The 57,671-nt window shown below is 38.3% G+C and carries 54 protein-coding genes (2 of these 54 cut by a window edge); 31 read left to right on the top strand and 23 right to left on the bottom strand.

The window, feature by feature from the left end; translation table 11 throughout:
• The 12 genes from HSM_RS04670 to HSM_RS10805 all read left to right on the top strand — a co-directional run.
• Positions 1 to 146, top strand: the end of a protein-coding gene (locus tag HSM_RS04670; RefSeq protein ID WP_012341712.1) for a phage antirepressor N-terminal domain-containing protein. 730 nt of this gene lie to the left of the window's left edge; only the last 146 of its 876 coding nucleotides appear in the window; its start codon lies off the left edge, out of view; it ends in the stop codon at positions 144 to 146.
• Positions 147 to 215: 69 nt separating this feature from the next.
• Positions 216 to 2,915, top strand: coding sequence for a MuF-C-terminal domain-containing protein (locus HSM_RS04675; RefSeq protein ID WP_012341713.1), 2,700 nt, complete (start codon positions 216 to 218; stop codon positions 2,913 to 2,915).
• Between the two features lie 4 nt (positions 2,916 to 2,919).
• Complete coding sequence (locus HSM_RS04680; protein ID WP_162009656.1) at positions 2,920 to 6,996, top strand: LPD38 domain-containing protein; 4,077 nt, start codon at positions 2,920 to 2,922, stop codon at positions 6,994 to 6,996.
• A 262-nt stretch (positions 6,997 to 7,258) separates the two neighbouring features.
• A complete protein-coding gene (locus HSM_RS04685; RefSeq protein ID WP_011609534.1) occupies positions 7,259 to 7,561 on the top strand; it encodes a helix-turn-helix domain-containing protein in 303 nt (100 codons plus the stop codon).
• A 96-nt stretch (positions 7,562 to 7,657) separates the two neighbouring features.
• The gene (locus HSM_RS04690; protein WP_041605061.1) at positions 7,658 to 7,840 is read left to right on the top strand and encodes a hypothetical protein; all 183 of its coding nucleotides are present in this window, start codon (positions 7,658 to 7,660) and stop codon (positions 7,838 to 7,840) included.
• Positions 7,841 to 7,917: 77 nt separating this feature from the next.
• On the top strand, positions 7,918 to 8,781 hold the full coding sequence (locus HSM_RS04695; RefSeq protein WP_012341716.1) for a hypothetical protein: 864 nt from the start codon (positions 7,918 to 7,920) through the stop codon (positions 8,779 to 8,781).
• 25 nt (positions 8,782 to 8,806) lie between these two features.
• Positions 8,807 to 9,802, top strand: coding sequence for a N4-gp56 family major capsid protein (locus HSM_RS04700; RefSeq protein ID WP_012341717.1), 996 nt, complete (start codon positions 8,807 to 8,809; stop codon positions 9,800 to 9,802).
• Positions 9,803 to 9,863: 61 nt separating this feature from the next.
• The gene (locus HSM_RS04705; protein WP_011609530.1) at positions 9,864 to 10,310 is read left to right on the top strand and encodes an SAP domain-containing protein; all 447 of its coding nucleotides are present in this window, start codon (positions 9,864 to 9,866) and stop codon (positions 10,308 to 10,310) included.
• Entirely contained in the window at positions 10,307 to 10,696 is a 390-nt protein-coding gene (locus HSM_RS04710) for a hypothetical protein (RefSeq protein WP_012341718.1), read from the top strand. The genes HSM_RS04705 and HSM_RS04710 overlap by 4 nt, the downstream gene beginning before the upstream one ends.
• A 58-nt stretch (positions 10,697 to 10,754) precedes the next feature.
• Positions 10,755 to 10,889 carry a hypothetical protein gene (locus tag HSM_RS11155; RefSeq protein WP_262363290.1) on the top strand — a complete coding sequence of 45 codons (135 nt, stop codon included), beginning with the start codon at positions 10,755 to 10,757 and terminating at the stop codon, positions 10,887 to 10,889.
• Between the two features lie 70 nt (positions 10,890 to 10,959).
• Entirely contained in the window at positions 10,960 to 12,939 is a 1,980-nt protein-coding gene (locus HSM_RS04715) for a hypothetical protein (protein WP_012341720.1), read from the top strand.
• Positions 12,932 to 14,311, top strand: coding sequence for a hypothetical protein (locus tag HSM_RS10805; protein WP_012341721.1), 1,380 nt, complete (start codon positions 12,932 to 12,934; stop codon positions 14,309 to 14,311). Before HSM_RS04715 ends, HSM_RS10805 begins: the two co-directional genes overlap by 8 nt.
• Here HSM_RS10805 and HSM_RS04725 read toward each other — a convergent pair.
• Complete coding sequence (locus HSM_RS04725) at positions 14,308 to 14,655, bottom strand: helix-turn-helix domain-containing protein (RefSeq protein WP_012341722.1); 348 nt, start codon at positions 14,653 to 14,655, stop codon at positions 14,308 to 14,310. The two genes, HSM_RS10805 and HSM_RS04725, sit on opposite strands and share 4 nt — an antisense overlap.
• Complete coding sequence (locus HSM_RS04730; protein ID WP_012340329.1) at positions 14,639 to 14,890, bottom strand: type II toxin-antitoxin system RelE family toxin; 252 nt, start codon at positions 14,888 to 14,890, stop codon at positions 14,639 to 14,641. The genes HSM_RS04725 and HSM_RS04730 overlap by 17 nt, the downstream gene beginning before the upstream one ends.
• Positions 14,891 to 14,952: 62 nt before the next feature.
• On the opposite strand from HSM_RS04730, the gene HSM_RS04735 reads away from it, so the two are divergent.
• From HSM_RS04735 to HSM_RS04770, 8 genes are all read left to right on the top strand, one after another.
• Positions 14,953 to 15,579 (top strand): DUF4376 domain-containing protein, encoded by a 627-nt coding sequence (locus HSM_RS04735; protein WP_012341723.1) that lies wholly within the window; start codon positions 14,953 to 14,955, stop codon positions 15,577 to 15,579.
• A complete protein-coding gene (locus HSM_RS04740; protein WP_012341724.1) occupies positions 15,572 to 15,841 on the top strand; it encodes a hypothetical protein in 270 nt (89 codons plus the stop codon). The genes HSM_RS04735 and HSM_RS04740 overlap by 8 nt, the downstream gene beginning before the upstream one ends.
• A gap of 127 nt (positions 15,842 to 15,968) precedes the next feature.
• Positions 15,969 to 16,613: a hypothetical protein gene (locus tag HSM_RS04745; protein WP_012341725.1), complete on the top strand. Its 645-nt coding sequence runs from the start codon at positions 15,969 to 15,971 to the stop codon at positions 16,611 to 16,613.
• Positions 16,610 to 16,927, top strand: a complete 318-nt coding sequence (locus tag HSM_RS04750; RefSeq protein WP_012341726.1) for a hypothetical protein — start codon at positions 16,610 to 16,612, stop codon at positions 16,925 to 16,927. Before HSM_RS04745 ends, HSM_RS04750 begins: the two co-directional genes overlap by 4 nt.
• A 2-nt stretch (positions 16,928 to 16,929) precedes the next feature.
• Positions 16,930 to 18,126, top strand: a complete 1,197-nt coding sequence (locus HSM_RS04755; protein WP_012341727.1) for a hypothetical protein — start codon at positions 16,930 to 16,932, stop codon at positions 18,124 to 18,126.
• A gap of 18 nt (positions 18,127 to 18,144) precedes the next feature.
• On the top strand, positions 18,145 to 18,678 hold the full coding sequence (locus HSM_RS04760) for a hypothetical protein (protein WP_011609520.1): 534 nt from the start codon (positions 18,145 to 18,147) through the stop codon (positions 18,676 to 18,678).
• Positions 18,678 to 19,304 (top strand): hypothetical protein, encoded by a 627-nt coding sequence (locus HSM_RS04765; protein ID WP_011609519.1) that lies wholly within the window; start codon positions 18,678 to 18,680, stop codon positions 19,302 to 19,304. The genes HSM_RS04760 and HSM_RS04765 overlap by 1 nt, the downstream gene beginning before the upstream one ends.
• A 497-nt stretch (positions 19,305 to 19,801) precedes the next feature.
• The gene (locus tag HSM_RS04770) at positions 19,802 to 20,065 is read left to right on the top strand and encodes a phage virion morphogenesis protein (RefSeq protein ID WP_256692737.1); all 264 of its coding nucleotides are present in this window, start codon (positions 19,802 to 19,804) and stop codon (positions 20,063 to 20,065) included.
• Positions 20,066 to 20,319: 254 nt separating this feature from the next.
• On the opposite strand, the gene HSM_RS04780 is transcribed toward HSM_RS04770, so the two are convergent.
• The 3 genes from HSM_RS04780 to HSM_RS04790 all read right to left on the bottom strand — a co-directional run bounded on the left by HSM_RS04780 (position 20,320) and on the right by HSM_RS04790 (position 22,060).
• Positions 20,320 to 20,697, bottom strand: a complete 378-nt coding sequence (locus HSM_RS04780; protein WP_012341730.1) for a hypothetical protein — start codon at positions 20,695 to 20,697, stop codon at positions 20,320 to 20,322.
• A 97-nt stretch (positions 20,698 to 20,794) separates the two neighbouring features.
• A complete protein-coding gene (locus HSM_RS04785) occupies positions 20,795 to 21,052 on the bottom strand; it encodes a hypothetical protein (RefSeq protein WP_143432558.1) in 258 nt (85 codons plus the stop codon).
• A 69-nt stretch (positions 21,053 to 21,121) separates the two neighbouring features.
• Positions 21,122 to 22,060, bottom strand: coding sequence for a Kdo(2)-lipid IV(A) acyltransferase (locus HSM_RS04790; protein ID WP_012341732.1), 939 nt, complete (start codon positions 22,058 to 22,060; stop codon positions 21,122 to 21,124).
• A gap of 122 nt (positions 22,061 to 22,182) precedes the next feature.
• Between HSM_RS04790 and hldE the strand changes: the two genes are divergently transcribed.
• The 6 genes from hldE (at position 22,183) to cpdA (ending at position 27,525) form a co-directional block, all read left to right on the top strand.
• Positions 22,183 to 23,613, top strand: coding sequence for a bifunctional D-glycero-beta-D-manno-heptose-7-phosphate kinase/D-glycero-beta-D-manno-heptose 1-phosphate adenylyltransferase HldE (gene hldE, locus HSM_RS04795; protein WP_012341733.1), 1,431 nt, complete (start codon positions 22,183 to 22,185; stop codon positions 23,611 to 23,613).
• A gap of 9 nt (positions 23,614 to 23,622) precedes the next feature.
• The gene (locus HSM_RS04800) at positions 23,623 to 23,967 is read left to right on the top strand and encodes an ArsC family reductase (RefSeq protein ID WP_011608735.1); all 345 of its coding nucleotides are present in this window, start codon (positions 23,623 to 23,625) and stop codon (positions 23,965 to 23,967) included.
• Between the two features lie 112 nt (positions 23,968 to 24,079).
• On the top strand, positions 24,080 to 25,213 hold the full coding sequence (gene dapE / locus HSM_RS04805; RefSeq protein ID WP_012341734.1) for a succinyl-diaminopimelate desuccinylase: 1,134 nt from the start codon (positions 24,080 to 24,082) through the stop codon (positions 25,211 to 25,213).
• Positions 25,203 to 25,883, top strand: coding sequence for a M15 family metallopeptidase (locus HSM_RS04810; protein ID WP_012341735.1), 681 nt, complete (start codon positions 25,203 to 25,205; stop codon positions 25,881 to 25,883). Before dapE ends, HSM_RS04810 begins: the two co-directional genes overlap by 11 nt.
• Before the next feature lie 52 nt (positions 25,884 to 25,935).
• Positions 25,936 to 26,556, top strand: a complete 621-nt coding sequence (gene nudF / locus HSM_RS04815; RefSeq protein ID WP_011608738.1) for an ADP-ribose diphosphatase — start codon at positions 25,936 to 25,938, stop codon at positions 26,554 to 26,556.
• A gap of 138 nt (positions 26,557 to 26,694) precedes the next feature.
• Entirely contained in the window at positions 26,695 to 27,525 is an 831-nt protein-coding gene (gene cpdA, locus HSM_RS04820; RefSeq protein WP_011608739.1) for a 3',5'-cyclic-AMP phosphodiesterase, read from the top strand.
• A gap of 77 nt (positions 27,526 to 27,602) precedes the next feature.
• Here cpdA and HSM_RS04825 read toward each other — a convergent pair whose 3' ends face one another.
• The 5 genes from HSM_RS04825 to xylF all read right to left on the bottom strand — a co-directional run bounded on the left by HSM_RS04825 (position 27,603) and on the right by xylF (position 33,827).
• The gene (locus HSM_RS04825) at positions 27,603 to 29,378 is read right to left on the bottom strand and encodes a TonB-dependent hemoglobin/transferrin/lactoferrin family receptor (protein WP_157857765.1); all 1,776 of its coding nucleotides are present in this window, start codon (positions 29,376 to 29,378) and stop codon (positions 27,603 to 27,605) included.
• Positions 29,321 to 29,995 carry a TonB-dependent receptor plug domain-containing protein gene (locus HSM_RS04830; protein ID WP_012341738.1) on the bottom strand — a complete coding sequence of 225 codons (675 nt, stop codon included), beginning with the start codon at positions 29,993 to 29,995 and terminating at the stop codon, positions 29,321 to 29,323. Before HSM_RS04830 ends, HSM_RS04825 begins: the two co-directional genes overlap by 58 nt.
• A 125-nt stretch (positions 29,996 to 30,120) precedes the next feature.
• Positions 30,121 to 31,248 carry a sugar ABC transporter permease gene (locus HSM_RS04835; RefSeq protein ID WP_012341739.1) on the bottom strand — a complete coding sequence of 376 codons (1,128 nt, stop codon included), beginning with the start codon at positions 31,246 to 31,248 and terminating at the stop codon, positions 30,121 to 30,123.
• Between the two features lie 3 nt (positions 31,249 to 31,251).
• Complete coding sequence (xylG, locus tag HSM_RS04840; protein WP_011608742.1) at positions 31,252 to 32,766, bottom strand: D-xylose ABC transporter ATP-binding protein; 1,515 nt, start codon at positions 32,764 to 32,766, stop codon at positions 31,252 to 31,254.
• Between the two features lie 59 nt (positions 32,767 to 32,825).
• Entirely contained in the window at positions 32,826 to 33,827 is a 1,002-nt protein-coding gene (xylF, locus tag HSM_RS04845) for a D-xylose ABC transporter substrate-binding protein (protein WP_012341740.1), read from the bottom strand.
• Between the two features lie 253 nt (positions 33,828 to 34,080).
• On the opposite strand from xylF, the gene xylA reads away from it, so the two are divergent.
• Positions 34,081 to 35,400, top strand: coding sequence for a xylose isomerase (gene xylA / locus HSM_RS04850; protein ID WP_012341741.1), 1,320 nt, complete (start codon positions 34,081 to 34,083; stop codon positions 35,398 to 35,400).
• Between the two features lie 68 nt (positions 35,401 to 35,468).
• The gene (xylB, locus tag HSM_RS04855) at positions 35,469 to 36,929 is read left to right on the top strand and encodes a xylulokinase (protein ID WP_012341742.1); all 1,461 of its coding nucleotides are present in this window, start codon (positions 35,469 to 35,471) and stop codon (positions 36,927 to 36,929) included.
• Positions 36,930 to 37,059: 130 nt separating this feature from the next.
• Here xylB and HSM_RS04860 read toward each other — a convergent pair whose 3' ends face one another.
• The 6 genes from HSM_RS04860 to HSM_RS04885 form a co-directional block, all read right to left on the bottom strand.
• Positions 37,060 to 38,226, bottom strand: coding sequence for a YadA-like family protein (locus HSM_RS04860; protein ID WP_012341743.1), 1,167 nt, complete (start codon positions 38,224 to 38,226; stop codon positions 37,060 to 37,062).
• A 287-nt stretch (positions 38,227 to 38,513) separates the two neighbouring features.
• Positions 38,514 to 39,308 carry a peptide ABC transporter ATP-binding protein gene (locus HSM_RS04865; protein WP_012341744.1) on the bottom strand — a complete coding sequence of 265 codons (795 nt, stop codon included), beginning with the start codon at positions 39,306 to 39,308 and terminating at the stop codon, positions 38,514 to 38,516.
• Positions 39,309 to 39,323: 15 nt separating this feature from the next.
• Positions 39,324 to 40,370 (bottom strand): peptide ABC transporter ATP-binding protein, encoded by a 1,047-nt coding sequence (locus HSM_RS04870; RefSeq protein ID WP_012341746.1) that lies wholly within the window; start codon positions 40,368 to 40,370, stop codon positions 39,324 to 39,326.
• An 11-nt stretch (positions 40,371 to 40,381) separates the two neighbouring features.
• The gene (locus tag HSM_RS04875; protein WP_012341747.1) at positions 40,382 to 41,269 is read right to left on the bottom strand and encodes an ABC transporter permease subunit; all 888 of its coding nucleotides are present in this window, start codon (positions 41,267 to 41,269) and stop codon (positions 40,382 to 40,384) included.
• The gene (locus HSM_RS04880; protein ID WP_011608750.1) at positions 41,259 to 42,224 is read right to left on the bottom strand and encodes an ABC transporter permease; all 966 of its coding nucleotides are present in this window, start codon (positions 42,222 to 42,224) and stop codon (positions 41,259 to 41,261) included. Before HSM_RS04880 ends, HSM_RS04875 begins: the two co-directional genes overlap by 11 nt.
• Before the next feature lie 27 nt (positions 42,225 to 42,251).
• Positions 42,252 to 43,940 (bottom strand): ABC transporter substrate-binding protein, encoded by a 1,689-nt coding sequence (locus HSM_RS04885; protein WP_012341748.1) that lies wholly within the window; start codon positions 43,938 to 43,940, stop codon positions 42,252 to 42,254.
• Positions 43,941 to 44,006: 66 nt separating this feature from the next.
• On the opposite strand from HSM_RS04885, the gene HSM_RS04890 reads away from it, so the two are divergent.
• A complete protein-coding gene (locus tag HSM_RS04890; RefSeq protein ID WP_012341749.1) occupies positions 44,007 to 45,416 on the top strand; it encodes a YcjX family GTP-binding protein in 1,410 nt (469 codons plus the stop codon).
• A 9-nt stretch (positions 45,417 to 45,425) separates the two neighbouring features.
• Complete coding sequence (locus tag HSM_RS04895) at positions 45,426 to 46,499, top strand: TIGR01620 family protein (protein WP_012341750.1); 1,074 nt, start codon at positions 45,426 to 45,428, stop codon at positions 46,497 to 46,499.
• 106 nt (positions 46,500 to 46,605) lie between these two features.
• Here HSM_RS04895 and HSM_RS04900 read toward each other — a convergent pair whose 3' ends face one another.
• From HSM_RS04900 to HSM_RS04925, 6 genes are all read right to left on the bottom strand, one after another.
• The gene (locus HSM_RS04900; RefSeq protein WP_011608754.1) at positions 46,606 to 46,869 is read right to left on the bottom strand and encodes a GrxA family glutaredoxin; all 264 of its coding nucleotides are present in this window, start codon (positions 46,867 to 46,869) and stop codon (positions 46,606 to 46,608) included.
• A gap of 120 nt (positions 46,870 to 46,989) precedes the next feature.
• Positions 46,990 to 49,233 carry a DNA topoisomerase IV subunit A gene (gene parC, locus HSM_RS04905; RefSeq protein ID WP_012341751.1) on the bottom strand — a complete coding sequence of 748 codons (2,244 nt, stop codon included), beginning with the start codon at positions 49,231 to 49,233 and terminating at the stop codon, positions 46,990 to 46,992.
• A gap of 45 nt (positions 49,234 to 49,278) precedes the next feature.
• Complete coding sequence (locus HSM_RS04910) at positions 49,279 to 50,400, bottom strand: HNH endonuclease (protein ID WP_012341752.1); 1,122 nt, start codon at positions 50,398 to 50,400, stop codon at positions 49,279 to 49,281.
• Positions 50,401 to 50,404: 4 nt separating this feature from the next.
• Positions 50,405 to 51,619 carry a DNA cytosine methyltransferase gene (locus tag HSM_RS04915; RefSeq protein ID WP_052292882.1) on the bottom strand — a complete coding sequence of 405 codons (1,215 nt, stop codon included), beginning with the start codon at positions 51,617 to 51,619 and terminating at the stop codon, positions 50,405 to 50,407.
• Between the two features lie 62 nt (positions 51,620 to 51,681).
• The gene (gene parE, locus HSM_RS04920) at positions 51,682 to 53,577 is read right to left on the bottom strand and encodes a DNA topoisomerase IV subunit B (RefSeq protein ID WP_041605064.1); all 1,896 of its coding nucleotides are present in this window, start codon (positions 53,575 to 53,577) and stop codon (positions 51,682 to 51,684) included.
• A 52-nt stretch (positions 53,578 to 53,629) separates the two neighbouring features.
• Positions 53,630 to 54,916: an AmpG family muropeptide MFS transporter gene (locus HSM_RS04925; RefSeq protein WP_012341756.1), complete on the bottom strand. Its 1,287-nt coding sequence runs from the start codon at positions 54,914 to 54,916 to the stop codon at positions 53,630 to 53,632.
• A 181-nt stretch (positions 54,917 to 55,097) separates the two neighbouring features.
• On the opposite strand from HSM_RS04925, the gene HSM_RS04930 reads away from it, so the two are divergent.
• On the top strand, positions 55,098 to 56,411 hold the full coding sequence (locus HSM_RS04930) for an NCS2 family permease (RefSeq protein WP_012341757.1): 1,314 nt from the start codon (positions 55,098 to 55,100) through the stop codon (positions 56,409 to 56,411).
• 106 nt (positions 56,412 to 56,517) lie between these two features.
• On the opposite strand, the gene HSM_RS04935 is transcribed toward HSM_RS04930, so the two are convergent.
• Positions 56,518 to 57,671, bottom strand: partial view of a YadA family autotransporter adhesin gene (locus tag HSM_RS04935; RefSeq protein WP_012341758.1) — the 3' portion only. It continues 73 nt past the right edge of the window; only the last 1,154 of its 1,227 coding nucleotides appear in the window; its start codon lies beyond the right edge, outside the window; it ends in the stop codon at positions 56,518 to 56,520.

Below are 57,671 nucleotides of genomic sequence, written 5' to 3' on the forward strand. Positions count from 1 at the left end.
ATACATTACAATTTGCGAGAGATGTGCTAATGCAAAAATTAGAGGGCGTAGAGATCAGCTCTTGGGAAGAGCCACACTACCATTTAGCATTGAAAACAATGCGAGCAAGAGAATACCCACTGAGAAGAGGTATTAATAGACGATAATTTAGCAAAAATTCACAAACCAGACCGCCAAAAGTGCGGTCTTTTTTTATTTATTTTTAAGGAAATACCATGTCAGACTTTAGCCTTTCCAATGAAGAATTTCAGTATTTGCAAAAAAACATATTAGGTATCGCACCAAATGCAACAGGTTCAAGAGAACGAGGACAATCGGATGTCGCAGATGAGGGTTCTTCGTCCATTGATGTCATAGCTAACCAATACAAATTGCCGGAAGAGCAAGGTTTTTTTGCGGATGTGGTTGATAGCGTTCAAATGGGGGCATGGCGTGGAGCAGGTGATTTAGCCCGAGGTATAGGAGCTTTATTTAACAGTGAATGGTTAAACAAAGCGGCTGATTATGCCTATTACAACGCAGAAGAAAACAAAGCGACCATGTCAAGCAAAATGCAAGAAGCCTTGGGGCAGAGTGCATTTGACGGCTGGAATGAGGAAACTGGAGAAGGCAAAGGTTTACTCAATATGTATTGGTGGGCGGGCAATTTGGGAGCATTGCTCGGTGAAAACATTGATACAGTTCTCACCATGGGAGCGGGTAAACTTGCGACAACAGGAATAAAAGCAGGCGGTAAACTTGCCGGAAAATATTTCAGCAAAGAAGTCGCAGACCAAGTAGGGAAAGCAGCGGTAAAACAAGCAAGCCGTTTCGGTATTCCCGCTCAATACCACAAAACCATTGCCTACACGGCGATCGCCTCTGCTATGTCGGCGGGTAATCGTGCAAATCAAGTCCGAGAGGAATTATCGCAAATTAGCGATAATGACCTAGCTCAACATAATGACTTTCGTATTGCGTATTGGGATTTAAAAGAGAGTGATGAAGGGCAAACACTTTCCGACCATGAAATTTTTGAACAAGCAAGACAGCAGTATTACAACAAGGTCGGACGAGATGCGATACTCAATCCTCTTGCGATTGCCGCAGATATTACTGCTAATGCTGTTGGTGGTTTAGGGGGTGGTCTTTGGGGTCTACCAAAGGTAAATAAATGGCTGGGCAAACCGACACAAAGTGTCAAAGAGGGTGTATTAAAAGGGGCATTTATTGAATCTGCAACGGAAGGCTTACAAGGTGCGGCTGAACAATATGCCATCAATGACACAGCAAGAGATTATTACGATAGTGACCGCAGTTTAACTGAGGGCATGAGTGAAAATATTGCTGATGGCATGGTATTAGGTGCAGGGTTCGGGGGTATGACAGGTGGCTATGAAGCTATGTCTCATCGCAGAACCATGAACCGTGAGAAAAAACGCCTTTTAGAAGCGGTGAATACGGGTGATGAACGAGTGGATGCACAAATTCGTTATCAAGTAGAAGCCTATAACAAAATTGCCAATGATTTAGATGAACTGATTTCGCCACAAAGAATACAAACATTAAATCAATTTGGCTTACAAGCGGTTGAAAAAGCTAAACGCAGAGAGCAAATTGAAGCGGAATTAAGAGGGGAAACACAAGCTCAAGCAGAAAAACAACAAGCAGAGCAAGTTCAAACAGTAACCGATACACCTTACCATCAACGCAATTTAGCCGATATTCAGGCGGAATTTATCCAGCATGGTTTAGATGAAAATGATTTTAATGATTTTCTAGAAGCCAACTTGCAACAAGCGACAGCAGATTTACAAAAACTTCAAGCAAACCCATTTAAAATGGGGACAGATTTGCAAAAAAGTTTAGCAGAAAAGAAAGCCTATAATGCAAAACTGGCGGACACACAAGCAAGAGTAGACTACTGGACACAGGCAAAAACCGCCCCAAAGTTTGGTACTGAGGCTACTCAAGCAGAAAGTGCGGTTCAAGCAGAGAGTGAAATTCAAACGCAAGAACAAGTTAATCCTGAGGAATTGAAATTAAGCCGTTCGGCCCCACAAGAAACGCAATCATTCTATGAAACCGAACAAGGATTAGGTGGGAAAGAGGGTGAATTTAGTGCAAACAATGATGATATTCGGTTTAGCTTGAATGAGCGTGCAGATAGTGATTTTGCTAAAGCGGTTGATGTCGTTTCTCGGGGTTATCCTTTATCTCAACATGTCAAAGTCGGGACAACTCCTGAAGTTTTGAAAATGTTGGGATTGCCTGATGTTAGAGTGACTATTAGCGGTGAAGTGTTGCACAAAGTAATGCAAGGAAAACACAATGTTACGGCTACAACCTTAAAACAATTGCCAAGTCAAATCAATAATCCTGTTGCAGTAATGAAGTCTGAAACACAGCTTAACGGCTATGTGGTACTGACCGAATTGATAGAGCAAGTGAACGATAAAAATAAACCTGTGATTGCGGCGTTGCATTTAAAACAAACCAAACAAGGTTTAGAGTTAATTAATATTGCCAGTGTTTATGGTAGAAGTAACTCACAAATCCAGCGAGCATTAGAGAGTAATTTGCTTTATTGGAATAAAGCAAAAGGTTCGCAATTTGTGACTGCCTTCGGGCTTCAATTGCCTTCTCATATGCAGTCCGCTACGAACCTTTCTGTCGCTAATATTAAAACCGAAACTGACTTAAGTCAATACCAACGCTCAACTTCTCGTTCGGCGATGAAAATAGAAAAAGGCAACTTGTTAGAAATGACCTCTCGCGTATCAACTGCGGAGATTTCTAGCTCATCGCCTTTATCTAGTATCAATGATAAACGCCTTTTGCAGATTTTGCAACAACAGACTAAATCTTTCGACTTTAGCCAAGAAAAATCCCAAATTGCAGAAGCTGTAGGAAAAGGACTATCAACCGCATTTTGAGGTGGTGCATTCTTCTGAACTAGGTATTAACGACCCGACTATTGAAGCAGCTTACAATACCCAAACAGGTAAGATTGTTATTATTGCCGACAATATTCGAGCCAATGACATTTTAACACGTGAAGAGCGTTTAAAATGGGTAGCGTGGCATGAGCTGGCACACCGAGGGCTACAAGTGCGGTTCGGTAAAGAGTTCCAAGCCTTGATGGAACAAGCAGACCGAAATACGACAGTGCGAGATTTAGCAACCGCACTTCAAAAAGACCGTGTAGAACTTCGAAATAATCGTACCTTGGCGATAGAAGAAGCGATAGCAGAACTGCACGCTGCTTATACCACAGGCAAAATGGAAGAGTTAAAAAGCCGTTATGGTCTAGTTGTTCCTCGTGGTAGAGAAATAAGCCTAAAATCTTGGTTTAGAATTACCGCTGAACGCATTCGAGAGTTTATGGTAAAACTTTTCGGACGTGAAAAAGCAAATCGTTTTAGTCATGATGACTTGCTTAATTTGTTGAAAGACATTCAGCAAAGTGCGGGCGGCGATATACACGAAGCGGATAATAATACACGCTATTCCTTAAATGAAGATCCAAATTCTGATTTTGCTAATGCCATACCAAAACGCACGGCGACTAGCTATGATGAAGCTCGTTCTATTGTATCTGAATTACTAGGTGAACCTTTAGTAAATAAAGAAACAGGAATGGTAGCGACCATTTCAAGACGCTCTTTAGATAAGTTGCTAAGTGGTAAAGCGGTAGATAAATCAACTAATCTGAAAGATCATTTGACAGCTGTCGCGAATATCGATCAATTATTTGAAAATGCAATTCAAGGTTGGGTTGAAGCAGATAAGAATAACGATCCTAACATAGCAGGAGTGCATAGATTATTTGCACCATTAAGTATAGATGGTCAAATTAGACTAGCAAAACTAACTGTAAAAGCGATGAGTTTCAATCAAGGAAATCGAGTTTATTCGGTGGAAACGATTGAAGTAGAAAATAAAAATAGCGATTTGTCTTTATCTTGGAAGCCACAGCTAAGTGAAAACACTCAACTGACTTCCCAACAAATCGCTAATGTCCAAAGTTTAATCCAACGCATTCAAAAATTCAATAGTGGCGATCAAACTTATCGCTTTTCACGTTCAAGCACTTATCAATCAGGCGATAATATTTCCGTATTGGAACTTTCTCGTGGTGGAAATATTCAAGCACCAAAATGGACGGATAAGTTCAGCACGCTTCAAGCCTTGAAAGAAACTTTTCATCAAGGAACGGCAAAATTGGACGAATGGTTTGCTGATAGCTTAAGACCGGTAAATGATTGGATAGACAACATGCAGTTTAGCGATCATACCAGCAATAAAAGTGGTCGAGACCATGAAAAACGACGTTTAAAAGACGCAATGTATACAGCAAAAGGAAGACGTGATGCTTTAAATTCCGAGTTTGATGTGAATTATTTAAAACCGATTTTGGCGAAAATTGCAGAAATTGCTAAACGGTCGCAGGGTAAAATCAACGAAGAAACGGCAAAAAGAAAAGCCGGTTTTTGGGTTTCCGCACGTTATTCCATTGAAAAGAATATGGAGCTATTGAGCATTGATGAAAAAGCTATGCAAGAGGCTCAAAAAGCCTTAGATGACGCAAAAATCAATGGGACAGTAGAAGATATTCGCAAGGCAAAAAATGCCTTTAATTCAGCGGAAAAACACTATCTTGACCGTAAAGCGGCAGTATGGAATAAAGACTTTAACAACAAGCACTTTAAAGCAGGAGTTGCCGGCGGTTGGTCTATTCCTGAAGCCAAAGAAATTATGCGTAATATTGAGCGTGATATTTCGATTAGAGATTTAACGACCATCGGTGATTTAATTGCGGATTTAAACCAAGCACGGTTAGAAATTGATTATAAGAGCGGTCGCTTAACAGACACTGAATATCAGCAATTTAAAGCGAACCGTCATTATGTGCCGTTGACAGGCGATCCGAATGCACAATTAGACGACATGGATTTTATCGCCGGTGCGGGGTCAAATTCGTTAAATATTGCCAAGGATAAAGCCTTAAAAGGGCGGACAAATTCTGAGGCGGAAGATGCTATTGACGCAGTTTGGAAAGCGGTAGGAAAATCGACAACTTATGCCGGTTGGTCTGAGTTTAAAGGAAAACTTGATGCGTTGCTTGAAACGGAAGTAAGTTTGCTTGAACAGCAAGGCTATAGCAATGTGGAAGCACAACGCCTAGCCGGTCAAAATTTAGGGATTGGCAAACAAAAAATGCAAGGACTGACACGCAGTAGCGATAATGTGTTAATTGCGAGACGTGGAGGTGTGTATTATGAGTACAGTTTGCCGAATAACGTCATTGCTGCCCTGAAAAATGATAATGTGGAGCAGGCAAATGATTTCCTGAAAGTGTTATCTAAGCCTACCCGTTGGTATGCAAGAGGAGTAACGCAGTGGTCATTGGCATTTGCTCCGATTAATATGCTGAGGGATACATGGGAAAAATCCGAATTTATTCGTGTGCAAAAAGTATATGACAGACAAGGTAAATTGCTCAGTAGCGATAAAATGGATCAAATCGGAAGAGCGACTGCACTTTCACCCCTAACAAATCCTGCTATTTGGGCAGCAACGAAACGCTTTGCTTTTGGGCAAGAATTGCGTGATAGTGTGTTAGAAGAAAAGCTATTGAAACAGCTACTCAAAGAGGGGGCGATTTCAACATATGGTACTTATCTCGAACGCACAGAAGCGGATTTACTCAAACGCATTAAGCGAGAAAATAGCGTGCTGGGGAGTAAAATAGACAAGGCAATGGGCGTGATTGAAAGTTATAATCAAACTTTCGATATGGTTTCCGCACTTTCTGCTTACAAGGCGTTAGTGGATAATGGCGTTGATAGTAAACAAGCAGCCGCAACAACATTAGAACTGACTAACTTTCGTAAGACAGGTTCGAAAATGCGAGGTATTAAAGCCTTGTATATGTTCTCTCAACCTACAGTCATGGGAGCGGCGAACTTAATTCGTTATCTTTCAACGAAGAAAGGGCAAATACGTTTTCTGACGTATACCGCAGGAATGATGGCACTTTATAGTCTCTTGCGTTCTATGGATGATGAGGACGAGGCGGGGAATAAAATGGATCAGCTGGGTGATATTACACGTTTTATCCCTATTCCAATAGGCAATGGAAATTATATTAAACTTCCTGTGGGGTTTGGTATGCCTCAAATGGCGTGGAATTTTGCCACAAATATTGTGAAAGGTGCGGTGTCTGATATTTCCTTTATGGAGGCAGGCGTGAATATGGTTACCCATGCCACAAAAACCTTTGCACCGGTTTCGCCATCGGAAATTTCCGCTGTGAAATACCCGTTGGAAAAATTGGCACTAACCTTTACGCCAAGCATTTTACAACCGCTTATGCAAAATGCGTTAAATCGTTCTGCTTTTGGTAGTCAAATCACGACAAATTTTGTTCGCCAAGACAAACTCAAGGCTGAACAATCCAAGTCGACGACCGCACAATTTTGGAAGGATTTAGCGATTGATATTCAACAAACCTTAGGTCTTGATATGCACCCTGAACAAATTAAAAATTTGTTTGATGGATATAGTGGTATGTTAGGTTCATTGAAGGAGTTGAATACGTGGCTTGTGGAAAATCCGAACCGTGAGCAATTGGGGCGTAACACGAGAACATTGTTCATTAATCAGTTGTATGGTGCAGGTAATGAATTTGCGGTGCAATCTCGTTATTATGAAGCGAGCGAAGAAGCACAACAAGTTGCTAAGGAGTATGCTTATCGAAAACTCAATAAACAATTGGATAGGGAATGGCTAACGCCTGAACGCCAAGAGTTAATCAAATGGCATGAGTATAACTTGCGAACCATGGGCAAATTACGCAGTGAAAAGGCACAACTCACCAAACAGTTAAGAGCGGGAAAAATTAGTGCACATGCTTATGAGCAACGCCTCAAACGCTACAATGAAGCGGTAAACTCGGTACAGAAAAAACTGCTGTCAGGTTATCGCCAAATGGTAGGGTTAAGCAGTTATTGACCTGTAAAAAAAGCAAATAAAGCCTGTGTTAAACAGGCTTTTTCGGCGTGTAATAATGACTTGCTCATTTCTTTTTAATAGATTAAAATCTATAAAAAAGATAAATAGGCAATGTAATGCAACAAGAGTGGAATGTGATTTTGCAAGATCCTGTTTTGGAGTGGTTTAAAACGCTAAAACAAGAGGATTTATAAAACGATGATAGCCCTTGCTGAACAAACTTATGAACACTACCTTTCACAATTAGAGCAGGAGTAGCAAAATGAGCAAAAACTTTAAAGCATTGATGGCAGAATTACCGCCGGAACAACAGAACAAGGTGAAAGAAATGGCTCAAGAAATGAGAATGGAGCTACAACTTTATCGTATTCGTGAAGTGCTGGAAATCTCACAACAACAAATCGCACAAGCAATGAATATCAAACAACCCTCAGTTGTTGCTTTGGAGAAACGAGGAAATGATGTGCGGCTTTCATCGGTGAAACGTTATGTGGAAGCCATGGGTGGAGTGTTGAATTTATCTGTTCAACTTCCAACAGGAAAGACAATCTCTTTTAACTTGTAGCATTCATAAAGCGACATAAGATATAGTTGCCTGATATTTTGCAGAAATTGCCGAGTTATATTTTCAATGTAACTCGGTTTTTTATTGGGGAAAAACATGATTCATTTGTCCTGTGAGCTTGAAAAAGAGCAATTAAACACTTTTTTTACTCGGCGAGTAAAAGAATATCAACAAGATTTAAGTAACGAGGGATTAAATGCCCAGCAATATAATATTTTGCGAGGGCAAATTAAAGAATTGCAGGAATTAATCGCTTTACTAAATATTCATTCAAACTGAACCTACCCACCAAGTGCGGTAGGTTTTTTATTTTTAACCATTCAATAAGCCGCTTTATGCCGCTTTAGGAGAAAACAATGGAAAATCAAGAACACCAAGAGTTCAACGAAGATGCCGCTTTTGATGAAGCCGCGAAATCGCTCGAAACAGGTGAACTGACTGCTGACAGTTTGCCATCTGATGCCGAGAAAACCGAAAAGGACAAGCCTGATCAGCTTGAATCCGAACCTGAACAACAAGAAAAGGTTGAACAGGACGATTTGCCCGATTGGTTGCAATCTGCCACAGATGAAGTGAAAGAGAATTTCCGCAAATTGCAAGCAGATAACCAACGTTACCAACATCAAGCCCGTTCACAAAATGGGCGTGTTGGGGCGTTGACAAAGAAATATCAGCAAGCACAAGCTGAAATCGAACGCTTAAAACAAGAGCATTCATATGCAAAACCGCAGTTAAATGATGAGTTAAAGGCGTTAGAAGATGACTATCCTGAATTTGCTAAAATGTTCCGCAAATTTGCCGAACATCAAGATAGACAGCTTGCTGAATATACTCGACCGCTTGAACAGCTAGCACAAGCCGAAATGCAAGATCTTGCTCAACAACAACTGGAGAACAGTATCAACTATGTTAGCCAAATTGTGCCTGATGCGGAGCAAATTTTAAACAATCCGCATTTTGCTACATGGTTACAACGCCAGCCAGTAGGTATTCAAGCCTTGTTCAATTCTGATGAAGTGGATGACGCTATTTATCTGTTGAGTGAATACAAAAAAAACATTTCCGCAAATGAAGTTCGTAAAGCAAAACAAAATCAGCAACTCTCCGCCCTTTCTTTACCAAGTGGGCGAACCGTTCCTAAAGGTGGGGAAGAGGTGGACGAGGATGTTTATTTCAATCAGATCGCCGCACAACTTGACAAGCAGCGGTCACGTTATTAGTTCATCTTAAAAGAGGAAAAATTTTATGACTACAATGACAAAATATTCTGACATTAGCCCACGTACTACAGTGTATGCAGCAGCTCAAATGCTTAATCATGCAGAGCCGATTTTGGTGTTAAACAAATTGGGGCAAACTAAGCCTATTCCAAAAAACAAAAGTCAAACCATCAAATTCCGTCGTCCTAAGCCATTTGCTACCGCACTTGCTGCATTAACGGAAGGTGTACGCCCTACTCAGCAAAAAATGGCGTATGAAGATGTCGAGGTGTCCTTGAAACAATATGGTGCATGGACGGAAATTACCGATGTGATTGAAGATACACACGAAGATCCGGTGTTAAAAGACATTACTATGCTTTCCGGTGAACAAGCGGCGGAAACTGCCGAAATGTTGACATGGGGTATCTTGAAAGCAGGAACAAATGTGATTTATTCAACTGGTACAGAAACAAGTACGGTAAAAGATGTATTAAGCATTAATCACATTCGTGCTGCGGTGCGTAAATTACAGAAAAACCGTGCGAAGAAAAAAACCTCCATTTTAGATGCGTCTATTAAATATGGTACGAAACCGATTGAGGCATCTTATATTGCGGTTTGTCATACTGACTTGGAGGCGGATATTCGTGCACTTGCCGGTTTTACACCGGTGGCTGAATATGGTTCTCGTTCACCGATTGTTCCGCAAGAGTTTGGTACGGTAGAAAATATTCGTTTCATTACCTCGCCATTGTTTACCCCACAAGAAGATGCGGGAGCACAGTCAATCGATGTAGTATCGAAAAGCGGTTCAAAAGCTGACGTGTATAACATTGTTATCTTTGGTCAAGACGCCTTTGCTACCTGTCCGTTAAAAGGCAAGGAATCGGCAGATATGCTGATTCGCAATCCGGGTAAACCTGAAAAAGGCGATGAGTTAGGGCAAACCGGCTCGGTGGGTTGGAAAATGTGGTGGGCAGGAAAAGTCCTCAATGAGGCTTGGCTCGTCCGTATTGAATGTGCCGCTAAAAAACTTTAACCCAATTATCACAAGTAGCCCCATGTAAAAGTGGGGCTTTATTCTTTATGAGGAAATTATTATGTCTTATCCATTTATTTCATTTAATTCGACAGTAGAACAATTAAAAACACATTTACGTGAACACTGCGGTATCGAAAAAAGCGGTAGCAAAAAAGAACTGATTGAGGCAATTTTAGCGTTTGAAGAGGAAAACGGATTCGTGCGTCCAAATAAAGACGTGGCAGAGCATACCGCTCCTGTGAATAACCTTGAATTACCTTTAGAAAAGCAACGAAAAGTGCGGATTAAAATTGCAGAAACTGAGCAAGATCGCAGTGATGTTTATGTGTCTATTAATGATTGGGACGCATTGATTAAACGAGGTGTAGAAGTTGTTGTGCCTGAGGCGGTGTATGTTTTATTATCAAAAGCTGGCGATCAAACCTTTACGCAAGAAAAAGACGGCTCACTGACGGAAGGTTTCAGTCCTCGCTATCATGTGACTTTATTAGGTTATGAATCATGAATTTTTTAGCGTTGGCTCAACGTTTACGCCAAGAAATGAATGATTCCGGTGAAGGACCTGCACAAGTAACGGGACAACGAGGGCGAAATTTAGAGTATGTTAACGCCATAAGAGAAGCATGGCTTGATATACAACAATGTCGCCCTTGGGCTGTTTCTTTTTGGCAACAAGGCTTTAGCCCTGATAAATTACAGATACTTGAAAACACTGTTGATACGCCGTTCATTCCTGCACAATATCATCTTGCAATCGTATTTTATGCGATGCAATCCAAAGCCATTTCACAAAATGCACAAGAATTGATATTGCGAGGACAGCAAGAATGGGACAAATATCTCCATTTACTTTGTCGGGACTTTTTGCCGACGTTGAAAGTAGGTAGGTAGACAAGCTATGTTGATTATTTTAGAATAGCCATATTATTCCATTTTATTTGAGGTTTTTATGTCAAATCCTAATGCTCCCTACATTCGGGAAATTGTTGATCGCTCACGCCTAATTGGTGGAACAGCGATCCAATCTCAACGGAAAGATGACGTAAAAAAAGCCGTTTTACAGGTATTTTCTCAACAGGCTTAACGGTTAAACTAATTTGTCAAAAAACCCCGACTTGTTCGGGGTTTTTTCTTGCCTATTTTCAGGAGTTCCAATGAAACTACCGCAAATTCAATCACAGTTTGTTGCGATAAGTGGGGGTATGGATTTAACCACACCGCCCATTGTTAAAGCAAATAGTGAAGCTATTATTGCGTTAAATGTACAACCTAATTACGGTGGCGGATTTTCTCGTATTGAGGGGTATGAATGTTTAGACGGTATGACTACCCCCTCTTTAATGAACCATTTTCATGTGAACGTTAATCACGATGTTCCACAAAGTGCGGTCGGAAAACAGTTTTTGTTAAATGACCGCACTTGTTATGTGTTAGCAGTGAATGAACGTTGTTTAACCTTTGCCGTTTCGGGACAGTTTGAGGTTGATGTCGGTACAACCTTTGACCTTGATAGGCAAACCTATCAAACCATCTCAAAGACTTTTTTGAATGAAGGAGAGGTCAAACAATGGCAACATTACCAAGCACTGGCGTTTCAAGCGGGAGTGGACAATGTGCAAGCGGTACCGGGTGAAAATGCCTTGCGTGGTGTTGTTGAACTTAACGAGCAAATTATCGCATTTCGAGATGGGGAAAATGCTTGTGAGGTTTTTTTAGCGACCAAAACAGGTTGGCAATCTGCACCTGCCACTTATTTTGTTGAGCTTAAAGACATCAGCAAGCCAAAAGAATTTATTGACGGTGTGAAGTTTACTTCCGGGGAAAAACAAGGAAACGTATTTTCTGCCGTGTTGTCGGCTGATGATAGTAGCGGTTATCTTGTGGTCAATACTGCTCTTTTACCTGCAGCAGAAATTCACATTAACGGTAGTGTTGCGGCTAAGGTGAAAAGCTGTGAAGCGGTCAGATTGACAAAGGAAAAGGCGTGGACATTTATTTATCATAATTTTTATGGTGGTACGGAAACGGCTTATGCTTACGGTTGTAACGGTGAACAGGTAATTGAAGTTCGTCCTGATGGTATTATCGTACCGATTATAACCCAAGCGGAAAATCCTCAATATATTGTTGCACATCGTAACCATTTATTTATCGCCTTTTCAGGGGGACAATTCGGGCATTCTTTAGTGGGCAAACCTACGCATTGGGCAGTATTGCTCGGGTCGGAACATTTTGGTGTAGGCGATGAAATCACAGCACTGTCTTCTACCACAGGGGGCGTACTGTTAATCGGTTGTCGCCATAAAACCACCGCACTTTATGGCTCAACACGTGATGACTGGGTATTAAAAGATATTGCCAAGGTGGGGATTAAATCAGGTACGCTACAAGCAACCTTTATTCCGATTGCCATTAGTCGACATGGTATTATTCGTGTCGATGCAACGGAGCAATTTGGCGATTTTAAATTAAGTGAAACAGACTCCGGTCGCAAATTGGGTTTCAAACCCATTGAAAATAATATTGTCTTTTCTTCCACAAAAGCCAAAGCAAACCAAGTGCGGTTTTATTCGGAGAATGCGTTTCATATTTGCATGATGTTACAACCGGACGGCAGTACAAAAAGCACCTATTTCACTTATCCCGAAAAACTAAAAGGCGTATGGCAATCTCATCATAATACGTTTTTAGCTTTTGATGACGGCAAAGTCTATCGTCAATCGGATGACTGTTTTTCTTTTGCAGGCAAGCCGATTGAATGGACAGTGAAAATGGCATTTAATCACTGCGGTTCGCCTGTGCATATTAAGAGCTGGAAAAGTGCGGAGTTACAAGCTACCGCACAGGGTGTTTTGTCTGTGCAATATCGTTTCGATTTGGATTATAACGCTGATTTTCATGCAGTAAATCTTGCACAGGCGTTATCCGTTATTGGATATGGTGGACGTTGGAACGAAAGTTATTGGAACGACTTTTTATGGTCTACTCAGGAATATTCTACCCCCGTACTTTATTTATCGGGTTACAGTCGAAACCTATCTTTATCTTTTGCCGGTTCGGATTTATACGCCCCTCAATTTGAACTGAGCGGCTTAGTGTTAAACTATATTTTAAGGAGATTTCATCGTGTCTAACAAACTCAGAAATTGGTACAAAAGAACTCATGATTTTGCACCCTATACTCGTGCTGACGGAAAAGCGGTATCAGATGAATTTGATGCAATCCAAGCGAGTTTTGAAAAAATTCCCGCTATGCGAGATGATGGCTTAGGTTTTGCGGAAAGCCCTGTTATTCCCGACCCGACACAGGATAACCACCCTGTACCCTTACATTTGTTAAAAACGGCGGAACAATCGGTTTATGCGGCGAGGGATAAAGTGACAGAGCTTGCTCAACAAGTTACAGACAACAACGCAACAACGGAGCAAAATACTCGTTTAGCTATTCAAGCCAATAAACAAGCCCAACAAGCCAAAACAGAGGCAAGCCAATCTGCCACACAAGCGATTGACGCCAACAACCAAGCTCAACAAGTTAAAACGGCAGTACAAAAAGCGAAAGAGACCGCAGTTTCTTCAATGCAATCTGCGGAACAATCAAAAAATCAAGCAATACAAGCGGAAAATTTAGCGAAAAAATGGGCGTCCAATCCTCAAAACCAAATAGTACAAGAGGGGAAATACTCTGCTTATCATTACGCTCTAGAAGCAGAAAAACACGCCGAAAAAGTCAAAGCGACCGCAGAGGGACGTAAAGATTGGAATTTTATTGATAATGTCCCTATCAGCAAAGATATTAACGATAGCTCAGAGACAAAATTAGCCAGTGCTTTTTCGGTCAAAACCGCTTATGACAAAGCGGTTGAAGCGGAAAAAATAGCTAATGGCAAAAGCAATTTTAAAATAGAACAAGGCAAAGACAACGCAGACGACTACAAAACCGACGGGCACTATTATTTTGCGAGCGGTCAAAATTTGCCCGATAACGGAGCGTGGCATGTTGAAGTGGTGAGCGGTGGGCAAGCTACCGCCGTGCGACAAATTGCACGCAAAGCGAACGATACCGGCGTCAAAACTCGCTTTTTTAATGGTTCAAATTGGACAGCGTGGGAAGATTTGAATGTTTCGGGTTTATTTACCTATGAAAAAACAGGTAATTATGAGAATTATATAGAAGTCCGCCAATACCCAGATGGAACTATGATACAAACAGGTAGAGCTTCGTTGATATATACGCATAAAACATATTTTTTATACAAAAAAGTCTTTTTTCATGTTGCGTTTAGTGAGCCACCGTTAATCTTCACCAGCCTAGTCAAGCCGAATTCTGAAAAATATCAAATCTACCGTAAAGACGAATTAAATGTAAATGTTATCTCAACGAAGATTAATGAAACAGGATTTGGAATCAATTTAGTTGATGATGACGTTCATGATTCAGACCCCGAAATAAAAGTTGACTTTATGGCGATTGGACGTTGGAAACCGAGCCAATTTAGTTTCTAAAAATCCAATTGCGTCGCATGAATTCCTAAAGCAAGGGCGATTTTTTCCCTTGTGGCTTTTCGCAAGTGAGATGATTTTTCATATTGACTATATGCAGATTGAGTAATATTTAAACGGCTTGCCATGTCTTTTTGCGTTAATCCTAAATGCTCACGCCACGCAACAAGTGCGGAGCAATTATTTTCTAAGGCAAAAGTCGCTACAGCAAAAGGCACGCCACTATCTAAAGGAGAGGAGAGTTTTGCCTGTTGTTTTAACCATTCAAGGGTAGCAATGGGCATGACGGCAAAAGCAGGGTGTCCGCTTTCATCATGTAAATATTGAATGTTAGTAAGTGCGTTCATCTCGTTTTTTCACCTCTTCAATGGAAATAATATTCATCATATCGCCGGCAATTTCAAAGAAAACTCGGTAATCGCCAACCCTAAAACGATAGGGGTAACGATGATTAACAAGGGCTTTTACATTAGAACAAAAAGGAAAATGCGTTAATTCTTGGCATTTTCGTGCAATTTTCGCCCCTGTTGGAATTTTTCTTAATTGCTTTAACGCTTTGGGTTGGAAAATAACCGACTTCATGAATAAAGAATATAAGTTAAATATAAGTTTATTTTAGCAAAAACAACAACCAAGGACAACACATGAAAATCTACTTCAAAGACGGCTTTTATATGAGCCACATTCACAAAAATATTCCCCAAGGTGCGGTGGAAATCTCCGAAGATTTATACCGCTCTTTACTGGTGGGTCAATCAGAAGGCAAACAAATAATCACAGATGAAAACGGTTATCCGCAGTTAGCCGACCCGCAACCCAGTCCATTTCATCATATTGAAAAGGGGCAATGGGTTATTTCGCCTGAAAATCAAACCGCACATTTAACCCAAGTGCGGGCGGAAATGCGAGAGAAAATCAATGCCTTGCGAGATGAAAAAATCAATGGCGGGGTATTTGTGGAAGCGGTGGGCAAGTGGATTGATACGGACGCCACGGCGGAGCGGAATATCTTATCCGTCAAAGCCAGTTATGATTTATTCGGTGATATGGAAATTGCGTGGACTTGTGCGGATAACTCTGTATTGATGATAAATAAGGAAAAATTAATGCTGATTTGGCAGGCGTTAATGAACGCTAAAACAAGTAATCATGCTAATGCCTTGAAGCATAAAACCGCTATGGAGCAATCGGACAATCCGGCGGAATATGATTATTCGGACGGGTGGACAACCAGTTATGGGGAGTATTTGAAGGAGTTGAAAGATGAGTAAATTAAAATATTGGTTTTATCATGTTTTAATTGCCGTTGACCAATTACTCAATGCTGTTTTTGGCGGTGCAGCAGATGAAACCTTTTCAAGCCGTTGTTATCGTGGTGCGGTGTTGGCGAAAAAACCGAAAAAACGTTGGCGAGTGATGCATTTTGTTATTGAGGGGCTTTTCTTTTGGGAAAAGGGGGAGCATTGCAAAAATGCGTATCTGTCGGAGTTAAAGCGTAAACAATATCCAGAGGATTTTAGCAGTAAAGGTTAGTCAATCTATTATGGCTAACCGTCTAAAAATAACAAAACCGCTTTGTATTTTAATATATGAGCGGTTTTGTTTTGTGTGTCATACCGACTTTTCGGCATGGCTTTTTTCTATAACAAGAGGACAAATAATGGGCATTTTAAATTCGATGAGTGACAGTTTGCAAGACCCCAATCAAAGAACGCTTACGCAAGGCACTACAACAGCACAATCTAAAAACATTAATCAAGCAGTACCATCAATGGCACAAAATGTTACGAATAATCTTAATAGTAACTCGTTATTAATGAAAAGTGCGGCACAAAAAGGCAATCGAATGGCGGCACAAAGAGGATTGCAAAATTCAACCATAGGGATTGAGTCTGCTCAACGTGCGATGCTTGATGCGGCGATTCCGATAGCTCAACAAGATACGCAAAATCAGCAACAAATAACCGTAGCAAACTTGAACGCTAAACTTTCACATGATAACGCAATGAAAGAGTTGGGTGCTCAAGTGTCGGCGAATACAATCGGCAAATCTATTGATTATGCAATGCAAATTACAAATAACTTTGACGCTCAAATTGCTGGTGTGCTGAATAATACGCAAATGAAAGAGGAGGATAAGAAAAAAGCCATTGAGCAATTGAAAGCAAGTCGAGATACGGAATTGAGTTTTATGAGTAGGTTTATGCAAAAAATTCCGACGACACAAAAAGATTGGGCGGCATTCCCGTCATTGGGCGTACCGACAATCACAATGAAACCAACAGAAACAGGGGGTAAAGTATGAGTTTTTGGGATTCAGCTTGGAGCGTAATTACAGAGTCTGCCAAATGGATGGAAAAAAACCAAGCGGCAACAAATTTAATGGGAAGTGTACTACAAGGAACTGCGGGCTATTTTCTTCAAAAAGAGCAAGCTAAAAATCAAATGCGACAACAGAGAGAGTTGCTGAATTTGAAAGATGAAATGCAATCAAAATATTCTGCGGTGCCGGAAGTAGACTCAGGTTATGGTGGGCTTGTGGTTGATGAGACACCTAATTTGGCGAATGGCGGTATTTTAACTGAAATGAAAAAAAAGGTAGATAGAAAAGGAGTGTAGCCATGGGATTTATAAATGATGCCGGCGGTGGTACAGCTAGAAATATTCGCGATATAGATAGAGACAGAGATAGAGGGCGTAATAATAGCTATGATACGCAAAGTATGGATAATTTAGCTAAAGCTATTCACGACGGCTCTTATCAAGGAAAAAATGATAGCAGATGGTCTCGTCGAGACAAGGACGGCTATAGTTCATTCGGTCGAGATAGGGATAATGAAAAGTATAGCAACTATGCCGGCAGTTATTCTAAAGGAAAAAGTGCGATTGGAAGTGCGGTACAAAACCATCGAAATGTAGTAGCTAATTCTCCGTCCGATCTCAAATCAAAAACGCTAACGGGTGAAAATATTGATGATGGTTTGTTGTCCTCAAACCAAAATAAGCAATATAGTCCAATTGACTATGCTGAAATGTATAAAAACGGACCTCGTCATCCGATAGAAAAAGCAACGTTGGGTAAGCGAGAAATGGGACCGATGAGCCGAATTGCACCTGAAGATCCACATGCTAACAGCTATCAAAACTACAGATATGTACAATCCTTAGCGAATAAGGATTGGATAGAAGATACGCAACGAAGCATAGCCGGAAATGCGGTTGGCGGAATATCTTCCTCCGGAGTGGCTAATGCGGTTGCCGGTGCTGTAGGGGGCGGCTTAGGCAGGGCTGTAGCCGGAGCAGTAGCGGGAATAGCAGCATCTAATGCCGGAGATTTGGCTAATATGGCAGTAGGTAAAGCCAACAAAGAAGGATTAACAGATGAACAAAAAGCAATGTACGATCAAGCTTTCTCACAGAGACAGGATTATTTCGACAAGAGAAGACGTTCATTTGATAGTTTCGGTAATGGTATAGCGACTGTTCTTGGCACCGGTGTCGATATTGCTTCAAAAGGGCTAACCATGGGGGCAGGCTCTACCATCGCTGATGCCTACAAAAATAATTCGGCATTGGAGAAAACCTTGGAAAATTTTGATAGCCCTGAAAATAGGCAATTTTTAAAAGAAAGACAGGAGGCGTACAAGCGTGCAAGGGAAGAAGATGCGAAAAGACGCAAAGCAGATGGGTCAAATAAAGGCATTCTCTACAATATGACTAAACGTCTACAGCCTCAAGAAGAGCCACAAGAGCCAACTTTACCTTACTATGCTATTCCGGCATTAACTAATCTTTGGAATAACGTCATTGTGAAATAAACAACAGGAGAAAACTCAATGGGTATTTTAGATAATATGGCACAACAAGCCAATGCACAACCGCAAATGCAACAAACGGCGACACCACCACAAACTGAACAAACGGGAAATATGATGCAAATGTATCAATTCTTAATGCAAAACTCAATGCAAGCCATCGCAGAAACGGCAGAGCAACGCATTCACGAAAAAGGACCGGTAGACGGAACGGCAGATTTAATTGCAACCGCAATGGTTTCAAATCTTCAAGCGGCACAACAAAATGGTAAAACCATCCCCCCACAAGTCATGTTACAGGTCGCCAAAGATATTGCCATGCAGTTATTACAACAAATGGGCGTACCGGAAGAGCAACTTGATGATGTATTGATTGACGTTTTATTTAAAGCGTTGGATCAATTTGGTGAAATGAGCCATGGCATGTTATCAGCGGAAGAAGAGCAACAATATGTCGACATGATCAACAAAATATCTGAGGCGGAACAGCAACGCCAAGCACAAAAAGGCGAAAATCCGACCGCACTTGAACAGGCACAAACGGGAGGTATGTAATGGGATTTGGCGGTATTTTAGCCTCAATTGCTCATGGATTGGGCGGAGGTATGATTAAAGTCGCGGATGAGGGCTGGAAAAAAGAAGCAGACGAGCGTAAAAATCAATTCTATGCAGATCAAAAAGCATTAGATCGAGAGGCTGAACTAATTCTATTAGACAGAAAACATCAAAATGACATTAATTTTTTGCATAAGAAAAATGCGATTTCTCAAGCGGTTAACAATAGCCCTAATATGAAAGCGATGAATGAAATCAAAGACGCTTTTGATGCAATGGACGCAGGAAACAAAGAAATTGCACGACTTGATGAATTATTAGCGGATAAATCACTTTCCAAAGAGCAACGAGAAAAACTTACAACGCAGAGACAGGCAATTTACGATCATGTTTCTTCAGTAGCCAACAACGAAGAAATTTGGAAAGGAATTCATAAAGGCAGATATGGTCAAGCAATACGCGGCAAACATATTCAAATGACTACACCATACAAAAAGACACCATCTCCAGTGGCTGTTTCGCAAAAGCAAGCCAACCAGCCTATAATTGTACCAAAACCTGACAAAGCTCAGTTATACGGAGAAGATATTATGAGGAGATACCACAATGGAGAATTACTAGACTAGCAAAAACTCTAAAAACAAACCGCTCTTTGGATTGAATTGAAGAGCGGTTAGAATTTATTTTGTAAGCTGTATCTTTGCAAGATGTAATGGTAGTTAATGAGATGTGAAAATGTGACATAAATGTGTCATAAAAGGTGAAAAAAGATAGTAAAAGGCGTGTTTTTTATAGGAGGGTGTTCTTTGATTAGCTTTGTAAGTCTTTGTTTTAAATGTTGTTTTTGTTTTATTTGGTTTTTATTAATTGCTCTTCTAAGCCGTAGGTCATTGGTTCGAATCCAAATAGGGCGTGCCATTTCTTAAATTCCTCTAACAACCAACTAACTACAGCTCCAATGATCTAAACTAACGACAGCTTAAAAAACAAGTATTTTTTGCTATCTCAAAACAAAGTATTGTATTTATATACAGTATAAATTATGATCTAAAAGAACCGATTACAGAATTTAACTGTTACCAAAAACTGATCCAAAAACAAAAAAAGTGTACCAAACAGCAGAATTAAAACCCAAGCCATGTCTAAAAAAATCACCCAAGCAAGGCACATGAAGCTACGCCGCCAAAAAGACGGTATAGAACTAGGGTTTAGCGGAAATACCGCCTACATCGCCACTATTCATCAATATGGATTAAGAGCAAGAGTAGAACGACACAAAGAACACAAAGTACAATACGCCAAGCGTGAATTGCTCGGCTTTACGGAACGGGACAAAGAAATGATTGAAGCGTTTGTGATTAAGGCATTGAGTGAAAATATTGATTAGATGTCATCATCTAAATTCTTATTTTTGCAGTGGCAACAATTTTTATCACGATTGGACGTATCATAAAACAACACAAAGATAAAAAATAAAGCAACACTGCCAAAAATAAACGTCAGCCCAACGCTTAAATCAAAATAAAAATAACAAATAAGGTAAGGACACGCGACAATTAACACAAAAATAAGGTCAATAAAATCATTAACAGTCAATTTACTTTTCATAGAACCACCGTAGTTTTTGTCGTTATTGTCTTTTTATATTAAAAAATAGCAAATAACCGCAATAAGAATGATGGCACTTATGCCCCATTCAAGGCTAAATTGATAATCGACCTGTTCTTTAGCATGATAACGTCCGGATTTCTTTTGAATTGCCATTAGCACTGTATCCAAAAGTAACATCAAAGGCGTTAATGCAAACGTGAATAACACGCAACCTATACCGACAGGGATAGAAAGCAAAAAAACGGAAATAAGCAAGGAACTGAAAAAATGAATGACAGATAAGGTTTCCCAACTCATCCTTAGCGAAATACCAAACAACACAATAACGGTAAACATAGCACTGATGTAGTACAAATGAGTAACCCAAAAAAAAGTAAAATTTTCATACTTTAATTCATCGTGTCGCATAAAAACCCCTGTGTTTTTTGTGTATCTTTGTTTATTTTTTCTACGTTGTCAATCTTATTTCAACATATTAATAATTTGTTCTCGAGATCGGACCCATTCATAAATCACTGACAAAAATAGTTTTGGCCAGCATTGCCGGTTGATTATCATCCATATCAGCAAATAATGTGGCAAGTTTTTGCTGTGCTGTGTCATAATCACCTTGGCTTAATGCGTTGATCACTGGATTCAATATTGGGTTCATTAATTGTTGATATTTCTCCGGTGTCGGTTCTAATCCGTCTAACACTTCATCAGGATCATTTTGTACCGATAATAACGCTATTTTCCCTTTGCCTATCTTTTGAGCCGACAAAAGTACGGTCATATTTGGCGGTGTTTTATGCTCGAATACAGCTTCGTTTTCTGTTACGGTACTTGCAGTTTATTCGTATAAACTTTGTTGATGTTCATTAGGTCTGGTTTTAAATCGGCGATGTAACCACATATATTGTGTTACATCTTGCAATATTTCCTTTTCTACAATCTTATTCATTCGTGTCGCTATTGCCGTTTCATCATGGAGAATATCCGAAAAATCAATAGGTGCTGAAATGTTCAACGTATATCCAGAGTTATCTTTGTTACGAAGCGGTGTAAAAGGGATAACTTTGCTCTTAGGTGATGATTTTATTAAGTAGTAACTTCCGGTTGTCGTTGCCGCCTCCGGTACAGCAAAAAAAGGTACGAAAACAGCATTTTTTCTTCCATAATCATGATCCGGAGCGTACCAAATCATTTCACCATGACGAATAGCTTTAATCATTGCACGTAAATCTTTGCGATCCAATAAACCTTTATTTGATCTTGCACGTCCACGGCATTGTAACCAATCCATTAAAGGATTATCATGCGGTCGATAAATGCCAATGCCTGGATGAGATAGACCAATAATCCTTGCACCTAATTCTAAAGTGAGAAAATGAATACCTACAAGAATAATACCGTCTTGTTGATTTTCTTTTAAATATTCAAGCCCTTCAATTTTGCTCCATTTTTTTATTCGTTTATCTGACCAAAACCAAGCCATACCGGTTTCAATAATTGCCATGCCTGTTGCTTTAAGATTGGATTGCAATATATCGTTGATTTCCTGTTCAGAATAATGAGGAAAACAGAGCTGTAAATTTTGGCGAGCGATTTTTGTTCTGCGTTGACCGATTTTCAAATGAGAAAATAAAGAACCTAAACCGTTGCCGATTTTAAGTAAGATTGGATAGGGGAGCAATAAAATAAGACGAAAAAATAAAAAACCTAACCAGAAAAGCCAGTATTTAGGCTTAAGAAATTCAATATTAAATTGTGGAATTGATGTTTTTGCCATAATGTTACTTAGTCTAATACAACTTTGATTTTGCGTTGTAGTTTAACGGAAATTTGACGAAATAGCATTTTTACTGTGGTAAAATTAGCAAAATTTTAGTGATTTTATGAGAGAAAAGAAAAATGATGCAATATTCAGCACAGTTTAATCGAGCTAAAGTACTGGTGATCGGTGATGTCATGCTTGATCGTTATTGGTTTGGGGCAACCAATCGAATTTCACCTGAAGCTCCGGTTCCTGTGGTTAGAGTACAAGAAAATGAGGAAAGAGCAGGCGGTGCGGCTAATGTTGCTATGAATATTGCCTCGTTAAATGTACCTGTTCGGTTATTGGGTTTAACAGGAAAAGATGAAGCAGCTAGGGCATTAATGCAGCTATTGGAAAAACAAAGTATTCATTGCGACTTTACTCAACTTGACTCGCACCCAACTATTACTAAATTACGTATCCTATCACGTCATCAACAATTATTACGCCTTGATTTTGAAGAGGATTTCAACAATATAACAAGTGCGGATTTATTGTGTAAGCTTGAAAGTGCGGTACGAAATTATGGTGCATTAATTTTATCTGATTACGGCAAAGGGACATTAAATGATGTACAAAAAATGATCCAAATTGCTCGTAAAGTGAATATCCCTGTCCTGATTGATCCGAAAGGAACGGATTTTGCACATTATCGCAGTGCGACGTTATTGACGCCAAATATGTCTGAATTTGAAGCGGTAGTGGGTAAATGTCATAGTGAAGAAGAAATTGCAGAGAAGGGCTTGCAGCTAATCAAAGAGCTTGATTTATCCGCTTTGCTGGTTACTCGTTCAGAAAAAGGAATGACATTATTACGTCCAAACAATGCACCATTTCATTTACCTACGGAAGCAAAAGAAGTGTTTGATGTTACCGGTGCGGGCGATACCGTAATTAGCGTATTAGCTACCGCACTTGCTGACGGGCGTAGTTATGAGGAGGCTTGTTATTTAGCGAATGTGGCGGCAGGGATTGTTGTTGGCAAATTGGGTACATCAACAGTTTCAACAGTTGAGTTGGAAAATGCCATTCATGGCAGAACCACTGCAGGTTTTGGCATTATGGAAGAAAGTCAATTAAAAGCGGCGGTGGAATTGGCAAAAGCACGAGGAGAAAAAATAGTGATGACAAACGGTTGCTTTGATATTTTGCATCCAGGACATGTGTCTTATTTAGAAAATGCACGTAAATTAGGTGATCGTTTAATTGTCGCTGTTAATACGGACAATTCTGTAAAACGTCTTAAAGGTGAAACTCGTCCGATTAATGATTTGGCGACTAGAATGGCTGTTTTGGCGGGATTATCTTCTGTGGATTGGCTTGTTGCGTTTGATGAAGATACACCTCAACGTTTAATTGCAGAAATATTACCTGATTTATTAGTCAAAGGTGGAGATTACAAGCCTGAGGAAATCGTTGGCAGCAAAGAAGTCTGGCTAAATGGTGGCGAGGTCAAGGTGTTAAATTTTGAAAATGGCTGTTCTACAACGAATGTGATTAAAAAAATTCAACAGTTAAAAGAGTAAGGGAACATTATGATTACGGTATATGGTATTAAAAATTGCGATACTGTTAAAAAAGCATTGAAATGGTTAGCAGATAACAATATTGAATACCAACTTCACGATTTTCGTGTAGACGGTTTACAACAATATTGGCTAGAACAAGCGGAACAACAATTTGGCTGGGAAAATTTAGTCAACAAACGTAGTACGACATGGCGTAATTTAGATGAAGAAATCAAACAAAATCTGACTAAACAGACCGCACTTAAAACCTTACTTGCACAACCTACTTTAGTTAAACGTCCGATTATTTTACAAGACGGCAAAGCGTTGATTGGGTTTAGTGTAGAAGATTATGAACGTGTATTGAAATAAAAGATCAACAACGTTCTATTTAACGTATGGCATATTGCAATAGTGCAAAATGAAACTATGAATTGATAAAAGGACAGATGCTACGCAAACGTTCGTAAAAAAATAAAATCTTATGAAAAATAACATAATTACTCTCACTCAAAGTCTTATTCAACGTCCTTCAATTAGCCCTGATGATCAAGGCTGTCAACAACTTATTGCCGAACGTTTACAAGCTGTTGGTTTTAAGTTGGAGTGGTTACCTTTTGGTGATACCTTAAATTTATGGGCTACTCATGGTGAAGGAAAATGTATTGCTTTTGCGGGGCATACAGACGTTGTTCCGATTGGTAATGAAAGTCAATGGACTTATCCGCCTTTTGAAGCCCGAATTGTTGAAAATATGCTGTATGGGCGTGGTGCTGCGGATATGAAAGGTGCTTTGGCAGCAATGGTTATTGCGGCGGAAACTTTTGTGAAACACCTGCCAAATCATCAGGGAAAAATAGCCTTGTTGATTACCTCTGATGAAGAGGCAGCGGCTACCAATGGAACGGTAAAAGTAGTGGAAACGCTAATAAAACGTAACGAAAAGATTGACTATTGTGTAGTAGGTGAACCTTCCAGTGCAACGCAATTTGGCGACATTATTAAAAACGGACGACGTGGTTCTATTACAGGAAATTTGTATATTCAAGGTGTACAAGGTCATGTGGCTTATCCTCATTTAGCGGATAATCCTGTTCATAATGCCTTGAAATTCTTAGATGAATTAACTCATTATCAATGGGATAAAGGTAATGAATTTTTCCCGCCGACCAGTTTACAAATCGCCAATATTCATGCAGGGACAGGTAGTAATAATGTAATCCCCGGTGAACTTTATGTGCAATTTAACTTGCGTTATTGTACTGAGGTGACAGATGAAATTATTAAAACTAAAGTGGCTGAGATGTTGGAAAAGCATAAGTTAACGTACCGTATAGACTGGAATTTATCGGGCAAACCGTTTTTAACACCTCAAGGAAAATTAGTAAATGCTACAATTGAAGCAGTGAAAAAATTTACTCAAATCAGACCGCACTTAGATACAGGCGGTGGGACTTCCGATGCTCGTTTTATTGCCACAATGGGAGCGGAAGTCGTGGAGTTTGGACCTCTTAATCAAACCATTCATAAAGTGAATGAATGCGTGAATATTGATGATTTAGCCAAGTGCGGTGAGATTTATTATTATATTTTGGAAAAATTGTTTAATGAACAATAGGTTATCAAAAATCCTCACAGGAAAAAGTCGTGAACATTTAATTTCATTACCGAATACGCTTTCGGCTAATCATTTTTTGCAGATGGAAGTTGTCGCTGCTTTTTTGCAGTTACAGCAAGCTGCAAAGCAAGCTGGCTTTAATTTACAGCCAGTAAGTAGTTTTCGTGATTTTGAACGTCAGCGTTCAATTTGGAATACAAAATTTTATGGAGAACGTAAAGTTCATGATGATCAAGGAAATCCGTTAGATTTAACCGCACTTGATGATTGGCAAAAAGCACAAGCGATTTTGCGTTGGTCTGCTATACCTGGAGCAAGTCGCCATCATTGGGGAACGGAAATCGATATTTTTGATCCTGATTTATTGCCAAAAGGACAATCTTTACAACTTGAGCCTTGGGAATATCAAACTGGTGGTTATTTTCAACGCTTAACTAATTGGTTATTAGTTAATGCACAACAATTTGGTTTTTATTTTCCATTTTTTGAGTTAAAAGATAAAAAAGTGGGCAATGAACTTTGGCATTTAAGCTATTTTCCCATTGCAGATATATATCAACAACAATTTTGCCCTGAGTTTTTATCACAAGCGTGGTACGAGGAAAACGTTGCGGGTAGCGAGATATTATTGAAGCATCTTGATGAAATATTTAGGGATTTTTTGATTTAATGATTTAAGCTATTTTTAGCCAATCCAATTTTTAATAATTTTAGAGGTATATATGGAAGTTCAGCAATTTACTCAGCAAGATATTGAAATTCTTCATGAAGAAACATTGTACAAAGGTTTTTTTCAATTAAAACGCATTCAATTTAAGCATAAACTGTTTGCTGGTGGTGTTAGTGGAGTTGTAACTCGTGAATTACTTTATAAGGGAGCAGCATCAGCAGTTATTGCGTATGATCCATATTTAGATAAGGTGATTTTAGTCGAACAAGTTCGCATTGGTGCTTACGATCCCAAATTAACCACATCACCTTGGTTATTTGAATTAATTGCAGGTATGGTGGAAGAGGGAGAAAAACCTGAAGAGGTTGCACTAAGAGAAAGTCAAGAAGAAGCAGGCGTTCAAGTAGATAATTTGCAACATGTTTTAAGTGTGTGGGATAGCCCAGGCGGAGTGATTGAGCGTATCCATTTGTTTGCCGGAAAAGTTGATAGTACAAAAGCAAAAGGTATTCATGGCTTGGCGGAAGAAAATGAAGATATTCAGGTGCATGTTATTAGCAGAGAAATTGCCTATCAATGGGTCTGCGAGGGAAAAATTGATAATGGTATAGCGGTCATGGGATTGCAATGGTTACAACTCAATTATAAAACTTTGCAACAACAATGGTTATAAAATGTGATACAGATTATATTTTTTATAAAAAATTAGATAAAAATATGATCCTGTTAACATTTTCATTATTTTTTTAATGCAATTTTTTATTAAAACAGTAAGTTATAACCCGTTTGTTGTATATAAAGGGTGAATATTTTGATCAGTACATATCAATACCCTACTTCAGAGAAAGTAGTTCGTTTAATTCAGATTACCGATCCCCATTTATTTAAAGAAAAAAATGGAGAATTACTTGGCATTAATACGTATGATAGTTTTAATCAAGTATTAAGCGAGGTTTTACAAAGTAAATTTGATTATGAGCTTGTTTTAGCAACGGGAGATTTAGTACAAGATAGCAGTGAAGAAGGTTATCAATATTTTGCTGAATCGGTTAAGTTGTTGAATAAAAAAGTTTTTTGGATTCCGGGAAATCATGATTTTCAACCTAAAATGTTTGATGTTTTAAGTCAATATCAAGAATATATTTATCCGACAAAACATGTATTAGTGGGAAAAAATTGGCAAATTTTGATGTTGGATAGTCAAGTATCAGGCGTACCTCATGGGTATCTAGGACAATATCAATTGGATTGGTTGTCAGCAAAACTGAGAGATTATCCAAAACGCCATGCCTTAGTTGTTCTACATCATCATATTGTTTCCACTAATTCGGCTTGGTTGGATCAACATAATTTACGCAATTCCTTAGACTTAATGCAAGTGTTGTTACCTTTTAGAAAAGTGCGGGGCATTTTATATGGGCATATTCATCAAGCAATGGATACAAAATGGCAGGGATATAAAATTATGGCAACGCCTTCTACATGTATTCAATTTAAACCTGACAGTAATCATTTTTCTTTAGACACATCACAACCGGGTTGGCGTGAAATTGAGTTATATGATGATGGACGAATTGAAACAAGGGTCAAGCGGATTCAACAGACCAGTTTTCTGCCGAATATGTTGAGTGAGGGCTATTGATGAAAAGCGAAAAGTGCGGTGAAATTTTTGATTTTTTCACCGCGCTTTGTTGTTCAAGTCATCACAAATAACATTCGCTAGAATTTCATTTCTAATGATAAAGCAAAATTACGTCCAGCAGCAGTAAAGCGTTCTAACCCTTTTCCGCTGTTATATACGTCGCCCAATGCACCATTCTCTTTGATTTGTCGTAATGTATCCCAAGTGGTGTACTTACGATTGAATAAATTAAAGATGCCTGCATTTAAGGTAAAATGGGAATTGAGGCGATATTGTGCGGTTAAATCAAATACGACATAAGAACTGCTTAAAAAACGATAAGGTTTGGGTTGCCTAAAGTCGGATACAACACCTGTTTTTTTATCAACATCCAATTGCAAGCTATTTACATTCGGAATATCAATAGCGTCTTTGGCTTTTTTAGCACTGACATATCGCCCGCTGAAGAGAACATTCCATTTGTCGTTATCCGCTTGGTAGCCTAATCCCAACGTGGTGCTAAAAGGCTGGATTGGTAACATCGCCGTGCCATTATTTTTACGCCCTTTTGCATAGCTGGCTTTTAATATGGCGTACCAAGATTTGGATAAGCCAACTATTTTCCCGTTAGCACGGGCATGGAAATCAAGACCGGTAACATCGGCTTTATCAATATTTATCTGCTGATAATTTACGCCATCTAAATAATATTCAGTATATTTCGTTATAGGCTTGGTTGCCCAGTTAGTTCTTTGACGAGAGCCAATTTTTGGTTTTGTTTCGACATCAATAAAATCCCGATATTTTGTATAAAATACAGCCAAGCTTAATTGATAGTTGTCGCCTTCTTTGGTAAGAGAGAGTTCATGATTTTGTGCTTTTTCAGGTTTTAAATTAATATTAGGTAAATATTGGACATCACTTGCCCCTTTTAAATCAAAATACATTTCTTCTATTTTCGGTGCTTTAAAACCTGTGCTGAATTCATAGCTAAGTAACGTGGAATCGGTGAGCGAATAATTTAATCCCAACGAAAAATTGACCGCACTAAATTGTTTCTTGGGTAAAACTTCGACTTTTTGACTGGCAAGATCATATTTTAATGCACTTGTGGTGGGCTTATAGCGATAGTGATCGAAGCGTATTCCTGCATTTGCTCCCCATTTTTGATTAATACTGATTAAATCCTGCACATAGGCATACCAAGCCTGACGGGCAACAGGTTGCTGAATAGTGAATTCACGTTGTTTTATCCTTGAATAAGCACCATACTCTTGATTTCTATTTTCTAATTTACCCCAATGATAACCCAATCCACCTGATAATTGATGATGAGCAAACTTGCCGGCAATTTCATTGGCAATAAAAGAAACATCTAATTGATAATGCTTCTGTTCTGTTTTATATAAACGCTTGTCAGTAATAATATTATAATCTTGCGGAGAAACACCATATTGATTGGAATTAGCCTGTTGTGAGACTTTTTGTTGGGCTAATTGTACGCTAAATTTATTTAGCCAGCTTTCCGTTGGGGTATAATTATAGGAAAGACCAAATCGCTGATAAGGTGTTATATCGCCCGCTTCTTGACGATTTGAAGCATAAAAACTTTTTTCTAAAATTTTTCTGCTTTGCTCAAGATTTTCAAAAAAACCTTGCACAAAATGTTGTGGAGTAAAATGATATCCTAATTTTGCCAACCAAGATCGGCTGTGATAATCCACATTATCAGGTAATACACGACTACGCCCACATAATTGGGGAAAGATATCTCGCTGGTCTCCATTTGGTAAAATGCCACAATACGCAACGTCTTTTAGTTTGCCACTGTAGTAATTTTTGTTTTCATGTGCATGGCGATAGGTGTATTGCAACAATCCCTCGGCGTTACCCTGCTTGAACCCCCCCCTATCACTTGGCGATATTCCGTATTACGTGAGCTATAGGCAGTTTTAGCATAAAATCCAACAGTTTTATTCGAGTCTACAAAATCATGCACATTTTTTGTTCGCATCGACACGCTACCGCCTAACGCACCGCTACCTTGTGTTAAAGAATTCGCCCCTTTATTAAATTCTACACTACTTAAGTTTTCAATTTCCGTGCTGTTGCGATTACCATTATAAAATCCTTTAATATAGTAAAAGCGAGGCATATAACTTTCGACCGCACTTATTCCATCAACACTCATCGCCACACGGTCGCTTTCTACACCACGCATAGTATAACCATTGGCACCGCCACGCCCTCCTTCAGTGACTGTAACACCTGTTTGCCAACGGACCAAATCCTGTTCGTTCCATACCAAACCTCGACTAATTTGTTGGCTATTTGTGCTTGAAGTTTTAGCCGATACTTGTTCTGTTTCAACAATAATCTGATCTAATGTAGCAGAATCATTAAATTGAGCGATTGCATTAAATGAAAATAAAGGTAACGTAACAGCAGAAAACCGCAGTAACGTTTGCTGACGATTTTGATCAAAAAACATAACACCCCTCTTAAAAATAAGAATCAATCTTATTAATGATAACAGAGATATTACTATATCGCTATTCCTTCTTTTATTTATCTAATTGGAGAAATAGAAACCTTTAAAATAGCAGAAATATAAAATTAGACCTTTTTCTTACTAATGGTATCTATCCATACTGCTAGTAATAAAATGCCACCTTTTACAATATATTGCCAAAAAGTCGGTACATCCAGCATACTCATTCCGTTATCCAATAAGGCGATGATAAATGCCCCGATTACTACGCCAAAAATACTGCCGATACCGCCGGCTAAACTGGCTCCACCGATAACACAAGCAGCAATGGCATCGAGTTCTGCATTTTGACCGGCAGATGGAGCTCCGGCTCCCAAACGGGAACTTAAAATTAAGCCGGCTATTGCCACTAATAAGCCGTTAAGAGCAAAAATGGTTAATTTAACTTTTTCCACGGCAATACCTGATAGGCGAGCTGCATCAATATTGCCACCAATTGCGTAAATATGTCGACCAAATGCTGTTTTTTTCGAAATGAATGTTCCTATAATGGCTAATCCACAGAGAATTAATACTGGAATTGGCATGCCTCGATAATCGTTAAGCAGATAAATTGCACCAAGAATAAGGATTGCTATCATGCCATATTTCACTGTTTCTTTGGGCATTTTGGCAACTGGTAAATTTAGGTTTTGTCTGGCTTTACGCTGATAACTTCCCCAAGCAATAAAGCAAAATATTATGATGCTCCCTAAAATTATCCCTATGGTGTCGGAAAGATAACCTTGACCGATAATTGTCATATCATTACTGATAGGGGAAACGGTAGTACCATTCGTTAATCCGATCAAAATTCCCCGAAATGCAAGCATTCCTGCTAAGGTAACGATGAAAGATGGTACTTTTTGATAAGCAACCCACCAACCGCTCCACGCCCCGATTAGTAAACCTAAGAGCAAGGTAACAAGGATAGTTAAGGGTAACGGCCAACCCCACCAAACATTACTAATTGCCGCAAAGCCACCGAGTAGCCCCATTAGTGAACCAACTGATAAGTCAATTTCTGCAGAGATAATCACAAACACCATACCAATAGCAAGAATACCAGTGATAGCAGTTTGACGTAATAAGTTAGAGATATTTCTTGCACTTAAATAAGCCCCTTCTGTTGCAATTGAGAAAAAAAACATAATCACCATAATGGCAATCAGCATAATATAGACTTGTAAATTGATTGATTTGAACTTATTCATAGCTTACTCCTTAAGTGCGGCTTCCATTACTTGTTCTTGAGTGAGATGATGGTTGATTAAATCCGCTTTAACTTTACCTTGGTGCATTACTAATACACGATCGCTTATTCCTAAAACCTCAGGTAGCTCTGAGGAAATTACAATAATTGACATTCCTTCCTGAGCTAGTTGGTTGATTAATTTATAGATTTCATATTTTGCACCGACATCAATACCTCGAGTCGGTTCATCTAAAATCAAAATGTTAGGATGTAATAATAGACATTTTGCTAAAATTGCTTTTTGCTGATTACCTCCACTTAGCCGGCCTATTGCGAGTTCAGGCGAGGAAGTTTTCACTTTCAGTTTGGCAATAGATTGATTGATAATGGTTTCTTCCAGCGGTTCGTTAATGACTTTTTTACCAAAGCAGAATTGAGACAAAGAAGATAAGGTAATATTTTTACCTACGCTCATAATAGGAATAATACCGTGTTTTTTACGATCTTCCGGTACCATGACAATATGATTTGCGATAGCTTCTGCGCACTTGTTGATTTTAACTTTTTGGTTATTGAGAAAAATGTTACCTTGGTATTTTCCTACATAAGAACCAAAAATACATTGAGCCATTTCAGTTCGCCCTGAACCGACTAATCCTGCAACACCAAGAATTTCTCCTTTCCGTAATATGAAATTGGCATTATCAACGCGTTTAATATGTGTATTGGTTGGGTGCCACGCAGTTAAATTTTCTACGCGTAAAATTTCTTTGCCAATATCGTGTGGCTCGTGTGGATACAATGAGGTAATTTCACGTCCTACCATCATGGTAATGATGTCATCTTCGCTTATCCCTTGTGCTAATTGAGTGCCGATGTGTTCACCGTCTCGAATTACACAGATCTTATCGGAAATTGCTTTTACTTCATTTAATTTATGAGAAATATAGATACATGCGATATTGTGAGCTTGTAGACCTTTAATCAGATTAAGTAGAATGTCTGTTTCTTTTTCGGTTAATGAGGCGGTCGGTTCATCTAAAATCAATAAACGAACTTGTTTATTCAAGGCTTTAGCAATTTCAACTAATTGTTGTTGCCCTAATCCCAATGCACTCACTTTGGTATTTGGATCAATATCGAGCTGAACCTGCTCTAATAAGGTTTTACAACGCAGATACATTTTGTTGTCATTAGTAATACCTGCTTGGGTAATTTCATTCCCTAAAAACATATTTTCCAATACTGACATATTTTTCACTAAAGTCAGTTCTTGGTGAATAATCGAAATTCCTTTTTCTTCCGTATCTTTAATATTTTTAGCGGTTAATTTTTCACCGGAAAAATAAATTTCTCCCTCATAATCCCCTGAGGGATAAATACCACATAATACTTTCATTAAGGTTGATTTACCTGAGCCATTTTCACCACATAGAGAGAGTATTTCGCCGGTTTCAAGGGAAATTGAAATATTATTTAATGCTACAACATCACCAAATTTTTTAGTGATATTCTTCATCTCTAATAATTTCGTCATAACTTCACCCCTTTTTTTAGTATGGCAAGACATAAAATCTTGCCACATAAAATATTTTATTATTTATAAACAGCCTCTTTGGTATGGAAACCATCTTTAATCACCGTGTCATCAATATTCTCTTTTGTAACGACGACAGGCTCTAATAGGAATGCAGGGACATTTTTCAATCCGTTATTTAATTGAGAGTTGGATTCCACTTTTCCACCTTTACCTAACGCGACTGAAATTTCGGCTGCTTTATCTGCTAAATTAGTGATTGGTTTGTATACGGTCATTGTTTGTGAACCGTCAAGAATGCGTTTGATTGCCGCTAAATCAGCATCTTGACCTGAAATCGCTACTTTGCCTGATAAGCCTTGAGCACTTAATGCTTGAATTGCACCACCGGCAGTTGCATCGTTAGAAGCGACTACCGCATCAATATTGTTTTTGTTTGCAGTTAACGCATTTTCCATAATTTGTAATGCTTTTTCAGCTAGCCAAGAATCAACCCATTGATCGCCTACCACGTTGATTTCGCCACTGTCAATGTGCGGTTGTAATACTTTCATTTGACCTTTACGAAATAATTTTGCGTTATTATCAACAGGTGAACCGCCCATTAAGAAATAATTCCCTTTCGGTTTTTTCTCAATAATGCTTTGTGCTTGTAGTTCACCTACTTTTTCATTATCGAACGAAACATAGAAATCAATATCTGCGTTATTGATCAGACGGTCATAAGCTAAAACTTTAACCCCCTCTTTTTTGGCTTCAGCGATCACGTTTGACAATACTTCGCCATTGAATGGAATAATCACTAGCACATCAATATCTTTATTTAGCATATTCTCAATTTGAGAAATTTGAGCTGTCGCATCACCATTTGCAGATTGAACGAATACTTTTGCACCTAAAGCTTCTGCTTTTTTCACAAAAATATCTCGGTCTTTTTGCCATCTTTCTAAACGTAAATCATCAATTGACATGCCGATTTTCAGATCGTTTGCTAGCACTGAATGGCTAAAAACCATTAAAATTGCTGTCGCGACCGCTAATAACTTAGATTTAAGTTTCATAAAATACCTCACTTGGTTGAGAGAATGATGTAAGGGTATAATGTAGTTGCCCCGAGTGAAGTCTGCGGAGATTTGGTAATAAGTGCAATTATCAGATTTATTAATGTAATTATGTTTTTTCGCTTTTGTGATCTGTTCGACATTAACCAATAATCTAAATCCAAAAACGAAATATCGTAATTGAGGGTTGTTTTCAATTTTAAGATGATGAGCCTTGTATTCATATTTATCACATCTCAGAGGAGACTTGGCTATGTCTAATTATTTTGACAAAATTGCAAAGGTAAATTACGAAGGAGCAAATTCCACTAATCCTTTCGCTTTTAAACACTACAATCCAAATGAAGTTATTTTAGGTAAAACAGTAGAGGAACACTTGCGTCTGGCAGTCTGCTATTGGCACACGTTCTGCTGGACAGGTAACGATATGTTCGGTGCCGGTTCATTGGATCGTAGTTGGCAAAAAACAGGTGATTTGCTGGTTGGTGCAAAACAAAAAGCAGAAATTGCTTTTGAATTTTTCCAAAAATTAGGTGTGCCTTATTATAGTTTTCACGATGTAGATATTGCTCCTGAAAGCAATAATTTCAAAGAATATTTACATAACTTCAATACTATTGTGGATATTTTAGAGAAAAAACAATCAGAAACCGGTGTGAAGTTGTTATGGGGAACAGCAAACTGCTTTACTAATCCTCGTTATATGTCAGGGGCTTCTACCAACCCTAATCCGGAAGTATTTGCTTGGGCAGCAGCACAAGTTTTTACTGCAATGAATGCAACTCAACGCTTAGGGGGTGAAAACTATGTATTATGGGGCGGACGAGAAGGGTATGAAACATTGCTGAATACCGATCTCAAACGTGAACGTGAACAAATTGGCCGTTTTATGCAATTAGTGGTAGAACATAAATATAAAATCGGCTTTCAAGGTACATTACTAATTGAACCGAAACCACAAGAGCCAACTAAACATCAGTACGATTATGATGTTGCAACAGTTTATGGTTTTTTAAAACAATTCGGATTAGAAAATGAAATTAAAGTGAATATTGAAGCTAACCATGCAACCTTGGCAGGGCATACATTCCAACATGAAATTGCAACGGCAACTTCATTAGGCATTTTCGGTTCTATTGATGCTAACCGTGGCGATCCGCAATTAGGCTGGGATACCGACCAATTCCCGAACAGCGTGGAAGAAAATACGTTGGCAATGTATGAAATCTTAAAAGCGGGTGGTTTCACCACAGGCGGTTTCAACTTTGATGCGAAAATTCGTCGCCAAAGTACCGACCCGTATGATTTATTTCATGCCCATATCGGTGCAATGGATGTGTTAGCTTTGTCGCTCAAACGTGCTGCAAAAATGATTGAAGACCAAACGTTGCAAAAAGTGGTCGATAACCGCTATGCTGGTTGGGATCAAGAGCTGGGTCAGAAAATTCTAAGTGGCAAAGCGAGCTTGGAGGATCTTGCTAAAATAGTAGAAACTCAAGGGTTAGATCCAAAACCTGTTTCAGGGCAGCAAGAATATTTAGAAAATTTAGTGAATAGCTATCTTTATCGTTAATTCTGACAAGCGGTCTTTTTTTGCAAAATTTTGCATAAAATGACCGCTCTTTAGATTAAGGAGTATTTATGTACATTGGAATTGATCTTGGTACTTCTGGGGTTAAAGTTGTTTTACTTGATGAAAATCAAAAAATTATTGCCATTACTCAAAAATCTCTTCCTATTTCTCGCCCTCAACCCTTATGGTCTGAACAAAATCCACAAGATTGGTGGAATGCCACTCACGAAGCAATGCTTGAATTAGCTGATAAGCAAAATTTAAGCCATGTAAAAGCTATTGGATTAACTGGGCAAATGCACGGTGCTACATTACTGGATAAGGCAGATAATATACTTTCTCCGGCAATTTTATGGAACGATGGACGGAGCTTTGCTGAATGCGAAGAGTTGGAAAAATTAGTGTCAAATAGTCGTGAAATTACAGGTAATGTAATGATGCCAGGCTTTACTGCACCTAAATTATGTTGGCTTAAAAAACATCAGCCCGATATTGCCAAAAAAGTTAGTAAGGTTTTGTTACCAAAAGATTATTTACGATTTTTAATGACGGGAGAATACGCTTCTGATATGTCTGATGCCTCAGGCACAATGTGGCTGGACATAGGTAAACGGAGTTGGAATGAAGCACTTTTGAATGCTTGTGGACTTGATTTGAATAATATGCCGAAATTATTTGAAGGTAATCAAATCACGGGTTATTTACGCAAAGAAATTGCACAACAATGGAAAATAAATGCCGTACCTGTTGTGGCAGGTGGCGGTGATAATGCAGCCGGTGCCATTGGTATAGGACTTTACCAAGCAGAGCAAGCAATGTTGTCTCTTGGTACTTCGGGTGTGTACTTTGTGGTAAGTGATACATTCCGTGCCAATCCACAAAAAGCAGTTCATAGTTTTTGCCACGCACTGCCCGATCGCTGGCACTTAATGTCGGTGATGTTAAGTGCAGCCTCGGCTGTTGATTGGGCTGCAAAATCCCTAGGCTTTAAAGATGTACCAACCTTATTTCAACGAGTTGAAGCAAGCCAAACCGAGTCCAATGTCATTTTCCTGCCTTATTTATCAGGCGAACGTACACCGCATAATGATCCTTATGCGAAAGGTGTATTTTGGGGATTAAGCCATAGCGATAATCAAGTTACGATGGCAAAAGCCGTCATCGAAGGCGTGAGTTTTGCTATGGCAGAGAGTATTGATGTTTTACATGAAACAGGTGTTACTGCAAATAATATTGCTCTTATTGGTGGTGGAGCAAAAAGTGGTTATTGGCGACAATTACTTGCTGATATTAGCGGTAAAACATTTGAATATCGTACAGGTGGAGATGTTGGCCCGGCGTTAGGTGCGGCTAAATTAGCACAAATTGCATTAAATCCAGAACAAGATATTGCGAATTTCTGCCGACCGTTACCATTGGAAAAAATCTATCAGCCCAATTCTGCTCGCTATGCAGAATATCAAGCTAAACGTGAGAAATTCGCAGAGCTTTATCAACGAGTAAAAGGTCTATCATTGTTTTCTTTGTAAATCAAAGATATATAAGGCTTTTCTTGATCTAAAAGTGCGGTGAGAATACCGCACTTTTAGGGGTATATTTTGGATACAAAAAACCGGCGATAACAACACTGCTATCGCTGGTTTAGTTTTATATGATGAATTAGTTAAACACGCCGCTGATGCCGACACGGAAACCAACTCGGCCTCTACTATCAGAAGAAATGCCGCCGGATATGGCATATTTTCCGTTTGCGGAAGTTCTACCGAGGTTTAAAGAGACCGCACTTTCGCTGCTATAATGAGCGGCACCGGCGGCATAAGACCATTTTCCCGGGACGAAAGGGACTTCTTTGAAAGCCATAGCGGCGGCGATACCGGCTTTAGCGTCTTTGTTGACTTCTTCAAGACGTTGGTTAGTGGCATGAAGCTGACTACCATTGACTGCATCAGTGGATTGATGAGAAAGCAAACCTGCGGCAACATTTTGAATACGGCGTTCATTGCCTTTGCTGCCCACGGAAACGACGCCTTTAGCGTCAGCACCGGCATAATTGCCGTCAACTTTACCGATACCGCCTGAAGTTTCGCTTTGGTCGGTATATCTGGAACCATCGCCTAGAAACACAGAATTATCAGTGGTAACATCAATATTATTACCTATGGCAACTGTTTTGGTGCCGTTATTCTTAATATTACGACCCATTGAGAAAGAATTATCTTTGGTTGTATGTACACCACTACCAAAACTTAGTGAACCTTCGCCTGAGACTGTTGCTTGCGGACCGATGGCTTGCGATCGTTTACCACTAGCAGTTGCTTGCCAACCAAGTGCGGTAGAGGCTTCTCCCTTCGCATTAGCAGCCCAACCAAATGCAGTACTATATTCACCCTCTGCTTTAGCTCTTGCACCAAATGCCGAAGATAATTTGCTTGCTACTGCTTCATCACCTACTGCTACTGCAAAATTTCCAGTTGCTTTAGAATCTTTACCTATAGAAATTGCCTGCGTACCTGCATTTGCTTGGAAGCCCATTGCTACGGCATAAGATTGTGCCTTTGCTGTCTTACCAACCGCAGTTGCTCCTTCATGTGCAGCATTTGCATCAAAGCCTACAGCGACACCGGACTCAGCTACTTTGGCATTTTTTCCAACGGCAACGGATTTGGTACCATTCTTATAATTTCCTTCTGCCTTAGTACCTTCACCAATATAAACATGCCCATTACTAACATCAATATTACTACTATTTGATTGTTGAGCTTGAGCCATAGCCGAATGAGCAGTTAAAACAACTACAGCAGTTAAAGATAAATAAAAAATTTTCACTTAAAAGAAATCCTTAAAAAAAGAGTTAACATAGAAAAATCATAAAAAAGCTAACCGCACTAAGAGGCGATAATTTATGACACGCCTTAAAAAGAGGTAGGGGGACCTACCAAAGCGGGTGAAATTTTAAGCGGGGGGGGGGTACTGTCAATATATTTTTTTACAAAATGTTTACTTTTTTAACAAAATTGAAACGGTAAAAAACATTTGTCGAACACGGAAAAATATTCATTTGTTTTTGTGTTATGGAATGCAGTAGAAAGAAGAAATGAACTTGCGTAAGTGATTTAAACGCTCCACGCATTTTCATCTAGTACTTGTCCAAAATGACTTTCAACGAGGCGTTTGGTTATATCGCTTTGTGGTTGGGTAAAGATTGTTTTTGTATCGCCATATTCGATCATTTGTCCTTCGTCCATCACTAATACATGATCGGCTATGTGTTTGATGATGCCTAAATGTTGACCTACATAAATATAAGAGATGCTGAGTTTCTCTTGAATGTCTAACATCAAATTTATTAATTGAGTTTTGACTGTCGCATCAAGTGAGCCGAGAGCATCATCGGTAATAATAATTTCCGGTCCAAGAATAAGTGCACGCGCAATAGCAACACGTTGTTTTTGACCGATGGACATGGTATTAATTTTTACATTGGCATGTTCGGGATAAAGTCCCACTAAACGTAATGTTTCAGCTATTTTAAGATTACGTTCATTTTCGTTTAGGTTGGTTGTCAGGCGTAGAGGTGCATCTAAAATTTGTCCTACATTTAAACGAGGATTAAAGGCAGAATAGGGGTCTTGAAAGACCATACGAATATGTTGTGAACGATATTGATAATCTCCGTACTCTAAGGGATTTCCTTTAAATAGAAGTTCACCAGATGTGGGTTTTATAATACCAACGATCATTTTGGCAACAGTTGATTTTCCGGAGCCATTTTTACCGATAATAGCCAATGTTTTTTTTTGTGCCAAAACGAAACTAATATTTTCTACAGCTTTAAATTGGCTTGTGCTGAAGATACCAATATTATCATTAAAAAATTTTGATAAACCTGAAACTTCCAGTAAGTTCATTTTTACTTCCCGTTCTTATTTTGTTGTGTTTACGACTAATGGGCCAGTTTCCATTTCTTTTTCTCTACGTTGACTTTCTTTTAAATTAATAGGGAAATGGCAGAAAAATTCATGTTGTTTAATCCGTTGTGCACTTGGTTTTCGAATACATTCTTTTTGTGCAAAAGGACAACGTGGACCTAAACGGCAACCGATAGGCATTCCTTCTAATAATGGAACAGCACCTTTTAGCGTACTCAAACGACTTTTATGTACTAAGGGCTGTTTAAAATCAGGAATAGAATGTAATAATGCTCTTGTATAGGGATGGTGAGGATTTTCTAAAATGTTTTCTTTAGATCCTGATTCAGCGTTTTGTCCGCAATAAAGAACTGAAAAACTATCACACCATGCACTAATACTATTTATATCATTACTTACCAGCAGAATACTTGTTCCCTGATTTTGATTCATACTGGCAAGTAAACGAAATATTTGTACTTTTGTCATTGACTCAAGAGAATTTGTAGGTTCATCAGCGATTAATAATCGAGGTTGGTTTGCAATTGCAAGGGCAATCATAATTTTTTGCCCTTCACCTTCAGTTACTTCATGTGGGTAACTTTGCATAATATCTTTATGATCTTTCACACCTACACGATGTAATAATTCAATAGCACGACGTTTTTTCCAACCGAACCATTGCCACCATCGCCCTTTAAATGTCCAAGAGGGAATGCTCTGAATAAGTTGTTGTCCAATTTTTCGGCTAGGATCTAAAGATGCTAAAGGCTCTTGGTAAATCATGGAGATTTCTTTACCTACCAGTTTACGTCTTTTTTTGGGATTTAGTTTTAGTAGTTCTACATCGTCAAAACGAAAACGATCGGCTGTAATAATCCAAGAATCCTTAATTGCATTACAAATAACTTTAGCAATCAGGCTTTTTCCGGAACCTGATTCACCGACTAAACCACAGATTTCACCTTCATTTAAGGTTAAATTAACATTATCAATAATTTTGACTCGTCCTTTTGGTGTTTCTATTTCAATACAAAGATTACGAATATCAAGTAAAGCCATGTCGGTTGTCCTTATCCATAATATTTTTCTATGGCTTTACAAAGCCCATTAGTCAAAATGAGAACGATAACAATGGTGATGATAATAGCAACACCGGGTAAGATTGTTGCCCAAGGGGCAAGATAAATTAATTCTATATAATCTTTTATCATTGTTCCCCATTCTGGCGTTGGTCGTTGTGCACCCAACGAAATAAAACTTAATGCACTAATATCAATAATGGCAATGATAAATGCTCTGCTGGTTTCATGAATATAACGAATAATAATATTAGGTAAAATGGTTTCTTTTACAAGTTGCCAATTACTTGCACCATCAAGTCGTAGCATCAAAATGTATTCTTTTTTCAGTTCTTGTTGTACGGCTTGGTAAATTTCATGAATAAAATAGGGAAGTAATGCAAGCGTGATGGCAAGCATTGCATTGATTAAGCTTGGTTGCATTAATGTAGCGATAATAATAGCGATGAGTAAAATAGGGATTGATAAGAAAATATCAAAAAAATGTCCTAAGACTCTTGCTTTTAACCCTTGTGATAATCCTGCCCAAATACCAAGAATTCCACCCAAAATAGATGTGAATAATACAACAATGAGGGCGGCACCAAAAGTGTAAGTTGTACCTCGAATCAAACGACTAAAAATATCTCGTCCAATATCATCAGTTCCGAAAAAATAGGCAATTTTTCCGTTATCAGCCCAAGAGGGAGGTAGTAACTCAAAACCAATAAACTGTGCTGTATCACTATAAGGTGCGATAAATTGACTGAAAAGTGCGGTAATAATGAGTAATAAAAAAAGATAAAAGCCAGTTAATGCCAATTTATCTTGGTAGAAAAATTTCCAAATATGTTTTAATCCTTGTGTTTCGCGAAATTCTTCAGGTTCTTTATCTAGCATACCAGTTCTTCTTATTAAATGGGTCCAAAATAAAGGATAAGAATTCAGTAAATAAATTCACTGCAATAATACAAAATCCAACAACAATAATGCCTATTGAAATGCTATTATAATCTTGTTGTCTAACTGCATCTATTAACCAATGACCTATACCGAACCAACCGAACGTGCTTTCAATCAGCATACATTGAGCCATAACAAGAGTAAATAAACGACTCATTTGCGGGATCATGATAGGTATTGTGTTACGTAAAATGTAGATTTGTAGAATTTTTCTTTTTGACCACCCTCTTGTTTCTGCAATTTTGACATAACTTTGGGTGAATAAAAAATCAGCTCGTTGCTGAACGATTCTAATAATATCCATAGTTGGCAGAATTGCGAGAACTAATGTGGGCAACACAAGGTGTTGCAAAACATTTTGAATCATTTTAATACGATAAGGCTGATCCGTAAACCAAACATCAATAATAGGAAAGCCTGTAATGGGCTTTATCTCATACAATAAATTATACTGTCCAATTGCTGAAATTTCCCAATTTTGAATAGCTGAAAAGTACAACAAGATTGGTGCTAACCAAAAAACAGGGATAGCAATACCTGTGATATAGAAAGAACGAATAGCTTTGCCACACAAATGATCTGCATATAATGCACTGAGTAATCCAAGAGGAATACCGAAAATTAATGCTAACAGCATTGCACTAACACATAGCTCTAATGTAGGAGGAAGTACAGCAAAAATCAATTCTTTTAGTGATTCTCCGCCGTGGTAAGTAATACCAAAATCCCCTTGTAGTAAATTTTGTAGATAGAAAAAATACCCTGAAAAAAAGTGCGGTGTTGCTAGCACTTGATTTAATGGATCTTTGAGCAGGATGCTGTAACTGATGAGAGATAAAATAAACAGCGTGCTGATGACTAAAATGCAGTGACGAAAAAAGGAAAATAGCATTGTTTTATTACCTGTTTATAATTTCTATTATTTTTTAAATGACAGTTTTGAAAAATTAATATTGCCAAACGGCGTTAATTCAATTCCTTGTACTTTTGCATTCGCTAACAGAACACGTTTTACGTTAGCAATAGGAAGAATAGGGATTTCGGATAAAATAATTTCTTGTGCGATATTATAATATTTTGCACGTTCACGTAAGTTCGATGCGGCTAATGCTTGATCTAAGGCGTGTTCAAAAGGTGCATGGCACCAATTTGAAAAATTAGTTATTTCGTTTTGTGTACCGCAACTTAAAATGGGACGCATAAAACTATCAGGGTCTAGATTTCCTGCTAACCAGCCAGTTAAGATAATATCGTAATCCTCAGTTTGTTCTTGAAGCTGTTTCATTAAATAAGTGCGGGTAACGTTACGTATATTTACATTCACCCCAACCTTAATTAAATCTGCTTTAATTAATTCAGCCATTTTTATTGGCGAAGGGTTATACACTTGTTCTTCATTAATAACCCACATATCTAGATTTATATTTTTTCCTGCAAAGTATTCCTTTGCTTTTTTGACATTATAGTCATAGGCAAAATCAGTTGTATTTACAGCTGCCCCCCAAGATATTGATGGAATAATATTGTTCGCAACACTTGCTGTATTATGATAAATCAGGTTAATAATACGTTGGCGGTTAATTGCATGAGCAATATGGCGACGAATCTCCAGATCTTGCATAAGTGTTTTTTGAAAGTTAAATGCGATATAAGATAAATTCATGCCTTCAATTGATTTTATATAATATTTTTCATCATTGTGACGCAATAACCCTAATTGGCTCAGTTCCGGATAAGAGGCGATATGGCATTCATTATTGAAGAATTTAATTAATCTGCCTGAGCGATTGGTGGAAAGATCAATGATCACGTTTTCCAAGTTTACATTTTTTTGCCAATAATTAGGGTTATGAACAAGACGAACATATTGATTACGAAAGTAATCTTTAACCTGATAAGGACCGGTGCCGACAGGTAAATTATCTAATTGCACTAAATTGTCGTCCGCATTGAGTTGCAATGCGTATTCTTGAGAAAAAATAATGGCGTATTGGCTGGCTAGGTGGGAAAGCACGGAAGCATCGGGTTTAAACAAGATAATTTGAACTTGGTAAGGATTGATTGCTTTCACTTCCTGAATTTTTTCATTTAATTTAATGCTGTCAAAATAAGGAAAATGCACTTTTTTACGTTGTTCGTGATAGACCTTATATTGTGGATTTTTATAGTGAAGAGTGTTTTGATCTAATTCCGGTAGTGCTATATTTTGACCGAGTATGCGATTTAATGAAAAAACCACATCTTCCGCATTAAAATCACGGCTTGGTGTAAACCAGTCTGTATGATGAAATTTAACGCCTTTGCGTAAATTAATTGTAATAATTTTCCCATCAGGTGAGATACTATAGGATTTTGCCAAAACTGGTTCAAGAGTTGCACTATGATTTTTAATTTCAAATAATTTATTGTAAATTTGCTCCGTGACTATATTCATACTGGTTCCGGCATCTGCAGTTTGAGGATTAAAGGAAAAACTGCTTGCATTGGTACAATAAATCAAACCGTTGTCAGTGAGTATTTTGGGTATTTTTGGGGCACTAAAAGAGGGCAAACTAAAGAGTAGCCCATAGAAGAGTGTACATAATATAAAAATCTTTTTTGCCAACATAACTTAATTAATTATGATAAATTATATGGGAATTGTAAGGCATATTAACGCAATATAGAAATAAAAATGTTTAATTTTATCCATAAAGAACTTGATGAACTCATTAATCGTGGAATGGACCGCACTTTACGCATTGCTGTTACAGGGCTGAGTCGTAGCGGTAAAACTGCTTTTATTACAAGTTTTATTAATCAGCTATTACATATTAATTCCATTGACAATAAACATCTTCCGCTATTTTTACCTGCACAAAATAACCGTCTTCTTGGTGTAAAACGTGTTGAACAACGAGATCTCAGTGTTCCTCGTTTTGACTATGAACAAAATATGAAAGCGTTGAAGCGTGAGCCTGCAAGTTGGTTTAAATCAACGGAGAGTGTCAGTGAAACACGTTTAGCCATTCGTTATATACGTAAAGATGGCTTAATGCGACATTTAAAAGAAAAAGGCACATTATATGTAGAAATTTTTGATTATCCGGGTGAATGGTTACTGGATCTACCCTTACTGGATTTGGATTTTCAACAATGGTCTTTACAGCAACAAGAGTTATTTATTGAGCAACGACAAGAATTAGCACAAAACTGGCTGAATAAGATCCGCACTTTAGATTTAAGTGAGCCGGCAAATGAAGAAATGTTGGCACAACTTGCCCAAGACTATACTGAATTCTTATTTGCTTGTAAAAAACAGGGATTTCATTTAACACAACCGGGACGCTTTGTGCTACCCGGTGAATTAAAAGGCGCTCCGGTATTACAATTTTTTCCTCTGGTTCATTTAACTGAGCAAGAATGGAAAAGACTAAAAGAGCGGTCTAAATCTGATAGTTATTTTGCGATGTTGAGCAAGCGTTATCATCATTATCAACAAAAAATAGTGAAAGGTTTTTATCAAGAATATTTTTCTACTTTTGATCGTCAGGTGATTTTAGCGGATTGCTTAACACCACTTAATTATGGTCGCCAAGCGTTTCAGGATATGCAAAATGCTTTACAGCAACTATTCAAAAATTTCCATTATGGCAAGCGAACTTTATTCAATCGTTTGTTTTCGCCAAAAATTGATAAATTAATGTTTATTGCGACCAAAGCGGATCACATTACATTGGAGCAATTTCCGAATTTAGTGAGTTTAATGCGTCAATTAGTACAAGAGGGAGGGCGTTACGTAGAATATGAAGGAATAGATACTGAATATACTGCAATTTCCGCCATTCGTTCTACTCAACAAGTACAAGTAACGCAAAATGGACAAAAGATCAAAGCATTACAAGGAATTAGATCAATAGATAAGAAAAAAATTGTTGTATATCCTGGAAGTGTACCGAGTAAATTGCCTCATGCAGACTTTTGGCAGAAGTATCATTTTGCGTTTGATCAATTCGAACCTCTTACAGTGGAAAATGGTGAGCCAATCGCCCATTTACGTATGGATGCTGTCTTACAATTTTTATTAGCAGACAAGTTAGATTAGGATATAAATATGCCAAAAAAGGTTTTTCAACAAGAAGATGTTGAGCAAAAAATCACAGAAAATTTTGAGCCTAAACAAGAATTTGAGCAAGACGAATTAGATATAGAAATGGACTGCTCTCAATTTGAAACAACAATGGATCGGCAAAATACAGATATTCCTTTTCAGCATATGGTTAGACCAAAAGTGACAATGTGGCAAAAATTGCTCATGGCTACGATCTGTTTGTTTAGCTGTGGCATTTTGGCTCAATCGGTGCAATGGTTGGTTGATAGTTGGCGGGATAATCAATGGATTGCTTTTGTTTTTGCTATGGTCAGTTTATTTTTGGTTTTGTTAGGGCTTGGAACAATAATAAAAGAATGGCGACGTTTAGTTCAACTAAAAAAGCGTTTGATATTACAAGAAAAAAGCCGAGAAATTCGCTCAAAAAGTGCGGTTAATTTAACTGAGGTTTCTTCTGAGGGCAAAGAGTTGTGTTTAAAAATTGCCTCGCTTATGGGAATTGATGATAAATCGCCACAACTCATTGCTTGGCAAGAACAAGTTCATGAAGCTTACACTGAACAAGAAATTCTGCGTTTATTTAGTCAAAATGTACTAATACCTTTTGATCGGGTAGCGAAGAAACTTATTAGCAAAAATGCCGTTGAAAGTGCATTGATTGTGGCAGTTAGCCCTTTAGCTATTGTGGATATGTTCTTTATCGCTTGGCGTAATATTCGTTTGATTAATCAATTAGCAAAACTTTATGGTATTGAGTTGGGCTATGTTAGTCGTCTCCGTTTGTTACGCATGGTTTTTGTTAATATGGCATTTGCCGGTGCGGCAGAAGTCATTCAAGATCTCGGTTTAGAATGGTTATCTCAAGATATAACAGCAAAATTATCCGCACGAGTTGCTCAAGGGATTGGCGTGGGCATACTTACTGCACGCTTAGGTATTAAAGCGATGGAATTTTGTCGCCCTATAGCCGTTGCTCCAGAGGAGAAATTGCGTTTAAGTCATATCCAAACAGAATTATTGGGAACATTAAAGACGACTTTATTTAGTGCCAATAAAGTGAAAGAGAAAGTGCGGTAGAAATAATTTATTAGTTTCAAAAAGCAAAGATTATATACATAAAATCTGCACTTTAATAAGTCTGTTAAACTGTTAGAGTGCAGATTAAAATGACCAATTTTTACTCTTAAGCGACAACATTAAATTGTGCTTTCATCAATGCTTCGAAATCTGTGCAACCGCCAATAGGTTTTTCATCAATGAAAATTTGCGGCACAGTTTCTACCGGTTTACCGACAGACAATGATAGATCCGCTTTACTAATACCTTCAGCAACAATATCAATATAACGATAATCGAAGTCTTCAAGGGTATTTTTTAATTTTTCCGCTAAGTTTTTTGCACGAACACAATACGGGCAACCTGAACGACCAAAAATAACAACGTACATATTTATTTTCCTTTTTGTCTTGTTAATAAAAGAACAACCACATTGTAACTCATTTGGGGCAAAAATTTTAGCATTGTTACAACGAAAAAAGCCTATTTCTATCAATATCAGAAATTATTCCTAACTATCAATAAGTTCAATAGTCACACCGTTATGTAATCCTCTCGGCAGAGGCGATCCTTTGCGTCCTCGCTCAGCACGAAATTTTCGTATATCCTCCGGTTTTAAGGTGACTTTTCGTTTTCCAGCATGAAAGACAAGACTGGTTTTTTCGCTGATCAAGAATAATTTGACCAATAATTCTGACCGCTCTTTAGCATTTGCAGCGGGAATATGAATGATTTTGTTGCCTTTACCTTTGGATAATTCAGGTAAGTCGGCAACAGGAAAAACCAGCATTCTATTCATGGAAGTTAAAGCGACCAAAAGTGCGGTAGAATTTTGCAAAACTAATGGAGGTAGTACGTTGGCATTTTCCGGTAGGGAAATAACCGCTTTTCCTGCCTTATTGCGAGATACCAAATCTTCAAATTTACAAATAAATCCATATCCTGCATCAGATGCCATAAGCAAAGATTGATTTTCGTTTTCTATCAGTAAATGTTCAATAGTAGCACCGCTAGGTAAGGTCAATTTTCCTGTAAGCGGTTCTCCCTGTGATCGGGCAGAAGGTAAGGAAAGCGGATCTAAAGTGTAGCTACGTCCTGTGCTATCAATAAAGACCACCGGCTGATTGCTTTTACCGCAGGCATGGGTCAAATAGTTATCACCGGTCTTGTAGCTCAAAGCTCGTGCATTAATATCATGTCCCTTTGCACAACGTACCCAACCCATTTCCGATAAGATAATTGTAATCGGTTCGCTCGGTGTCATATCTGTTTCAGAAATTGCTTTTGCCTCAGCACGTTCTACTAAAGGCGATAGGCGAGGGCTTGCGAAAGTTTTCGCATCTTGCTGAATTTCTTTTTTAATTAAATTATTTAAGCGAATTTCAGAGTTTAATATTTGCTCTAAACTGTTCCGTTCTTTTGCTAAATTATTTTTTTCAGCTTGCAATTCTTGTTCTTCTAATTTGGCTAAATGGCGTAAGCGTAAATTTAAAATCGCTTCTGCTTGTTCATCTGTTAAATTAAAGCGTGCGATCAATATTTCTTTAGGCTTATCCTCATTACGGATAATTTCAATAATCTCATCAATATTTAAAAAAGCGATGAGTAGGCCGTCTAAAATATGTAAACGAGCTAACACTTTATCTAAACGGTATTGTAAGCGACGAGTCACCGTTTGACGACGGAAGGTTAGCCATTCCGTTAGAATTTGAACAAGATTTTTTACCGCGGGTTTATTGTCCAAGCCAATCATGTTCATATTAACACGATAACTTTTTTCTAAATCAGTTGTGGCAAATAAATGAGCCATAAGTGCATCTGTATCCACTCGATTTGAACGAGGAACGATGACCAATCTAATTGGATTTTCATGATCCGCTTCATCACGAATATCTTCTACCATTGGCAGTTTTTTATTCTGCATCTGCTCGGCAATTTGTGCCACAATTTTTGACGGAGAAGATTGATGAGGAAGTGCGGTAATAATTATTTCACCATTTTCTTTTTTCCAGACGGCTCGCATTTTAATTGAGCCACGTCCCTGTTCGTAAATTTTACGAATTTCTTCTTTCGGTGAAATAATTTCCGCTTCAGTTGGAAAATCAGGACCTTGTAGTGCGGTCATCAATTGATCTAAATCTGCATTAGGATTATCTAATAGCATAATTGTGGCATCGGCAACTTCATTAAGATTGTGCGGTGGAATATCCGTTGCCATACCTACAGCGATTCCAGTTGTGCCGTTGAGTAAAATATGAGGTAAGCGTGCAGGTAAATATTGTGGTTCTTCCAATGTGCCATCAAAGTTGGCTTGATAATTGACTGTGCCTTGTCCTAACTCGGATAATAAAATTTCCGAAATTTTTGACAAGCGAGATTCGGTATAACGCATGGCAGCGAAAGATTTGGGATCATCCGGTGCTCCCCAGTTACCTTGACCGTCCACGAGAGGATAGCGATAAGAAAAAGGTTGTGCCATCAGTACCATTGCTTCATAACAAGCACTATCGCCATGCGGGTGAAATTTACCCAACACATCACCAACAGTACGTGCAGATTTTTTATATTTTGCACTCGCATTGAGTCCCAACTCAGACATTGCATAAATAATACGGCGTTGAACAGGTTTTAGCCCATCACCAATAAAAGGTAAGGCTCGATCCATGATGACATACATGGAGTAATTTAAATAGGCTTTTTCCGTAAACTGGCGGAGTGGCATTTGTTCAATGCCTTCGTAGTTGATTGTGTTCATATGGTTGTTTTTCGTTTACTTAATGAAAATAAAAATGTATTTAAACTATGATTTTAAAATCATATCGTCAATATTATCCTGAAAGACAAATTTACGATGATAATCAAGGTATTTTTCTCTTCCTTCAGGATAAATTCGCATTTTATTTTTCGCATTTGGGTTGATATGCAATTTCTCCCAAGTATAAATGCTTAGTTGTGTACCGCAGATTAGCTCGCCATTATCCGTAAATGTGATATATCCCTGATCAAATAACCAATCGTATGTTGGAGTAAGAGATAAACCATTCAAATGATCCAATGCCTCATTTTCTTTTCCTTCCGAGATACAAACACTGTAAGGTTTGATATGGCTTGCTTTTAATAACACATCATCTTTAATTAAAGTAAATGGGCATTGTGGCATATAATCTAACACTTTTCTGCGATATTCTGACTGTCCTTTTCGCCCTGTCCGTTTAACTGCACCTTTCTTTTCATCAATTAATTTTTCTGTCATTTGCGATGATGATTCAGTAAGTTTTGGATGAACAATGGATCTAAATTGATAATCTAAAAATACTCTGAAATAAAACAAAGGTTTTTGCTCTTTTCCTTGAATTTTCTCTAGAAGCAGTTTCAAAATAGATAAATAGCTAATTTTAGGAAGAATTAATGCTCGCCATATATTCCAAATATCGGCATCTGAACGAATATAACCTCTACGACGTGTAGGATTACCAGTGACTAAATCAGACACATCATAAATTGAAAATTCATTTATCTCATTTTTTAAATCAATAATAGAATTTAAGTAATCATTATAATATTCGGAAATATCTGTGTGATAATGTTGTTCTTGTTTGTGAAATTCAACTCTAGCATCATAGAGATATTTCAATAGGTTGCTTTTACTAAAAAAACAATTTTCTTGAATAGTTGGATATTCTGCTCTCTTATTGTTAACTTGTTTAGCTGCCCCCCATTCATGATACTCAAAAAAATCACTTAATCTAGCACCGCTATTGCCAACATAACTACCGACATATTTTCGTGCTTCACCATTCCCTGTAAAAATGGATAATTTGTTTTTACGATGAATAAAACTATCTTCCGCACGTAAATTTTGAATAGCATCAATGATAATGTAATTTTCGCCATTAACATGGATTTTTTGAAATTTTTGCATATTCCTATTCTCCGTATTGTGTAATATCCATTTGTTTTAGCAATGCGATTAACACATCAACGACAATACTATTTCCTGCTTGTCTGTATGTTTGAGTGTCGCTGACGACAATTTGGAAATCATCTCTAAATCCCATTAAACGTAAACACTCTCTTGGCGTGAGCTTTCTTATTCTTCCTTGATTATGAGTAACATAATTATCGACGCCGGCACGGTGCATTTTGTGCATTGTTTGTAATAAAGGACGAGCTACTGATAAATCAGTTTGTGTACTCGTTTTGAAATTCTTTGTTCCACCTGCTAAAACATAATCACGAATTTTGCTGGATAAATAATATTTTTCTTCGACATCATTAATGTTAAAAATAAACTCATCAAAACTGCTTTTATTTATTTTGGGCACAAAAACAAAATCACCATGCCAATTAAATTGTTGGTTGGCTTTTTGACATAACATTATATCGCCATTAATTTGCGTATAGCGTTTTTGCCGATTTTTAGAACTGGTTACAAATTTAATGCCTTTTTCTTTAAGAAAATATTTGCTATCAGTGTAATCCTCTAGAAAATCTTGCATCGTACGCTCTAAAGGAATCTTAGTTGGAAATTGGAATCCGCCTTTTGGCGAGGTTTTAAATCCTACAACAAAAATACGTTCACGATGTTGCGGAATACCATAATTTTTGCTGTTCATTACTTGAAAATATAAATCGTAGCCTAAGCTATGAAAAACATCTTTTACTACTTGCCAAGTATTTCCACCATCGTGATTTAATAACCCTTTTACGTTTTCATAAATAAAGACTTTTGGTTGAGTCTCATTTACCACTCTCGCAAAATCATAAAAAAGCGTACCTCGAGTATCTTCCAATCCATGTCGTTTTCCCACCATAGAGAAAGCCTGACAAGGGCTTCCACCCACTAAAATATCTACTTGATCACGGTAAGGTATCGCATCAAAAGTGGTAATATCAGAATGCCAATGTTCTTCAGATAAATCGTAATTGGCTAAATAACTTTTTTTAACGTGGGGATCAATATCGCCAGCAAAAACAATACAGTGATTTAGTTCTAAACGTTTGAAAGCTTGTTCTATTGCACCAATACCACTAAACGTCGTGGCTAAGCGTATTTTTGCATTAGGATTTTTAAATGTTTTAAAACGCCAATCACACTCATCAAATAAGGGTAATTCAAAATTTAGGTTTGTTTTATCCACGAGATTTGTCATATAAATATAAAATAAATTTTCTATTTTTAGAGAGTACTTAACCAAATAATTCACACAGCAAAATCCACTTGATCACCGTTATTTTGCAACCAAATTTTCCGATCTTCGGAACGTTTTTTAGCTAATAACATATCCATCAATTCTAACGTAGATACATCTTCTTCGTGGGGTTCGTAGGTTAATTGCACCAAACGGCGAGTGTTTGGATCCATTGTAGTTTCACGTAGCTGATTAGGATTCATTTCACCTAGCCCTTTGAAACGCTGAACATTGAGTTTGCCTCTCTTATTTTTTAAGCGTGCTAAAATGCTCTCTTTTTCATTTTCATCAAGAGCATAAAAAACTTCATTACCTAAATCTATACGATAAAGTGGAGGCATTGCGACATAAACATGGCCATGTTGAACTAATTTTGGAAAATGACGTAAAAATAAAGCACAAAGTAATGTGGCAATATGTAATCCGTCAGAGTCGGCATCGGCTAATATACAAACTTTACCATAGCGTAATTGAGATAAATCTTCGTTGTCAGGATCAATTCCCAGTGCAATAGCAATATCATGAACTTCTTGTGAGCGTAACACTTGATCTGGTGAAACTTCCCATGTGTTTAAAATTTTTCCCCGTAATGGGAGAATTGCTTGATGTTCACGGTTGCGAGCTTGTTTGGCTGAGCCACCGGCAGAATCTCCTTCTACTAAAAAAAGCTCCGTTTTACTTAAATCTTGTTCACTACAATCCGCTAATTTTCCGGGTAAAGCAGGACCACTGACTAATTTTTTACGCACAACTTTTTTTGCTGCACGTAAACGTCTTTCCGCTGAACTTATCACCATTTTTGCAAGTTCTTCGGCATCTTGAATATTTTGATTTAGCCATAAACTGAAACTATCTTTTACAACGCCGCCAACAAAGACCGCACTTTGACGAGAGGAAAGTCGTTCTTTAGTTTGACCTGCAAATTGTGCATCGTGCATTTTTACTGATAACACATAAGCACAGCGATCCCAAATATCGTCAGCGGTTAATTTGACATTTTTGGGTAATAGGTTACGAAACTCACAAAATTCACGCATAGCATCAAGCAAGCCTTGACGTAAGCCATTGACATGAGTACCTCCCTGAATGGTTGGAATAAGGTTGACATAACTTTCGTTAAGTAATTCGCCTCCCTCAGGTAACCATAATAATGCCCAACTTGCCGCTTCTTTATTCGTACTAAAATTACCGACAAAAGGGTTTTGTGGTAAGAGATTATAGCCATTAACATTTTCCATTAAATAATCAGATAAACCGTCTTGGTATAACCAAGTATCCTCAGTGTTATTGATTTTATCGATAAATTTAATTTCTAATCCTGAACATAAAACTGCTTTAGCACGCAATAAATGACGTAGGCGACTGACTGAAAAATTAGCACTATCAAAATATTTCGGATTAGGTTTGAAGTGAACGGAGGTCCCGGTTGTACGCTTTCCGCAAGTGCCGATAATCTCTAATTCTTCTACCTTAACACCGTTTTCGAAGGCAATTTTATAGATTTCACCGTTACGTTTTACCTGAATATCTACACGCTCAGATAAGGCATTTACTACAGAAATACCCACACCATGCAAACCACCTGCAAATTCATAGTGCTTATTGGAAAATTTTCCGCCAGCGTGAAGTTTAGTTAAAATAACTTCAACACCGGATACTTTTTCTGTTGGGTGAATATCGACAGGCATTCCACGCCCATTATCAATCACCTCTAGAGATTGGTCTTTATACAAAATAACTTCAATTTTGGTTGCGTGCCCTGCAAGTGCTTCATCAACACTATTATCAATAACTTCTTGCCCTAAATGATTAGGGCGAGACGTATCCGTGTACATACCGGGGCGAAGTTGAACGGGTTCAAGATCTTTTAAAACGGTTATTTCTTGTGCTGAATAATTTGTCATAATGCCATGTGATCAGTAAAAATTTGGAGAATTTTAACAAAAAAAGTGTCACCTTTCATCTTGATTGTTGTGTATCTTCTTTTGAATTCCAAGGAGCAACCCAGAATAGGCAAAGCATACCGGGAATGGCTAACCAGAAACAAAACCAGAAATAGTCATAGTATCCCAAGTAGTTGATTAAAACGCCTGCTTGTGTATTGAAGGTAACTCGAGGTAAGGCGGCAAAGCTGGTAAATAAAGCCAGTTGAGTGGCGGTATAAAGCGGATTGGTTTCTCGTGCCATAAAGGCGACAAAGGCAGACGTACCTAAGCCAATACCAATATATTCAGCGGCAACGACTAAACTGAGAGAAATCAGAGCAAAGTTATCTATTTCCTGAAATGGACCTAATTTTGCCAACCATGCAAAGCCTAAAATTGTTACAATTTGTACAACACCAAAAAGCCATAATGCACGATTAATTCCGATTTTCAGCATGATGACACCACCAATAATACTGGCGATGAGCATCGGCCACAAGGAAGAATTTTTGACCACTATGCCAATTTGGGTCATGTTATAACCCATATCGAGATAAAACGGCGAAATGAGGGCTGTTGCCATACTATCGCCAATTTTATAGAGAAAAATAAAAGCGAGAATACCAAGTGCGGAAGACGTGCCTTTGCGTGTAAAAAATTCTTTGAACGGTTCGATCACATTTTCTTTTAAAGTGCGGTCATTTTTTAGCTGAATTTGAGGTTCTTTACTTAAAAATAAGGTCATAAAAATACCAGGAAGCATGAAGAGTGCGGTAATTAAAAAGACCGTTTTCCAAGGTAAATAGTCTGCCAGAATTAAAGAAAGTGAGCCGGGAACAAGCCCTGCAATACGATAGGCATTTACATGAATAGAATTACCCAAGCCCAATTCACGATCAGAGAGAATTTCTCGGCGATAAGCATCAAGTACAATATCCTGACTTGCCGAAAAGAAAGACACCAGCACTGCAATACCTGCAATCAGTTGTAAATTAAAGGAGGAGCTTGGTTGTAAAAAACCGAAGAAAGCGAGTGAAATGAGCAGTAAAACTTGCGAAATGAGTAACCAACCTCGACGCCGTCCTAAAAAGGGCGGTATAAATCGGTCAAGCAAAGGAGACCATAGAAATTTCCAAGTAAAAGGAAGCGTTGTAGCTGTAAAATAACCTAAGGTTTCCAAATCTACGTGTTCTTTACGTAGCCAAAGTGGCAATAAGGAAATGATAATATAAAAAGGTAATCCTGAGCTAAAGCCTGTAAACACACAAATAAGCATATTACGACTAAAGATTTGTTGTAGCATTGAGTGAGATTTTTCCATAATTTTTCCGTATGTATAAATTTTTTCAACAGTATAGATGATTTTTTCACGTTCATGATAGGATTTTTTTATTCACATAACAAGTAGATAAAATCTTTTACGCAAACGTTTACTATTTGAAAGTTTCAGGTAAAATACGCGAACTTTTTTTATTCATTTTAATTTGCCTATAGGGGACGCTATGTCTTTAGAAAAAACTTTTGAGTTGACGAAACGTGGTTCTAACGTACGTCAAGAAATTATTGCCGGATTAACAACCTTCTTGGCTATGGTTTATTCAGTAATTGTTGTACCGAATATGCTGAGTGCAGCGGGATTTCCGGCAGAAAGTGTGTTTATAGCAACTTGTTTGGTAGCAGGATTAGGTTCAATTTTAATTGGCTTATGGGCAAATGCACCGATGGCGATTGGTTGTGCTATTTCATTAACCGCCTTTACTGCATTTAGCTTAGTGTTGGGACAAGGTGTGAGTATTCCTGTCGCATTAGGTGCGGTATTTCTTATGGGGATAGTCTTTACTTTAATTTCTGCAACAGGTATTCGCTCTTGGATTTTACGTAATCTTCCGTCGAGTATTGCACATGGTGCAGGTATTGGTATCGGTTTATTTTTGCTACTTATCGCTACAACGAATGTGGGTATTATTGTAGCCAATCAAAATGGCTTATTAGTTAAGTTTGGTGATTTTACGTCTTTCTCTGTGCTGATGTCTTTGGTTGGACTTGCTGTAATTATTGGCTTGGAAAAAATGCAAGTCAAAGGTGGGATCTTATGGGTTATGATCGCAATTACGATCGCAGGGCTTATTTGGGATCAAAATGTACAGTTTAAAGGCGAAATTTTCAGATTACCGACTTTTGGTGAACAATCCTTATTTTTAGAATTGGATATTATGGGAGCATTACAACCGGCAATTTTACCTATTGTTTTTGCCTTAGTAATGACCGCAGTATTTGATGCAACAGGGACAATTCGTGCAGTTGCAGGTCAAGCAAATTTATTAGACAAAGATGGTCAAATTATCAATGGCGGTAAAGCATTAACAGCGGATTCCGTAAGTAGCTTATTATCTGGGGCACTTGGTACCGCACCTGCCGCTGTATATATTGAATCTGCCGCCGGAACTGCTGCTGGGGGTAAAACAGGTATGACAGCGATTGTTGTCGGTATACTGTTTTTATTAATGCTATTTTTCCAGCCATTAGCAAGTTTGGTGCCAAACTATGCAACTGCACCTGCGTTAATGTACGTAGGATTATTAATGTTAAGCAATGTCAGCAAACTTGATTTTAGCGATTTTGTTGGTGCCATGAGCGGACTGGTTTGTGGCGTATTTATTGTACTAACTGCAAATATTGTAACCGGAATTATGCTAGGTTTTGCAACTTTAGTTATCGGTCGTTTAGTTTGTGGTGATTGGAAAAAACTTAATGTAGGTACAGTCATCATTGCCATTGTTTTGGTTGCTTTTTATATTGGCGGTTGGGCAATTTAATTGTATATAAAATGTTAGGTGGGTAAGCTTAGTCAGCTCTCGAAAGTATCTACAAAAAACCGGCGATAACAACACTGCTATCGCTGGTTTAGTTTTATATAATAAATTAGTTAAACACGCCGCTGACGCCGACACGGAAACCAACTCGGCCTCTACTATCAGAAGAAATGCCGCCGGATATGGCATATTTTCCGTTTGCGGAAGTTCTACCGAGGTTTAAAGAGACCGCACTTTCGCTGCTATAACGAGCGGCACCGGCGGCATAAGACCATTTACCCGGGACGAAAGGCACATCTTTAAAAGCCATCGCGGCGGCGATACCGGCTTTAGCGTCTTTATTGACCTCTTCAACACGTTGGTTAGTTGCGTGTAATTGACTACCGTTTACTGCGTCAGTTGAGCGATGAGAAAGCAAACCGGCGGCAACATTTTGAATACGGCGTTCATTGCCTTTGCTGCCCACGGAAACGACGCCTTTTGCATCAACGCCGGCGTAATTGCCGTTGACTTTACCGATACCGCCCGTTGTTTCGCCTTTTTCTACATAAGCAGAAGAATCACCGAGGAAGACGGAGTTATTAGCGGTATTATGAATATTATTACCTATAACAACGGCGTTTTTAGAACTTGCTTGTATGATGTTATTATGCCCCATGGAAACAGCTCCCATAGCATAATTGTTAGTTTGAGATCCTATCGATACACCATTCTCAGCAGTTGTATTTGTACCACTACCAAAGCTCAATGCACGCTTACCGGATGCTTTTGCTTCAGGACCAATAGCTTGAGCACGTTCACCACTTGCTTGTGCACTCCAACCAAGTGCGGTAGAAATTTGACCTGTGGCTTTAGCAGCTGCCCCAAATGCATTAGCCCAACTATTAGCATAACTATTTCTACCGATAGCAAAAGATGATTCTCCTTTTGCGTTAGCTTCATTACCTAATGCTACCGCAAAATTTCCTTGTGCCTTGGATTTGTTACCCATAGAAATCGCCTGTACACCTGCATTTGCCTGAAAACCCATTGCTACGGCATAAGATTGTGCCTTTGCTGTCTTACCAACCGCAGTAGCCCCTTCTTTTCCTGCATCTGCCTTATAACCTACAGCAACCGCGGACTCGCCGACTTTTGAGCTTTTTCCAATGGCAACGGCTTTGCTTTCACCCTTAAGAGAACCATTTTTAGGATAGTCAGTATTTTCACCAATATAAACCCCACTGTTTTCAATCTTAATATGATTATTACCACTATTTGATT

The organism is Histophilus somni 2336 (genome assembly GCF_000019405.1).
In the GTDB taxonomy this organism is placed as follows: domain Bacteria; phylum Pseudomonadota; class Gammaproteobacteria; order Enterobacterales; family Pasteurellaceae; genus Histophilus; species Histophilus somni.

Coding starts and splice junctions, on each gene's coding strand:
- HSM_RS04675 (WP_012341713.1), top strand. CDS start 216: ATGTCAGACTTTAGCCTTTCCAATGAAGAATTTCAGTATTTGCAAAAA.
- HSM_RS04685 (WP_011609534.1), top strand. CDS start 7,259: ATGAGCAAAAACTTTAAAGCATTGATGGCAGAATTACCGCCGGAACAA.
- HSM_RS04690 (WP_041605061.1), top strand. CDS start 7,658: ATGATTCATTTGTCCTGTGAGCTTGAAAAAGAGCAATTAAACACTTTT.
- HSM_RS04695 (WP_012341716.1), top strand. CDS start 7,918: ATGGAAAATCAAGAACACCAAGAGTTCAACGAAGATGCCGCTTTTGAT.
- HSM_RS04700 (WP_012341717.1), top strand. CDS start 8,807: ATGACTACAATGACAAAATATTCTGACATTAGCCCACGTACTACAGTG.
- HSM_RS04705 (WP_011609530.1), top strand. CDS start 9,864: ATGTCTTATCCATTTATTTCATTTAATTCGACAGTAGAACAATTAAAA.
- HSM_RS04710 (WP_012341718.1), top strand. CDS start 10,307: ATGAATTTTTTAGCGTTGGCTCAACGTTTACGCCAAGAAATGAATGAT.
- HSM_RS11155 (WP_262363290.1), top strand. CDS start 10,755: ATGTCAAATCCTAATGCTCCCTACATTCGGGAAATTGTTGATCGCTCA.
- HSM_RS04715 (WP_012341720.1), top strand. CDS start 10,960: ATGAAACTACCGCAAATTCAATCACAGTTTGTTGCGATAAGTGGGGGT.
- HSM_RS04725 (WP_012341722.1), bottom strand. CDS start 14,655: ATGAACGCACTTACTAACATTCAATATTTACATGATGAAAGCGGACAC.
- HSM_RS04730 (WP_012340329.1), bottom strand. CDS start 14,890: ATGAAGTCGGTTATTTTCCAACCCAAAGCGTTAAAGCAATTAAGAAAA.
- HSM_RS04735 (WP_012341723.1), top strand. CDS start 14,953: ATGAAAATCTACTTCAAAGACGGCTTTTATATGAGCCACATTCACAAA.
- HSM_RS04740 (WP_012341724.1), top strand. CDS start 15,572: ATGAGTAAATTAAAATATTGGTTTTATCATGTTTTAATTGCCGTTGAC.
- HSM_RS04745 (WP_012341725.1), top strand. CDS start 15,969: ATGGGCATTTTAAATTCGATGAGTGACAGTTTGCAAGACCCCAATCAA.
- HSM_RS04750 (WP_012341726.1), top strand. CDS start 16,610: ATGAGTTTTTGGGATTCAGCTTGGAGCGTAATTACAGAGTCTGCCAAA.
- HSM_RS04755 (WP_012341727.1), top strand. CDS start 16,930: ATGGGATTTATAAATGATGCCGGCGGTGGTACAGCTAGAAATATTCGC.
- HSM_RS04760 (WP_011609520.1), top strand. CDS start 18,145: ATGGGTATTTTAGATAATATGGCACAACAAGCCAATGCACAACCGCAA.
- HSM_RS04765 (WP_011609519.1), top strand. CDS start 18,678: ATGGGATTTGGCGGTATTTTAGCCTCAATTGCTCATGGATTGGGCGGA.
- HSM_RS04780 (WP_012341730.1), bottom strand. CDS start 20,697: ATGCGACACGATGAATTAAAGTATGAAAATTTTACTTTTTTTTGGGTT.
- HSM_RS04790 (WP_012341732.1), bottom strand. CDS start 22,060: ATGGCAAAAACATCAATTCCACAATTTAATATTGAATTTCTTAAGCCT.
- hldE (WP_012341733.1), top strand. CDS start 22,183: ATGATGCAATATTCAGCACAGTTTAATCGAGCTAAAGTACTGGTGATC.
- HSM_RS04800 (WP_011608735.1), top strand. CDS start 23,623: ATGATTACGGTATATGGTATTAAAAATTGCGATACTGTTAAAAAAGCA.
- dapE (WP_012341734.1), top strand. CDS start 24,080: ATGAAAAATAACATAATTACTCTCACTCAAAGTCTTATTCAACGTCCT.
- HSM_RS04810 (WP_012341735.1), top strand. CDS start 25,203: ATGAACAATAGGTTATCAAAAATCCTCACAGGAAAAAGTCGTGAACAT.
- nudF (WP_011608738.1), top strand. CDS start 25,936: ATGGAAGTTCAGCAATTTACTCAGCAAGATATTGAAATTCTTCATGAA.
- HSM_RS04830 (WP_012341738.1), bottom strand. CDS start 29,995: ATGTTTTTTGATCAAAATCGTCAGCAAACGTTACTGCGGTTTTCTGCT.
- HSM_RS04835 (WP_012341739.1), bottom strand. CDS start 31,248: ATGAATAAGTTCAAATCAATCAATTTACAAGTCTATATTATGCTGATT.
- xylG (WP_011608742.1), bottom strand. CDS start 32,766: ATGACGAAATTATTAGAGATGAAGAATATCACTAAAAAATTTGGTGAT.
- xylF (WP_012341740.1), bottom strand. CDS start 33,827: ATGAAACTTAAATCTAAGTTATTAGCGGTCGCGACAGCAATTTTAATG.
- xylA (WP_012341741.1), top strand. CDS start 34,081: ATGTCTAATTATTTTGACAAAATTGCAAAGGTAAATTACGAAGGAGCA.
- xylB (WP_012341742.1), top strand. CDS start 35,469: ATGTACATTGGAATTGATCTTGGTACTTCTGGGGTTAAAGTTGTTTTA.
- HSM_RS04865 (WP_012341744.1), bottom strand. CDS start 39,308: ATGAACTTACTGGAAGTTTCAGGTTTATCAAAATTTTTTAATGATAAT.
- HSM_RS04870 (WP_012341746.1), bottom strand. CDS start 40,370: ATGGCTTTACTTGATATTCGTAATCTTTGTATTGAAATAGAAACACCA.
- HSM_RS04875 (WP_012341747.1), bottom strand. CDS start 41,269: ATGCTAGATAAAGAACCTGAAGAATTTCGCGAAACACAAGGATTAAAA.
- HSM_RS04880 (WP_011608750.1), bottom strand. CDS start 42,224: ATGCTATTTTCCTTTTTTCGTCACTGCATTTTAGTCATCAGCACGCTG.
- HSM_RS04885 (WP_012341748.1), bottom strand. CDS start 43,940: ATGTTGGCAAAAAAGATTTTTATATTATGTACACTCTTCTATGGGCTA.
- HSM_RS04890 (WP_012341749.1), top strand. CDS start 44,007: ATGTTTAATTTTATCCATAAAGAACTTGATGAACTCATTAATCGTGGA.
- HSM_RS04895 (WP_012341750.1), top strand. CDS start 45,426: ATGCCAAAAAAGGTTTTTCAACAAGAAGATGTTGAGCAAAAAATCACA.
- HSM_RS04900 (WP_011608754.1), bottom strand. CDS start 46,869: ATGTACGTTGTTATTTTTGGTCGTTCAGGTTGCCCGTATTGTGTTCGT.
- parC (WP_012341751.1), bottom strand. CDS start 49,233: ATGAACACAATCAACTACGAAGGCATTGAACAAATGCCACTCCGCCAG.
- HSM_RS04910 (WP_012341752.1), bottom strand. CDS start 50,400: ATGCAAAAATTTCAAAAAATCCATGTTAATGGCGAAAATTACATTATC.
- HSM_RS04925 (WP_012341756.1), bottom strand. CDS start 54,916: ATGGAAAAATCTCACTCAATGCTACAACAAATCTTTAGTCGTAATATG.
- HSM_RS04930 (WP_012341757.1), top strand. CDS start 55,098: ATGTCTTTAGAAAAAACTTTTGAGTTGACGAAACGTGGTTCTAACGTA.